Source organism: bacterium (assembly GCA_029210965.1).
Taxonomy (GTDB): Bacteria; BMS3Abin14; BMS3Abin14; order BMS3Abin14; family BMS3Abin14; genus JALHUC01.
Genome location: JARGFZ010000009.1, coordinates 1 through 57,671, shown reverse-complemented (window position 1 = coordinate 57,671; position 57,671 = coordinate 1). Strand labels below are relative to the sequence as shown.

The following is a 57,671-nucleotide window of genomic DNA, read 5'->3' as shown; positions in this document are numbered from 1 at the left end:
TAAGCGAAAACCCCGCTTTTCGCTTACCGAGGAGCAAAAAGTCCCGTCCGGACTTGTTGCGACCCTGTCAATAGTTTTGGAGGAAAGAAAGATGGCTCACAAGAAAGCTGGCGGAAGTTCAAATAACGGAAGAGACTCCCAGTCCAAACGCCGGGGCGTTAAAAAGTTTGCAGGTGAGTTTGTCCGCGCAGGAAACATCCTGGTGCGTCAGTGTGGCACTCGCATCCACCCTGGTTCCAACGTCGGTCTGGGCAAAGATTTTACACTCTTTGCCAAGGTGGACGGGATCGTCAAATTCGAGCGCAAGGACAAGACCCGCAAACAGGTCAGCGTCTTCGGCGCAGAGTAGCAATTCACCCCCCCCCGCGATGAGTTTCATCGACCGCGTCAAGATCTTTGTGGAATCGGGAGCGGGGGGAAACGGTTGCGTCAGTTTCCGTCGTGAAAAGTTTGTACCCCGCGGAGGCCCTGATGGAGGAGATGGGGGCCGAGGCGGGGATGTTTTTATCCGCACCGACCCCCAACTTTCCACTCTCATAGATTTTCGATATAAAAGGGAATACCGCGCAGGAACCGGTGCCCACGGCCGCGGTTCCAAAATGACCGGTAAAGATGGTGATCCCGTCGTCCTGCGAGTCCCGCCAGGGACTCAGATCATGGATGCTTCTACCGGAGAGCTTCTGGCTGATCTCACCGAGGGGGAGTTCATCCCCGCAAAGGGAGGCAGAGGAGGCAGGGGGAACTCCAACTTTGCTACCCCCACCAGACAGGCACCCAGGATCAGCGAGGAAGGCAGGTACGGGCAGGCAAGGGATCTGGTGCTGGAGCTGAAGCTCATTGCCGATGTGGGCATCGTGGGGCTTCCCAACGCCGGAAAATCCACGTTGATTTCCCGTATCTCCGCGGCTCGTCCAAAGATCGCCGATTATCCCTTCACCACCCTGGTTCCCAACCTCGGTGTCGTGAGGGTGGACGATGATAGAAGCTTTGTAGTCGCCGATGTTCCCGGCCTGGTAGAGGGGGCTCATCAGGGAGTAGGGCTGGGTCACCAATTCCTGAGGCACGTAGAAAGAACATCTGTTATCCTCCATCTGGTGGGGCTTGCTCCCGGCGATGGCGATCCTGTAGAGGCCTATCGGACGATCCGCCAGGAACTTGGGCAATATGCCGACGATCTTGCCCGGAAGGATTTCATCGTGGCCCTGAGTAAGGCAGACGTGGTCAGTCCGGAGGAAAGGGAAAGTATCCTGGCAAAGTTTCAGGAAGACACCGGGATCAGACCCATGCTCATTTCCGCCGCTGTTGGTGAGGGGTTGACACCCCTTGTGGGGAAACTGTCCACCATGATCGAAAAACTTAAGGAAAAGGGCAATGATTGAGGACAAACGCAGCATCCTCAAGGGCCGAAAGAGGGTCATTGTCAAGCTGGGGAGCATGGTTCTCGCAGCCCCTGGCGGAGGGATAGATCAAGACCTTTTAAACCATCTGGCCGATGAAATGGCTGCCATGGAAGGTGAACGGGATTTTATCATCGTCAGTTCAGGAGCCATTCTCATGGGGATGCAGGCCATGGGGTACCAGGAGTCGCCCCGGACGATGAAGATCAAGCAGGCGCTGGCAGCTGTGGGCCAGGGCCGCCTTGTCCAGGCCTACGCTGATGCTTTTGCGCGCCACGGAAAGCGGGTAGGACAGGTCCTGCTCACCAGGGAGGGTCTCGAAAATCGACGCCGGTTTGTTCTTTCCCACAACACCCTGGAGACCCTGCTGAAGATGAACGCTGTGCCTGTCATCAATGAAAACGATACCGTGTCGGTGGAAGAGATCCGTTTCGGTGATAACGACCTTCTGGCATCCATGGTGGTGAACCTCGCTGAGGCCGACCTGCTGGTCCTCCTCACCAACACGGAGGGCCTGTTCGACAAGGACCCGAGGCTCGGTGATGGCAAGCTGGTTGAGGTTGTGGAGGAGGTGGATAGCCACATCGTCAACATGGCCGGCGGTCCGGGGAAATCGGGGTCCGGGGGCATGTCCTCAAAGGTCCTTGCCGCCAAGCGAACAGCTCACATGGGTGTGCCCACGGTCATCGCTGATGGCCGCAGGGAAGGTGTCCTTACCAGGGTACTGAACGGGGATCCAACGGGAACCCTTTTTCTGCCTTCGGCTGAGAAGCTGGCTTTGCGCAAGCACTGGATCGCCTATTCATCCGGCCAGCCGAAGGGGACGCTGGTCATCGACGCCGGCGCTTCAAAGGCACTGAAAAAGCTCAATAAAAGTCTTCTTCCTGCAGGTGTAAGAGAGGTACTGGGAGATTTCGAAGCGGGATCCATGGTTCGCTGCATGGACGCCAACGATGGAGAGATCGCGCGGGGTGTCACCTGCTTTTCCTCTGATCAGATAAGAATGATCATGGGCCGGCACAGTGATGAGATAGAGAGTGTGTTGGGAACCTGCCCGGGGGCTGAAGTTATTCACAGAGATGACCTTGTCATCTCTGCGGATCAGAAGGATAAAGGATGAACCATTAGCGAGTATTATAGGATTGTTTTCAGCGATGTTATTCCTCCTCCCTCTCCCTCGACCATGCTCGGGACCCTGAGCTTGTCGAAGGGCTTCCCAATTCCTCCTTCTGCCAATCCGATAAGGAGATCTCCATGGACATCCAGAAACTCATGCACGATATGGGAGAGAAAGCCCGAAAAGCATCACGTTTACTCTCCGGCGCCGCACCAGCTCAAAAGAATGACGCTCTCGATACCGTTGCCCGGCATCTCAGGGAGTCCGTAGACAGGCTGATGGTGGAAAACCAGAAAGACCTTGCGGCAGGAGAAAAAGCCGGGCTGACCTCAGCCATGCTGGATCGCCTCAAACTTACGGAAAATCGCATCGAAGAAATGGCTCTTGCTGTAAACGAGGTTGCGGCTCTGCCTGACCCGGTGGGCGAGGTGACCGGGATCTGGACACGTCCCAGCGGATTTAAAGTGGGGCGAATGAGAGCGCCCATTGGTGTTATCGGCATCATTTATGAATCGAGGCCCAATGTGACCATAGACGCGGCGGCCCTTTGCCTTAAATCCGGCAACGCCTGCATTTTGAGGGGAGGGTCCGAGGCTATCCACTCCAACAATGCCCTGGCGCGGGTTTTTTGCGACAGCGTTGTCCAGGCCGGCCTGCCTGCGGAGGCTGTTCAGGCGGTTCCCATGACAGACCGGGCTGCGGTTCACGCCCTTCTGAAACTGGATGATTACGTGGACCTGATCATACCCCGTGGTGGAAAAGGTCTCATCAGGATGATCATGGAGAACTCAACAATACCGGTGATCAAGCACCTGGATGGAGTCTGCCACACCTATGTTGACAGCGGGGCCCAGGTCGAGATGGCCCTGGATATCTGCGTCAACGCAAAGCTTAATCGGCCGGGTACGTGCAACGCCCTGGAGACGATGCTGGTGCATCGGGACATGACGGGTTCCTTCCTCCAGAAAGTTCTTGAGAAGTTCAGGGAGGAGGGGGTAGAGATCCGCGGCTGTCGGGAGACCAAAGAGGCCGCCCCCTGGGTGAAGGAGGCCACTGATGAGGACTGGCCTATGGAGTACCTGGACCGGATCCTCAACGTCAAGGTTGTGGCTGATATGGATGAAGCGATGGGGCATATCGCGCGTTACGGATCTGCTCACACCGATGTCATCGTTACCATGAACCATGCCAACGCCCAACGTTTTATCAGAGAGGTCGACTCTGCCGCGGTAATGGTGAACGCTTCCTCGAGGCTCCACGATGGTTTTGTTTTTGGTCTGGGAGCCGAGATCGGAATTTCTACTGACAAACTCCACGCCAGAGGGCCTATGGGATTGGTGGAGCTCACCACTGAGAAGTGGATCGTAATGGGGGAAGGGCATTTGAGGGAATGAGCGACAGAAGAGGGGAAGAGGGGAAGAGGGGAAAAGGGGAAAAACCGGCTGACACGGAGACTCGGAAACGTGGGGACACAAAACAGGTTAAAGATCTTTCCCCCCTTCTCCTCCTCTCCTCTTCCCCTTTTCCAGATTCCAATTTTGACCATTACGAGGACTTATGATATGGCCAAAATCGGAATCTTCGGCGGCACCTTCGATCCCATCCATATTGGCCATCTCCGGGTGGCCCAGGAGTTTGCAACGGCCTTCGGGCTTGACCAGGTACTGATGATGGTGGCGGGAATACCCCCCCACCGTGAGCCTCCCACGGCCTCCCCCGAGGATCGCCTGCGGATGGTGCAGCTTGCTGTGGGCAACTGCCCGAGCCTTACCGCTTCTGACATAGAGTTGCACAGGGAGGGCCCTTCTTTTACACTCGACACGGTGAAAGAGGTGAGTAAAGCAGCGGAGAACTCCCTGGTATGGATGGCCCTGGGCGGGGATGCCTATTCCCTTATCAACAGCTGGTACCGCTCGGAAGATGTTCTGGCCCAGGTTCACCTTGTGGTATTGACCCGCCCGGGCTATCCGGTGGACCTGATGACCCCACTTCCGAAAAATCTCTCTGAACGCTATACTCCAGCTGGAGGTGTCTATCTGCACGACAGCGGTGGCAGCCTCAGGACACTGCAGGTTTCCCCGGTGGATGTCTCCTCGAGCATGATAAGAAAGGCGGTATCTGGGGGCCACAGTATTCGGAACCTTGTTACCGATGAGGTTTTACAGTATATCCAGCAAAAGGGCCTTTACCGGCCCCAAAAAGTGTGAATGGAGGGGAAAAACAGGTTTGAACTCTACAGACATGGCTCGACTGGCCGTTGGCGCGGCATTGGATAAGAAAGCTCTTGATCCTCTGGTTCTTGATCTCAGGGGGATGTCTTCTATTGCGGAGTATTTTGTGATCCTTACCGGCACCTCCGACAGGCATACTCAGGCGGTGGCCGAAAACGTGAATCAAGCCTACAAGGCGGTAGGGATCAAGGCTCTCGGTGAGGAAGGGTTCAGGGAGGGTAAATGGGTCCTTCTGGATTACGGCGAAGTCGTCATCCATGTTTTCCTTGAACCCGTCAGGGAATATTATGATATAGAGAGGCTCTGGATAGATGCTCCCAGGCTGGATCTTACGACTGAGGTTGAGGAGATAAAGCCCAGTTGAAGATCCAGGTGCTTGGAATTGGAAAGATCCGGGAACCATACTTCAGGGAGGCTATTGACGAATACAGCCGGCGAATAGGGTATTATGCACCCATTCGGGTCCGAGATTCCGCCAAGGAGATATCAGGGAGCGCACAGGATCTCGAGGCGGCCTACGGCAGGTTGAAGAAGGAACATCACAAAGCTGATCTGAAGGTGGCTCTGGACAGAAAAGGCCGGACCTTGTCCTCGGAAGAACTGGCTTCGTGGTTTGAAAAAGCGATGTTTAATTCGGTGGACCTGATCAGCTTTGTCATCGGCGGTCCCCACGGTCTTGCCAGATCTGCTCTGACCGATTCGGATCAGATGATATCGCTGGGAGCTGTGACCCTCCCTCACCAGATGGCAAGGCTGGTCCTGGTGGAACAGGTGTACAGGGCTTTTACCATTATACGGGGAGAGCCGTATCATAAGTAAAGGAATAGGGGAGAGGGAATAGGGAATAGTGAAGAAATTTCCGGTAAACAGACACCCGGTATAAAATCGCCAGCCTGAAAGGGAAACGATTTCATGGACGACAAGACCCTGGAAAATTATAAAAAAAAGCTTCTCGAGGACAGAATGGATCTCCTCGTAGAGCTGCAAAGAGTTACAAGCGGGGAAAAGAACAAGGACAGGATCGGGGCCATGGATCTGGCGGATCTTGCCGATTCCAGTTACTCTGCCGATTATTCCCTTGCCTGGAATGAGAAGATAAACCGACGCATCCGGGAGATAGATAAGACCATCGACAGGATCAAGGATGGCACTTATGGTGTCTGTCAGATGTGTGGTGAAGACATTCCTGAAGGCCGCCTGAAGGTCAGACCCATAGCCAACTATTGCGCACAGTGCAAGGAAGACCTGGAAAAGAGAGGTGAGATCAAATGAGTCGCCTGGCCACGATGGTTATCCTGATAGTCGTCATCCTATTCTCCTATTTTGCCTTCTATAACCACGGGACGGTCGATCTGACCGTGTGGCCGGGAAAGATGGTGGAACTGCCCGTTGTTGGCCTTGTTCTCCTGTCTATTGGCATAGGATCGGCCATTGTCTTCGCTCTTCTGGCTCTCCGGGGGATACGTAGATCCTATGACAATTTCCAGGTCAGCATGAAGAAAAGACGGCGGGCCAAGGCCGAGGAGCTTTACAACCGCGGTGTGGATGCCCACCTTTCGGGCAAAATGAACCAGGCGGTCAAACTCCTTGAGGAGGCTGTGGCCAAGGACACTGAGTTTCTTTTGCCTTTCTTCAGGTTGGGTACGGTTTACCTTGCGTTGGGGGAGTTCCAGAAAGCACTTGAGCTTCATAGGAAGGCTCTTGAGGCGCATACGGGGAACCTCAGGGTTCTTCTGTTTCTTGTTGATGATTACCTTGCTGCAGGCCAGTTGACAGAGGCTGTGGGAATTCTGAATAAGATCCTCTCCAAGGATGATTCCAACCGGACGGCTCTCATCGCCCTCAGGGATATCCAGGAGAAGCAGGGCGACTGGGAAGGGGCGGTGAATACTCAGCGGAAATTCATCAAGGCGGCTGGAAGAGAACCGGAATCGCAGTCGTATCTATTAGGTCTTCGCTACCAGGTGGCTGCCGGTTACCTGGACAACGGTGATGCGGAAAAGGCGGTCAAGACCCTCAGGGATATCCTCAAAGAGTCTCCGGACTTTGTAGCCGCTACCGTAGCCCTCGGGGAGGCCCGCATCAGGTCCGGCAAGGTGGATGAGGGGTTGAAGATCCTCACAGAGGGATACAACCGGCACCATAACCCCGTATTCCTCCAGGTTATGGAAGAAAAACTGATCAAAAAGGAAAATCCCCGCAAGCTCATCGAGACCTTCCGGGGCCTTCTTGACAGTGCCCCCGAGGACGTTTTCCTTAACCTTTTCTACGGGAAGATCTGCCTGCGGCTGGAGATGGTTGATGAAAGTTATATGGCCCTTAAGAAGGTGGAATCCACCGGTTATGTATCACCTCTCCTCCATGCCCTTCTCGGCGAGGTCAACGCGCGGAGAGAGAGATATAAGGAATCTATCAAGGAGTTTGGTCTTTACGTGGATCTCTCCGACGGTTTGAATCCCAGGTTCATATGCGGGAACTGCAGCCACACCGTCGATGCGTGGGCATCACGATGCCAATCATGCGGACTCTGGAACAGTTTTGCTCTGCCAGGCTTGACTGAGCCAAGATCAACCCCCGCAGACAGCCCGCAGTATGAGAATGAGGAGTAAATTACAGAAAAGGAGAAAAGGGGAAAAGGAGATGAGGAGAATATGCGTCTTCATCCCTTCTTCGCCCACTCCCCTCATCCCCTCTTCCAGAGGGGACTTTTTTTGACAACAAGGAGAGATTCTTGATGAATAGAGTAAAAAAAGTCCCCACTGTACTTATGGTTCTCGATGGCTGGGGAGTTTCCACCGGGGAAGGTCTGGACGCCATCGCCGGGGCCAGGACCCCGGTCATGGACCGCTTGGCCTCCCTCTATCCCACCACGACCCTCGGGGCGGCAGGAATGGATGTGGGACTCCCTGACCACCAGATCGGCAATTCAGAGGTGGGACACCTTAACCTGGGTGCCGGGCGCATCGTTTATCAGGATTTCACAAGAATAAACAAGGCCATCCAGTCCGGGGAGTTTTTTGAAAACCCGGTCCTCCTTGATGCGTTCAGGACTGTTAAAAGGGCCTCGGGCAGGCTCCACATAATGGGTCTCATGTCTGATGGTGGCGTCCACAGCCATATTGATCAGATAAAAGCTCTGGCGACCATGGCTTCGAAAAATAAAGTAGACAGTATTTTTGTCCACGCCTTCATGGACGGCCGCGACACACCGCCTAATTCAGGGCTGGGCTTCATTCAGGAGATCCAGCAGCACCTGGCTACCCTGAAAAATGTCAGGTTGGCAACGGTTGCCGGCCGCTTTTATCCCATGGACAGGGACAACAGGTGGGACAGGGTCGAGAAAGGCTATAACGCCCTCGTATCGGGACAGGGGTTTGAGGCATTGTCTGGTGAGTCGGCTGTCAAGGAGGCTTACGAGAGAGGCGAGACCGACGAATTTATCCAGCCCACTGTTATTTACCACAGGGGTGTTCCAGTTGGGGTCATTGGTGATGGTGACGGTGTGGTGTTCATGAACTTCAGGGGTGACCGTGCCCGGGAGATCAGTCACGCCCTCAATGATCGGGATTTCAAAAGTTTTAAAAGATCAAAATTTCCTGAGCTTTCAACCTATGTTTGCCTTGCCCGGTACGATGAGAACTTCCCATACCCGGTTATTTTTTCACCACAGGAGCATGGGGAAATCCTCGGTGAGGTGATCAGTAAACACGGTTTGACCCAGCTCAGGATCGCGGAAACGGAGAAGTACGCCCACGTAACCTTCTTTTTCAACGGCGGGGAAGAAAGGGTTTTTCCTGGAGAGGATCGCTACCTTGTTCCGTCACCGAAGGATGTGCCTACATACGATCTCAAGCCCCAGATGAGTGCCGAGGAGGTAACCGACAAGCTCATGGATCGCCTCCGTTCCGGGGACTACGATTTTGTTTTGGTGAACTTTGCCAACCCGGACATGGTGGGGCACACCGGAGTTTATGAGGCGGCGGTTACCGCCATCGAGAAGGTGGATGAATGTGTCGGTCGGATCTCCGATATGGTGATCAAGTCAGGTGGGGTGCTGATAATTACTTCCGATCACGGAAACGCCGAGTCGATGATGGATCCCAGCGGAACGCCGCACACCGCACATACGACGAGGAGTGTTCCCCTGATCCTGGTCGCCCCCGGTTTTACCTCTGAACACCCTGTCTTAAGGGAAGGGCGCCTGGCTGATGTAGCTCCGACGATACTGAAGATCATGGGTATAGCTCAACCATCAGAAATGACGGGAGTTCCTTTGTTTTAAGCAGTACCCAGTACCCAGGAGGCAGTGGGAAAGACAGTGCGTAGGGCGAAGAGCACAGGGCGTTGCGATCGTTGCCATTGCGAGGCCATAGATCATGCCGACCTGTCCGCCGTAGCCTTGGCGAAGGCGGAAGCAATCCCGGGATCGCTTCACTCGGTTAACGGTTCGCGATGACAAAAGCAGTATTTAGACCCTGGACCTTGATTCCCTCCCAAATACTGGTATTTTCTCCGATACGCCGACACACCGACACGCCGATACTGTCTGTTCTCCCTCACCCACGCTCCCCCTCACCGCGTCTCATGCATCCAGGAGTCTAAACTGGCTTGTCGTTTGCATATCGACAGGTATGCTATCGAATGAGATCGCTCGTGGACTCCTGGATGCCATATACCCTCCCATCTGTCTTATCTGCGGCCGACTCTCTCATGGCCCTTACCCCCACTGCTGCCCGGATTGTTTTGATTTATTTGAACCTGTTGGAGGGCAATGCTGCGAACTGTGCGGTAAGCCCTTTCAGGGCAGTCAGGCATCCCACTTGTGTCTTGCCTGCATAAAGGGGCGGCCGACCTTTAAGTGGTGCCGAGGTGTGCTTTTGTACCGGGGGGCAGTGGCCGAGGCACTATCCAAATTCAAGTACGGAGGCATGATCGGACTGATGGCGCCTCTTCAAGATGCGCTTGCCACGGGCATTGGTGCACTACATCCCTTCCCCGAGGTGGATCTTCTAATACCCGTACCGCTGTCCTTAAACGGCCGATGGAAAAGAGGGTTTAACCAGTCCTATATCCTTGCCGCGTCGGTCGCCCGGCAACTGGGTGTTGAGGTTCAGACGAATGCTCTCAGAAAAAAGGGAAATCGTACCCAGGTGGGTCTTTCCGCAAAGGAAAGAAGCCGAAACGCTTCCGTATCCTTTGTACCTGGCAGAGCTATTGATCTGGTGAGGGGGCAACGGGTTCTACTTTTTGATGATGTTTACACTACCGGTTCAACGGTCCTGGCGTGTTCCAGGATCCTGCGCCGTGCGGGTGCGACGGTATCCGTCCTGACCCTGGCGAGGGCTGTATCCCCCGTTGGTGTCGGATTATCCGACTGATACGGGGGAGCATGGGAACATGGGAGCGGTGGGAAAGCAGTGAAGAATGATCATTAAGGGTGTTTTTTTGTCATTGCGAGTCCATCAACTTTGCGCAACTTGGAATCCTTCGCGTTTAGCCCGTTTTTGATCTTTTGTAGACTGTCCAGACCCCAGGTCCTGGACTCCAGACACCAGAAGCTAGACTCTAAACACTGATCTTCAAAATTTCCATCATTTGCTCATGAATGTGCCCATTACTGGCAAGGACCCTTGATCCGTCTATTTCCAGCGCGGTGCCTTCAAAATCGGTGGTTACCCCCCCGGCCTCCCTGACGATAAGCGCACCGGCTGCGATATCCCAGGATTTCAGGTTCAGCTCCCAGAAGCCCTCCAGCCGTCCGCAGGCTACAAAGCAAAGGTCCAGAGCAGCGCTTCCGCAGCGTCGGATACCCTGGGTCCTCATGGCGAATTCTTTGAAATGGTCCAGATTGGTCTGGGAACTTTCCCTTATGTTGTAGGGAAACCCGGTCCCGAGGAGACTGTCGTTGAGACTGTTTATTTTGGAAACCCTGATGGGCATGTCGTTAAGGCTGGCTCCTTCACCCCGGATAGCCGTGAACAGCTCTTCCGTTACGGGGTTGAAGACGACACCGCACAGGATATCGTTCCTGTAGGCTACGGCGATGGAGACCGAGAATACCGGGAAGCGGTGGGCATAGTTGGTCGTCCCGTCTAAAGGGTCGACGATCCAGTGGAAACCATCTGAGCCCTGTATGTGGAGGTCTTCTTCAGCGAGGATGCCGTGATCCGGATACTTGACCAGGATCTCCTGCTCGATAAGGTCCTGGGCCGATCTGTCCATTTCCGTGACAAGATCCACTTCTCCCTTGTGAGCCACAGAAATGTCGGTTAACAGACGGTCTTTCAGCAGCTTTCCGGCGAGACGGGAAATGCGAACTGCGTCTGCCAGGAGATCGGACCTGGTGGGTTGTTGTTTATCGAGTCTGGTCAATGGTATTAGAGGTTAGAGATAATCAGTTATCATCGACAAGTTTGAGGTCATCACTTGTTTTGCCGCTGTAAACCTTGATGGTACTGCTGCAGGATGAGCAGTATACGTTATCACCGGTTCGTTCATCGCCATCGAGGATAAGCTCCGCATCACAGACTGGGCATTTGTAATCCTTCATGGAAAGTCTCCCTTACCCGAGATCCGCTGAGAACTTCGTCCAAAAACGGATTTCATGTATAATCCTTGAAGTTGCCTCGATTTTTCAAGACAATAGTATTATATCTTCTACCAGACTATATCTGAAAGCCGGATGAGATACTCCGACAGGCTCCAAGGCAGGATGATAACCAGGATGAAACGACATATCAATAATACCTCTCTGTTAATAATGCGTAAAGCCTTCCCTGTAGGGATATGTACTGCAATGCTGGCGGGTTTGCTTTGCTTTGCCCCCGGAGATGGGTGGGCGGCCAAGGCTACTGTCGGGGTCACCACGGGGGGAACGGGACGTGCCGGCCACCCCGCCATCGGGCAGCAATCCCAGCTGGAGATCCTGAAAAGACGATATTACCTCGCATCCGAGGAGGAACGGTTCCCGGTCCTCGATGAGATCCGCGAACTCGGGACGGATGAGGCGCTGGACTTTAACCTTGACCTGCTCAGGTACCCTGATATCAAGGTCCGGCGGGAGGCTGTAGACTCTCTTAAAAGATGGGGTGCAGTGGGGTACATGGCCGTGTTCACAGGGATGGACGACACGGAGATAAACTGGCTGTGCGAGTCCATTTTCGTGGAACTGGGCCCGAGGGCCTCCTCCTTCCTCGTTGACCAGCTGGGACATAGAGATCCCACTTTTCGCAGCCGGGCAGCCTACCTGCTGGGACGAATAAACGACCCCCTGGCTGTGGGCCCCCTTTACAAACTCCTGAAGGACCCGGACAGGGACGTGCGGATCCAGGTTATCCAGGCACTTTGCGACCTCGGGGACGAAAGGTCCTTAGACGGCATCCTCAAGCTGTTTGAGATGGAAGACGTGGGGCTGGCCGATTTTGTCCTCCAGGCAGCTGAAAAGTTCGGGCCCAGGTCGGTCCCGGCCCTGCAGGCTGCACTGAAGACCGGGAGTGTCAGGATAAGAAGCGGTGCGGCACTGGCTTTGGGACGGCTCCGGTTGCCGGACACCCTGCCCTATCTGATCAATGCTCTCAAGGACAGGGAGGTGGCGGTCCGCAGGAGCGTAGTAAAGGCGCTTGACGGTTTTCACCACATATCTGCTTCCGAGGGTCTGTTCATGGCTTTAAGAGATCCAAATCTAGAGGTTCAGGATTATGCAACCACTGCCCTTGCCCGGCTGAATCCGGACATTTATCCGACCCTTGCGAGCAGGATCAGGGACAAGGACCCGGTAATCAGGAAAAACATAATCACGACCCTGCGCAAGATCGGAGACAGGGAGGCGGTTCCTCTCATAATAAGCGCCCTTGATGACACGGATGTCAATGTGAGGATGTTCGCGGTCACAGCCCTCATCGAGTTCAAGGACCCCAGAGCCATCCATGGACTTATCAACAGGATGCAGAGCGAAGATCAGATGGGAGGGCTGATCTCCTACGCCTTCATGGAGATAGGAGAGTCTGCTGTGGATGAGCTCCTGAAGGCGACCGGGGATGACAGGTTCTGTCTCACCAGGAACCTTGTAATCCTCCAGATGGGGGATGGTGCGTTGGGTACTCTCCACGAGAGAGCCAGGAGCAAGAGGAACACGACCCTGCGTTACAACGCTATTGCCCTGCTTGGGGAGCTGGGAAGGCCTGAGAGTGTGCCTCTCCTTGCAGACCTGCTCCAGTACGGTGATGTGGGCTGGGTGGCAGCCAACGCCCTGGCCAACATGGGAAAGCCTTCCTGGAGCGCCCTGCGTCAGGCAGCGGGCCGGGAGGGGATAGTGGGCGACAATGCCCGCCATGCCATCAGCCAGTTAAACGACCCGGGGCTTTACCTGGAGCTTGTTGAAACCCTGGACGACGACAACGCAGCGCTGCGCAGGGCTGTTTCAGAACCCCTTGTCGCCGGGGGAGTTGATGTCGTGAGGCTCGTCACCGAAAAGATGGCCCAACTGGAAGGGCCCAAATTCCTTGATTCGGCCGAGATCATTTGCAGGATAAAGGATCAAAAGGCCATCCATCCTCTCAACAAGGTCCTTTTTCCAGAGCCCTGGGAACCGGCCCTTTTGGAGGCCGCCCAGCTTTACAGTCTCAGGCAGGCTTATTCAAGGAAGGGCAGCCTGGAGCCGGTGCTGGCGCGTCTGAAGAATGAAATGGGTGGGGCTGGTGGAGGAGGAGGTCCATGGGAACGGGTCGCACCCTAGTTCAGAACCGCCAGGCGCGGTTTAACTACGAGATATTGGAAAAGGTCGAGGCCGGGATAGTTCTGGCGGGGACCGAAGTCAAATCCATCCGGGAGGGGAAGGCGAATATTAAGGAAGCCTATGCCGATATCCGTAACGGCGAAGCGTGGCTTATAGGCGCTCACATAAGCCCCTATTCCCACGGTAACATCACCAATCACGACCCTTTACGTGAACGTAAGCTGTTGTTAAACGCCGTGGAGATCCACAGGCTCCAGAGCAAGGTCATGGAAAAAGGGCTGACTCTTGTACCGTTGAGCCTGTACCTGAAGGGCCGAATTGTCAAACTGGAGTTGGGTGTTGGCCGAGGCAAGAAACTGGGGGACAAGAGAGAGGATATAAAGAAGAGAGACCAGGAACGGGAAATTCACCGTGCGATTAAAGGCCAAGACTGAATTTCCCGTCTGGGAAAACCTTTGGTCAGCAAAAGGGTTTACCCCTTCCTTAAGGAAGCAAGCGCAGCTTGCCAGATAAATAAACTGCGTGCTGAAGTTTCGTCCCGCAGTTTATTTATTGATACTCTACCTGCTTGAAACCCACCGTCACAATCTCTGTCTTACTCCCGTCACTTTCCGTCTTTCCCGGCCGTACGGACAGAACCTTTACCTTCCGCAGGATCAGATACTTGAATTTTCCCATATATGAGCCAGAAAGCTCCACGCGGATATGGGAGAACTGCAGGCCGAGCGAGCAGTATCTCGCAAGGGTCTCGGAAGTTCCGTCCACATGTTTCAGGAAGGAAAAATCTCCAAAACACAACTTTCCGGCCGGCCCCTTGTCGCTGTCAGATACCATAGAGCCTCTGGGTGTGGGTACCGAACCCCAGTCGCACGAGAGGACCTCGATCCAGTTGCGATGGGCAGGATCCTCAGCATCCCCCTGTACCCCAGGTATGTACAGGAAGGCGAAGGAGTCGTCAGCTTTAGCTAAAAAGGGAGAGAAACCGGCTAAAAATAACATAGCTGACAGAAAAATCATCGAGATATGTTTGAAAGTTCCATTCATGGAAGTACCTTCCAAAGCCTGCTGCTACAGTCAATTGTACCATTTTAAAACGGGTCTTGATTGCTGTAATTATAATTACGTGTTTGGCGCAAAGATTTTTACAGGGACGATGCCCCGAAAATCCATGGGCTGCACTCAGTTTTCAGACATATGAGGGGGAAAATGGTTTAAAAGGCAGTACCCGGTACCCGGTACCGAACCTTTCCTCCCTTGACATATATTCTATAAGCGTATATATGAGCATATACTCAGATAAACAATAAGGGGACGTTATGTCAAAACCGTCTGACCTGTGTGAAACCAGGGTTATTCACAAGGAAAAGATCGATAAGGCAAGGGAAAATTCCCTCGGAGTGGAAGATGTTGATCTTGTGACGCGTACCTTCAAGGCCATGGGGGATCCTACACGCCTGCGCATTCTGTGGGCTCTACAGCCTGGCGAGTTGTGCGTATGCGACCTGGCCGCACTTCTTGAGATCACGGAATCGGCTGTCAGTCATCAGTTGAGGATACTCCGGCACCTGGACCTTGTGATCAATCGAAGAGAGGGAACGATCCTTTATTATCGTCTTAACGACCAACATGTCAGCCAACTCATCAACATGGCGTTAGAGCATGTGAGGGAATAAAATCCGTGAAAAGTGAATCGTGAAAAGTGAATAGAAAATACCGAGGAACTGATCTCTGGTTTCTAGTTCACAGTTCACCGTTCACATGGAGGTATAGTTAAATGTCAACCATCCTCGGTTTCACCATCAGCGTCCTTAACGAGACGTTTTCCCTTCTTCTGGATGCCTCCCCCTACATCCTTTTCGGGATCCTGGTGGCGGGGCTGCTCAAAATGTTCCTTTCCACCGATTACATAGGGCGGAACCTTGGGCAGGGACGTTTCCTTCCTGTATTTAAAGCCGCGCTTTTGGGGATTCCCATCCCCCTGTGTTCTTGCGGTGTTCTTCCGGCTGCAGCGTCACTGCGCAAACAGGGGGCGAGCAGGGGAGCTACTACGGCTTTCCTCATATCCACCCCGGAATCCGGAATCGATTCCATCGCTGTTTCCTGGGCGCTCCTCGATCCTCTTATGACGATAGCCAGACCACTTGTTGCTTTCGTGACTGCTTTTGTTGCCGGTATAGCCCAGGCTGTGTTTGGCGGTGTCGAGGTTCTGAAGGAAGGGGATATCGACAACAGCTGCCCGGTAGATGGCTGCTGCGATGGAGAAACCTGCGATTCGATTGAGCACAACAACCATCATTCATTTTCGGAAAAACTGTCAGGCGGATTGAAGTACGCTTTCGGGGAACTCTGGGGAGACCTTGCGGGATGGTTCGCGGTGGGTCTTCTCCTGGCCGGTGTTATTACGGCTCTGGTACCTGATGAGTTTATTACCTCCTACCTGGGTGAAGGCCTTTCGGCTATGCTGCTCATGCTCCTGGTGGGGATACCTCTTTACATATGCGCAACCGCCTCCACCCCTATCGCAGCAGCACTCATCCTGAAGGGAGTGAGCCCCGGGGCGGCGCTGGTATTTCTGCTGGTGGGCCCTGCTACCAACATCGCCTCTCTTTCGGTCCTTGTAGGCCTGCTGGGCAAAAGGGCGGTCGGTATATATCTTGGGGCCATCGCTGTAGTGAGCGTCCTGGCAGGCCTTGCTCTTGATTGGATCTACGACTTGTCCGGGATCACCGCCAAGGCTGCGGTGGGTCAGGCAGCCGAACTCATTCCTGCCCCGGTTCAGTACGCAGCGGCTCTGATCCTGATAGTTGTCTCGGTGAAGCCCCTGGCTCGGTCCCTCAAGGGTTTGATGGAGAAGGTGCGGCCTGCCATGAATGAGACAGCCGTCTCGGGCTGCGGATGTTCGGATGAGTGTAAAACAGGAAGTTAAGTACAACAAATAGCAATAGTAATAGTAATAGGCAGGGCGCAGTACCCTCTCTTACCACTGCTATTACGAGCTTGTTTGACAACACCGCTCCTCCTCCAATATAGTCTACTATGTCCCCTCCTGGAAATGATTCTCCGAGACGGCCTGAGGGAAATAAGTCCAAAGCTCAAAAACCTGGTTTGTAGTTTGACGTTTGAGGCTTGAGGTTGAATCCAAAACCTGGAACCTGAAACCACAGGCACAGATGCACCGTACCGTTAAGGCCTGATCGCAACATCAAACTTCAAACCCCAAACATAACACCAAATTCCTGTACTGGAGGGGTATATGCCCACTTATGACGACATCCGTAAAATTATGATCATTGGATCAGGTCCCATTGTCATCGGTCAGGCCTGTGAGTTCGACTATTCGGGGACCCAGGCCTGTAAAGCCCTCCGTTCCCTCGGATACGAGATCGTCCTGGCAAATTCCAATCCCGCAACTATTATGACCGACCCCGGTATGGCGGACGCTACCTATATAGAACCTCTCACTGTGGAGCGGATGAAAGAAATAATCGAGATCGAAAAGCCCGATGCTCTCCTTCCCAACCTTGGAGGGCAATCGGGTTTGAACCTCTCCTCTGAACTCTCACGCCAGGGAGTGCTCAAGGAAAACGGAGTCAGGATCATTGGAGTCGGTGTAGATGCCATTGAAAGGGGAGAGGACCGCCTCGCTTTCAAGGAAACAATGGAACGCCTGGGTCTTGAACTGCCCAAAAGCGAGATCGCGACCACCGTCGAGGAGGCGGCACAGTTTGCTTTGGAGCTTGGATATCCTGTGGTCCTTCGCCCCGCCTATACCATGGGGGGGACTGGCGGTGGACTGGTTTACAACCGGGAGGAGCTTGAGGTTATCGCAGGCAGGGGATTGGCGGCCAGCCTGGTCAACCAGGTCCTGGTGGAAGAATCGGTTCTCGGTTGGGAGGAGTTGGAACTCGAAGTGGTCCGTGACGGGAAGAACCAGATCATCACCGTCTGCTTTATCGAAAACGTTGACGCCATGGGTGTGCACACCGGGGATTCCTTCTGTACGGCCCCCATGCTCACCATCGATCCTGACCTGCAGGAAAAGCTCCAGGATTTCTCCTATCGCATCGTGAAAGCCATAGAGGTCATAGGCGGTACCAACGTCCAGTTCGCCCACGATCCGAAAACCGGCCGGGTTGTAGTCATTGAGATCAACCCACGGACTTCCAGATCCTCCGCTCTTGCTTCCAAGGCCACAGGATTTCCCATTGCCCTCATCTCATCCAAACTGGCCGGGGGGCTTTCCCTGGACGACATGCCCTACTGGAAAGGCGGAACACTGGAAAACTACGCGCCCTGGGGTGAATATGTTGTGGTCAAGTTCCCAAGGTGGGCTTTTGAAAAGTTCACAGATGTTCCTGACAAACTGGGTACCCAGATGAGGGCAGTCGGAGAAGCCATGAGCATTGCCCGCTATTATAAAGAGGCTTTTCTTAAGGCCATCCGTTCCCTGGAGATCGGAAGGTACGGTCTGGGCTTTGCGAAGGATTTTAACGACCGCAACCTGAAAGAGCTTATGGAGCTTCTGGCCGAGCCATCCAGTGAACGCCAGTTTATCATGTACGAAGCCCTGCGTAAGGGGGCCTCGGTGGACGACCTCAGCGTAAAGACACACATCAAACCCTGGTTCATTGAGCAGATGAAGGAACTGGTGGTTCTGGAAGAGGAGATCCTGGAATACCAGGGTGGTGTATTGCCGGATGACCTCCTTGAAAAAGCCAAAAAGGATGGTTTCAGCGACCGGTACCTGGCCATGCTTCTGAAAATTTCTGAGAAGGAAGTACGGCAGCGGCGAAAAGCCATTGGTCTTGTCCCAGGTTATCAGCCACTACCAGTGAGCGGGGTCGAGGATGCGGCGTATTACTATTCCACCTATAACGTTCCAGACGCTATAGGAGCAAGTGACCGGCGCAAGATCATGGTCCTGGGCGGGGGCCCCAACCGGATCGGCCAGGGGATCGAGTTCGACTACTGCTGTGTCCACGCCGCCTTGGCCATTCGCGAAGAGGGGCTGGAGTCCATTATGGTCAACTGCAACCCTGAAACCGTTTCTACCGATTACGATACATCGGATAAGTTGTACTTCGAACCTCTGACAGTGGAAGATGTTCTTTCCATCTATGAAAAAGAAAAGCCCGAGGGAGTGATCGTTCAGTTCGGGGGCCAGACACCTCTTAATATAGCCCGGGAACTTCTGGATGCTGGCCTTCCCATCATCGGGACCTCCCCGGAGGCCATTGATCTTGCTGAAGACCGAGACCGTTTCAGTAAGATGATGGAAAAGTTGGGGATCCCGATGCCTGAATCAGGGATGGCCGGCGACCTGGAGGAAGCTCTCAGTGTTGCCGACAGGATCGGCTACCCTCTTATGGTGCGGCCCTCCTACGTTTTGGGCGGACGGGCCATGGAGATCGTAAGAGACGAGGCGATGCTCCTGGCATATGTTTCTCAGGCGGTGGATCTTACACCGGACAGTCCCATCCTCATCGACAAATTTTTAGAGGATGCCATCGAGGCAGAAGCTGACGCCATCGCGGATGGCACGGATGCCTTTGTACCTGCTGTCATGGAGCATATCGAGCTTGCGGGTGTCCATTCCGGGGATTCGGCTTGCGTCATTCCCCCGATCAGTATCCCGGAAAAACATATTGAGACCATCGTGAACTACACGAAAAAGATCGCCATAGAGCTGAACGTGGTGGGACTCATGAACATCCAGTACGCCATCAGTGAGGACGCGGTCTATGTTCTGGAGGCCAACCCAAGGGCGTCAAGGACCGTTCCCCTTGTTTCGAAGGTGTGCAACATCTCCATGGCTAATATCGCTACGAGGGTCATGCTGGGGGCAAAGATCGAGGATATGGAACTTGAGCATCGGCGTATTCCCCATTACGGTGTGAAGGAGTCGGTCTTTCCCTTCAACATGTTTCCCGAAGAGGACCCTGTTCTCGGACCCGAGATGAGATCCACCGGTGAAGTTCTTGGTATGAACCCGTCTTTCGGACTTGCTTACTGCAAGGCCCAGGAGGCGGCCCTGTCCCCTCTTCCCACAGAGGGGACGGTGCTCATTACAGTAACGGATAGGGACAAGAACGCTATCGTTGAGGTGGCGAGGAAGTTCGTCCAGTTGGGGTTCTCCCTCCTCTGTACGGGCGGTACTGCCAGGTTCCTTAAGGATAAGGGTATCGAGTCCGGGACCATAAAGAAGTACCATGAGGGACGGCCGAGCATAGTAGACGCCATCAAAAACAGGGAGATTCAGCTGCTCATCAACACGCCAAGCGGTAAGACGAGTGCCGATGATGATTCGTATATCAGAAAAGCAGCCATTAACTACAAGGTCCCCTTTATCACCACGGCAACCGCGGCGCTTGCCGCTGTTCGCGGGATCGAGGAACAAAGACAGGGCAAGGGCGTTGTCAGATCGCTGCAGGCGTATCATGCTGATATAAAGTAAAGGCAGAATGTAGAACGTACCCTTCGACCAGGCTCAGAGCAGGGAATGTAGAACACAGAATAAATCAAGAGGCTCATCCGGGAAATGAGTACCTTCAAATGAGCCCTGCTTTCACCACTCCGGTAACGGTCAAATTCTAAAAGCTTAATTAACCACAGGGTACACCCATCGACGCGCTTCGCTTGCTCTCCTCGACAAGCTCGGGGCAGGCAGGGTTTCACAGAGTTAAATCATGCAATGAAACAAAACCTCATTTTTTTCACCACCCGTTTGTCACTCGCTTCAATAATGTGACTCACTAGAGGACACTGAGAACACCCTTCGGTCCCGCCATTGGCGGGATTCAGGGCAGACTGAGGAATCAAAAAATCTGAGACTATCCCCTTCACCGAAGCTCCCGTGGGAGAAGGCAGGTGAAGGAGAAAATGTCTAACCCCGTGAAACCCTGTGATGTAGCCTTCACGTGGCTGCGCTGTGATAAGTAAGCTTTGCAATGCTTTTACGCACCCACGCTCCTCGCAATGACAGAGTGGACGGTGGTTCTTTCCCCGACACCCCGATACTCCGTTTCGTTCGCGACTTGTCACGTCGTAGCTGAAAGCGAAGACGGAAGCGAACAGGTCGATACAGCACCCAGCACCGCCATACCGGTTACGGACTTCCGGATTCAAACTTTTGTTTTACAGGGTTTTCACGTATACCTTTCCCCGTGGACTTTTTAACCCCCGAACATGGGCTGGTGGCCCTTTTTGCTCTGAGTTTCCTGGCCTCCACCGTTTTGCCCCTTGGGTCTGAGTGGCTTTTGGTGGCTCTTCTGCTCAAGGGATACGATCCGGTCGTGTCAGTGGCCGTGGGCACCGCCGGCAACACCCTGGGGGCCCTGACGACCTACGCCGTCGGGATTTACGGGGGCGCCTTTCTGATAAAAAGAATCCTCAGGGTGGACGACGAGGCCAGGGAAAAGGCACAAAGATTTTATAAGCGATACGGTTCCTGGACTTTGTTTCTTTCATGGGTGCCCTTTATCGGGGATTCGCTGTGCCTCGTGGGGGGGATCCTGCGGATAAACTTCTGGCGGTTCTTCCTGCTCGTTGGTGGAGGAAAACTGTTCCGGTACGGGGTGGCCACCTGGGTGGTGCTGAAGGTGGTGGAGGGAAGGTGAGGGGCTGGAGAGCGGACGGGGAGACGCGGGGAAGAGGGGACGCGGGGAAAGGGGAGAGAGCAGTAACGAAGTGTCTAGGTGTCAAGGTGAAATCCCGGACCCGAGTCAGCGGCGGTGGTGGTCCTCAAACAAAAGGGGATTCCAGGATTAAACCCATCCCTTTTATCCCCTTCATCCCTGTTAAAGCCAGTTTTTGATTATGCTTTTTCGACAAGTCGCTCATTCGACCAACCGGATCCTCCCCGTGTCGCCGTATCACCGAATCTCCGTGTCGGGCGGTCTTCCGGGTATTCACCCATCCAGCAATCGTTTCTCCCCTTCCAGCGCCCGGATGTCCGTAACATCCTGACTGACCTCCAGGCACCCCTCATATTCGCCCTCCTTATCCCGGATAGCGAAGTAGCGTATGAGGATGAACTTGCCGCCCATCTGGATCCAGAAGTCGGCGGCGTCTCTCTTCCCTTCGCGGAAGTCATTCAGTATCTCCTGGACAACGTGGACGCTGGACGGCGGATGGCAGTTCTGCACCTCACGGCCGATGATGCCGGGGCTGCGGGGGAAGATCCTGTCCGGTTGGGCCGAGTAGTACTGGACCTTGTCCTGGGCGTCCACGAAGGTAATGTCTACCGGAAGGCTGGTGAGGATAAGGTCCAGCTGTTTCGGATTCAGGCCACCGGTGGACAGCCACAGGGGCGCCTGGCCTCGGCCGGTTCGGGGCGGAGGAGTCTCGCTGATTGGACCTGATTCCGGCTGCCAGCTGGGGTCACTTTCGATGAGGGCAAACCCCAACTCCTCGCTCCCCTCAAAAACTCGCCCCCAATCGGCTTGGGAGAGGGTTTCCATGGCCATGGGGAAGAGGATGTTCTCCTCCTTGTAGATCATGTCAACGATGACGGTGATGAGCCCCGGACCTTCCGAGCTTACCGTGGTCCAGTCGCCGGCCTCCACAGCCCGTAAGATTTCCTTAAGTACCGCCCGTATATCGTCGTGCAGGGCCCACATGACCTTGGATGGCCCGCTGACTCCATGCTTTTCCAGCATGGGGAACAGCTGGTTCTCCTTGCGCAGGTAGTGTTTTTCGATCTGGGCCAGATCCCTGAAAAGGCTGGTCAGTTCTGCCCTGGTCTTGTCGCCGGGTGAGGGGCCGGTATCTGCGAGGATGCTTTGGATCCCCACGGCGACCTCACCCAGCGCCTCGTTCTCCCTCCGGAAAGTGTCCACGGGGTGGCCAGCGGGGACCTGTGGCGGCTCGGCCCCCTCGAAGGACTCGGCGAAGACCTGGACATGGACATCACACAGGTTCTTGATCTCTTCCTCGCTGATCCCCTCCGAGATAAGGGATTGTTCCATCTCGGCGATCTCTGATGCGGATACCTCTTTCAGCATCTCGGCAAAGCGGGCTTTCTGTGTCTCGGGGGCTATCCCCTTGTGGAGGCCTCTGACGATGTCCTTGAGGGCTTCCATACGTTGGGACTTTTCCTCCCGGGTAGCGGGAGTGGTTTGGTCTTTAGCACCCCCCGGACTGTGGATCATGGCCTCGGCGATCTTTCTGGACAACTCCTCGAAGGGCACACCGCTGGTCTGGGCCGCGTGTTCTAAAGTGGCAAAGCGGCCGAGAGTCTTTCGCAGGAGGGGGTTTTTGAGTTTTGTAAATTCCGGCGATAACGTCACCAGGAGGTCTATAAGGTCGGGGTTCGTTTCCAACAGGTCGAGGATCTTCGTTTTTTTGTCCAGTTTCATATTATAGCCCTATTCCTTATTCTTCCTCCCCCTTGAAAGGGGAGGACCGAGGTGGGGGTGAGGAAAAGTCCTATTAGCTATTAGAGAATAGCAGATTCAGGATCCAGTGCGTTGATATTAGTCAAACAGGTGTCGGGAGGGTAGTCTAAGACATAGACTGAGTCTGAGACAAGTACTTAGTCCCAAAGTGTTAGTCCCAAAGTCTTATTTTCCCCGTTGGACATTGGACTTTGGACCTTGGGCTATCTTAAAATACACTCCGGGTTTTCCTCCTTGACATGGAAAGGCAATGGGAAAATGATCCCGTCTGAAATGGAAAGCATATCCCCCATGAAAAACAGTTTGCCCCGTTTCCTCCTGACACCCTGGATCTTTCACAGTTTCCGGTTGTTTATGGGAGGTCTTTTCCTTTATACAGGCGCCACGAAACTTGCCGATATAGCTGGTTTTAGCCAGTCCATTGCAGCCTACGGTATCCTGCCTGCTGTCCTGCTTCCCTGCGCCGCCATTGGACTGCCTGCCCTGGAGGTGGTGGTGGGTTTCGGTACCCTGCTGAACAAGCGTTGGGCCCTCCTGGGGATCCTGGCCATGATGGTCATGTTCACCGGAGTCCTGGGCTACGGTGTGGCAGTGGGGCTGGAGATCGACTGCGGTTGTTTTTCTACCGCTGAAACATCCCTGGCTGAAAAGTCTGAGACGGCGTCGATCCTCGATATCCCCGGTGATGGGAGCAGCCTTTTCAACGAACCAGGGATTTTCCTTGAAACGGTAGAAGAGGGCAACGGCGCTGAGGAAACCTGTTCGGAGCCTGAGGAAGCGCCGCCCTCTCTGAGATCCGCGCTCATCAGGGATATCTTCCTCCTGTTCGGTGTTATCTACCTGGTGGCATGGCCGGATCTCAGGCAAAGATGGGGGATCAATAGCAGTCGAGAGTCCTGAGGATTAAAATAACCCGCGCACAATGGATAAAATAGAAGGGAACAGTCCTCAATCCAGGGTCTCCCGGTACCTGCCGACCGCCACGGTAATTGCGATGGACATAAAAAGGGCAATAGGCCAAAGGTGGACGAGTACCTCCGAGAAACCGTTTCCTTTAAGGAAAATACCGCGAACGATCCGCAAGTAGTGGGTAAGCGGCAATGCGGAGCCTATCCACTGGGCCCATTCCGGCATACCGCGAAAAGGGAACATAAAACCGGACAACATCAGCGAGGGAAGAAAGAAGAAAAAGGCTATCTGCATGGCCTGCATCTGGTTTTTAGCGATGGTGGAAAATGTGATGCCCATGGAAAGGTTGGCCACGATAAAAAACAGCGAAACCAGTAACAACAGAGGAACGCTGCCTACCATGGGGATGTGAAAGAAGTAATGTGCCGCGAGGAGAATAAGCGTTACCTGGAGGTACCCGATAATGATGTAGGGAATGATCTTGCCCGTTATGACCTCTATGGGGCGCACCGGTGTGGAAAGGAGGTTCTCCATGGTTCCCCGTTCACGCTCGCGAGTGATGGCCACGCCGGTGATGAGCACCATCGTCAGGGTAAGCACGATGCCCATCAGGCCCGGGATGATGTTATATTGCGTCACCCCTTCGGGGTTGTACTTTTTATGAATGACCAGCCTGTAAGGTGGCTGCCCAGCCTGTAAGTAACCTAGCGGCCCTTTTAAATCCCGGTCGAACACCTTCTGTGCGATAACGCTCATGGCGGCCATAGCGCTGCCTGTGGCAACCGGGTCGGTTGCGTCTGCTTCCAGCAGTATTGCGGGACGTTCACCTTTAAGCAGCTTGCGGCCGAAGTTTTCCGGTATATTCAAAATGAACTGGACATCACCCAGGTCGAGAAGTTTTGCGGCTTCCTTTTTACTTGCCGCTGTCCCTGTGATTCGAAAATAACCGCTGTTTTCCATGGCATAAACAAGGTCACGGGAGAAAACGCTGTTATCAGCGGAGACAACCGTTACAGGAAGATTTTTTGGGTCGAAGTTGATGGCATAACCGAAGATGATGATCTGCATCAGGGGGATGCCGACCATCATACCGAAGGTGAGCCTGTCCCGCCTCATCTGGATAAACTCCTTGACGATAATTGCCCAGAACCTTGCCGGTGAAAAACTACGGCCCTTCATAGCCCCTCGTCACCTCTTTGTTTCATGAGGCTTACAAAGACATCATCCACGCCAGGTTTGGAGACTTCGAAAGCCCACTTCCCGTCCATGAACGGTTTCAAGTCCCTATGCAAGGCCTCCTCGTCATATCCGCTTACATGCAGCTCCGTTCCACAAACCGTCACCTGTGCCACTGCCGGCAGCCCGGAAATTTTTTCGGAGAGCAACCAGATATCGGGGCCGGCCACCCTCCAGGTCACAAGACCGGATTTTTTGATCACCTCTTCCGGACTTCCTTCCGTGAGCAGTTCGCCTGCAACGATATAACCCAGTTTGTGACACTGCTCTGCCTCGTCCATGTAATGAGTAGAGACGAGTATTGTCACACCTTCCGCTGACAGTTTATGTATCTTGTTCCAGAAATCGAACCGTGCCTTCGGGTCGACGCCGGCTGTCGGCTCATCGAGGAGCAGCAGCTGCGGGTTATGGATCATGCATGCTCCAAGAGCCAGGCGCTGCTTCCAACCCCCGGAGAGAGTCCCCGCCAGTTGATCTTTGTTCCCAGTCATTCCCAGCTGTGAAAGGTTTTCAGCGACAACATCCTTTCTGTTGGGAATACCGTAAAGACGGGCCATGAAATCCAGGTTTTCGCCCACCGTCATATCCTCGTAAAGGGAAAAGTTCTGGGTCATGTACCCGGCGTTCTCCTTAATCTTCGACATTTCAGTCAGCACGTCAAAGCCGAGACAGCTGCCATGTCCCCCATCGGGTTTCATCAGGCCGCACAGCATCCGAATGGTCGTGGTCTTGCCGCTCCCGTTAGGTCCAAGAAAACCGAATATCTCCCCCCGCCCGACCTTCAGGGATATCCCTTTAACAGCCGGTTTGCCGCCAAAACTCTTTTTCAGATCGTAAACATCAATAACAGGCTTTTCTTCAACTCTCATTTGGATATGCTGACCTCCACCGGCTGGCCGGGATTCAGATCTTCAGCGGCAGGGGGATTAAAAGAAGCCTCTACCATGAATACCAGCTTTTCACGGTTCTCCTTGCTGTAGATCAGGGGAGGTGTGTACTCGGCATAGGGGGCAATGTAGCTGATTTTTCCAGCAAGCACCTGCTCGGCACCGTCACGTGCAATGTCAACATTCAGGCCTGTATTAATGGCGGAAAGCATGGACTCCGGCACGAAAAACCTCACCTTGACTCTCTCCGGCGGCAGCAGCGAAACCACTGGTGCACCTGCCGGGACAAACTCTCCCTCAGCATAGAGAACGTCCACGACGCGGGCAGAGCCAGGTGAGATACCTTTTGTTTGAGCCAAATACCACTGCGCCTTGTCAAGGGCCGCCTTTGCTCCCTCAATGTCCTTTTTAGCTGCCTCCCTTTTCAACGGCAAGATTGACAACCTTACCGCCCACAGGGGACGAAATATAGAGATAATCTCCCTCAATGTAACCCTGGTATACCCCTTCAGCAGACGCTTCGATCTGGAAGGCCTTAAAATATGCGAGGGCCAGGATCGAAACAATGATCGCGGTAATAATGAATAGGAAAACAGCGATCCTCTTCACTGAAAAACCTCCCTTTCCTGTTCCAATTCTATCAGAGATCAGAACTTAACCAGAATTTAACACCACCACTGGTAAAAAGGTATTATGATCAGGGTGGAGAGAAATATATGGCTAAGGAAAGAATACTGCTTATCGAAGACGACGAAGATATCCAGGAACTGATCCGTTATAACCTGGACCGGGAAGGGTACGACATTAAGCTGGTGGGTTCAGCTGAGGACGGTCTCATACAGGCTTCTTCCTGGGAGCCGGATATCGTTCTCCTGGATCTGATGCTTCCCGGAATGAACGGCCTCGACGCATGCAGGAAGTTAAAGAGCACTGAAGCGACCTCCTCGATACCGGTGATCATGGTGACAGCCAAAGGAGAGGAGGCCGACATCGTCTCGGGTCTGGAACTTGGTGCCGACGATTACATCCTCAAACCGTTCAGCCCGAAGGTGCTCGTGGCAAGGATCAGGAATGTTCTTCGCCGTGCCGAGAGCGATCCCGGCCAATCGCCTGACGGGGCTATCGACCACCACGGGATATACATCCACCCGGGCAGACGAGAGGTCACCTCAGGAGGGGATTCTGTAGATCTGACCTTTACCGAGTTCAACATTCTGGAATTTCTGGTGCGTCGTCCGGGATGGGTGTTCACAAGGTCCCAGATAGTGGATAATATCAGGGGTAACGACTACCATGTGACGGAACGTTCCGTAGACGTCCACATCCTGGGCCTGCGCAAAAAACTGGGCGATTTCGGGGATGTTATTGAAACGGTCCGGGGAGTGGGGTATCGATTCAAGGAATAACTTAACGAATAAGGGAGGAGGAAGGTGGAAGAAAGGCCCAATTTTCCCGAGCGTATTTACTCATCCTTCGTCCTTCACTATTCATCATTCTATTTTTGAGGGTCTGCTTTGTCCCGCAAACGCCTTATCTACAGACTTCTCCCTACATATCTGCTGGTCATGGCCCTGGCCCTGGCCGGAGTTTTGTGGCTGGGCGCCCGGGAGATGACGCGGTTCTTCTACAGCCAGAAATCGAATGATCTTCAGTCCATGGCTTACGCCGCGGCGCGAAGTGCGGTAGCCACTCTCGAAACCGAGGATTTCCTGGACACCAACCCGAAACTGAGCAGCTGGTGCAGTGATTTTGCTGTTCGTACCTCCACCCGGGTCACTGTCGTCCTCTCCTCAGGCCGGGTCCTTTGCGATTCCGACGAGGATCCCGGGAAAATGGACGACCACTCCACACGCCCCGAGATCAAAAAAGCCATAGGCGGTGCGGCCGGCTCATCCATCCGTTACAGCTACACCCTGGAAAAACCCCTTATGTATGTCGCCGTTCCCATGGAGGGGCCCTCCAATATCGTGGTGATCATGCGTGTCGCCGTCCCGGTTTCCACCATGACCCAGGCCCTGTGGTCGGTCAGGCTGCGATTGACCCTGGGAGTCATGGCGGCGGGCCTGCTCATCGTGATCACAACCGTCCTCCTTTCGAGGCGCATCACATCGCCCCTGCGGGAGATGCGGGACGGGGTGAGAAGATACGCGGACGGTGATTTTGGCACCAGGCTCAGATTCTCCTCCACGGAGGAATTCGCCGAGCTGGCCGAAGAGATGAACAGCATGGCCCGGCAGCTCGATGACCGCATCCGTACGGTGGTCAACCAGAGAAACGAACTGGAGGCGGTTTTATCCAGCATGGTGGAAGGGGTCCTGGCCTTTGACACGAGTGAGAACCTCATCAGCCTCAACCAGGCCGCCTCGGACCTTCTGGGTGTCAGGCATGAAACGGCCCTTAACAGGCCCATCCAGGAGGTCATCAGGAACTCGGCCCTGCAGAGGTTCGTCTCAAAAACCCTTGGGAGCATGGAACCTGTGGAGGATGAGATCTCCCTTTACAGCGGCGGCGAACGGAGCCTCCAGGCCCACGGAGCTCCCCTTACCGATGTCAGCGGAAAACGGATCGGCACCCTGGTGGTTTTAAACGACGTCACCAATATCAGGCGTCTGGAAAATATACGCCGTGAATTTGTGGCCAACGCTTCTCATGAGATCCGCACCCCCATCACCTCCATCAAGGGGTTCGTGGAGACCCTCCTCGACGGCGCCCTCGAGGACCAGGAGACAGCCCGGCGGTTCCTGGGGATCATCGGGAAACACTCCGATCGCCTCAACGCCATTGTGGAGGATCTCCTCAGCCTCTCCAAGATCGAGATGGAGGCCGAGACTGGGCAGGTCTACCTCGAGGAGGGCCGTATCCGGGAGGTCATTGAAGAGGCGGTGGAAGCGTGCCACACGGGAATCGAGGAGAAGGAAATAAATGTGGAGATCAACTGTCCCGGCGAACTGATGTGCCCTATCAACCCGTCCCTGCTGGTCCAGGCCCTCATCAACCTTCTGGACAATGCGGTCAAGTTCAGCGGGACAGGTGGAACGGTTACCGTACAATGCCGGGCCGCGGATGGCGGTGTCATGGTAAGTGTCAAGGATGAGGGAGCCGGCATCGAGGCCGTTCACATCCCAAGGCTCTTCGAGCGCTTCTACAGGGTTGACAAGGCAAGGAGCCGCACCCTCGGAGGCACCGGCCTGGGCCTCGCCATCGTCAAGCACATCGCCCAGGTCCACAACGGCGAGGTGAGCGTCACCAGCCGCCCTGGAAAGGGGAGTACGTTTACGATCACTCTGCCATCGTGACTTACCCTGATCAAAAATCCAAGATCCAAGATCCAAAATCAATTTCAAAATCAAAATTCAAACAGAGAGTGTGCACATGCATCGGGTGCACTTCTGCACTTCTGCACTGACTAAAACCTTCTGCGCCGGGATTCCGCTCGGTGTGCGTGTGCACTTCTGCATTTGTGCACTGTTTCCCCTTACCTCCTTTTAACCTCTCCTTAACAATTTCCTAACATTTAAGGCCCATTATTGGATTTGTAAGATAAAAATTCAATCGGCGGTCCGGTTCATGCCGGACCCAAAGAAAGAAAAACAGGTTAAAATTAAAATGAGAAGAAAGGGAAAAAAATGAAAAAAAGAGCACTTATCACAACGCTGACTGTCATCGTCTGCCTGGCTTTTGCGGGCATTGCGGCCGCAGACGCAATGGTGGACAAGAACCTCCCCACCTACATGCCGGTCAAAGGTGTCTCCGGTTCCATCAAGAGCGTGGGCTCCGACACCCTGAACAACCTCATGACCCTGTGGGCCGAGGGCTTCAAAAAAGTCTACCCCAACGTTTCGGTGGAGATCGAGGGCAAGGGCTCTTCCACCGCTCCTCCGGCCCTTATCGCCGGCACCTCCAACTTCGGGCCCATGAGCCGGAAGATGAAGGACAAAGAGATCGACGAGTTCGTGGGCAAGTTCGGCTACAAGCCGGTCGCGCTGCCTACTTCCATCGACATGCTTGCTGTGTACGTGAACAAAGACAACCCCATCAAGGGCATGTCGTTCCCCCAGGTGGACGCGGTCTTCTCCAAGACCAGAAAGATGGGTTTTTCCAAAGACCTTAACAACTGGGGTCAGTTTGGGCTTACGGGCAGGTTCGCAAGCCTGCCGGTATCCATCTATGGCCGAAACTCCGCTTCCGGCACCTACGGTTATTTCAAAGATAACGTCCTGGGCAAGGGAGATTACAAGGACTCCGTCAAGGAGCAGCCTGGTTCCTCCGCCGTGGTTCAGGGCGTGGCTACGGATCTGGGCGGCATCGGGTACTCCGGCATCGGTTACAGGACCGCCGACGTGCGTGTCGTTCCCCTGGCCAGGAAAGAGGGCGGAAAGTTCATCCCGGCTGAGTCTCAGTACGCCTACAGCGGTGAGTATCCCCTGGCCAGGTTCCTGTATGTATACGTGAACTTCAAGCCCGGAAGCGACCTGGATCCTCTTCGCAAGGAGTTCGTGAAATATATTTTCAGCAAGCAGGGACAGGAAGTGGTCGTAAAAGACGGGTACCTTCCCGTATCTGCCAGGATCGCTGATCAGGCTCTCGAGTCCGTGGGTATAAAATAGAACAACACCTGATAATTTAGTTATCAATCCACGAGCTTGTTGTTAAAATGGGCGGCGGCGAGTCAGGCCGCCGCCCGCTTTTTATCCTTACACCGGGAATCCATGCATGAGCGATCGGGTCAAGTTTTCAGGCAGGAAACGTAAAAAAGAAACACCCTGGACCGTCAAGGCTGGTGACGTCCTTTCAAAGTGGATCATCACCGTCGGCGGCATCGGGACCGTTGTCGCGATATCAACTGTGTTCTTCCTTTTATTATGGGTTGTCCTTCCCCTCCTCAGGCCTGCCAGCGTGGGATCTGAGCAGAACTTCAGGCCGCCTTACGAGCAGATCAGACCCCTTCATACCCAGGCGGATGAATACCGGACAATGTTATTCAGTCTCCTTCCCGACGGCCGGATCATTGCTTTGGGTCTCGACAACGGGGCGATCCTCGAGGAACGTCAAATCTTTCCGGATAGGAAGATCACCGCGGCATCCTTTTCCCTCACATCTTCCGACACCATCCTGGGTTTTGAGAACGGGGAAGTTGTTTTCGGCAAGGTAACTTTCGAAACAGGTTTTCTGGACCTCGATGAGGTGGATGATACGGTAAGGTCTTTTTCCACGGAAGAGATCGGCAGGATCGGGAACGCCATGGTCCAGAGGATCTCACGGGACCAGTTCCGCACCCAGCGGCTCACGGTTTCCTTCTCCGAACCTGTTCCCGGAGACTCTGACACTCCCGTCATGCTTGTGGACCAGATCACTGACGGCGCTGACCGTGTATACGTGGTCTTCCACGAGGACCGCACCTTCAGCCTGGTGAGGGCAGAGGAACGGGAGAACATGCTCACGGGGGAGCTGACCTTTTCCACCGAGTCAGCCTCTCTTCCCTTTATCGCCGCAGACCGGAAGGATCTACCGGCGTTTCTTACCCTGGCCGGCCTCGGGGACTCGGCCAGCGTCGCCTGGCCGGACGGGACCCTGGTCCGTTACAACACGCGGGATTTTGACCGGCCTTACGTCCAGGAAGTCGTGGATCTGGTGGAAGACCCCGATGAGACCCTCACTGTCCTGCGTTTTCTTCTCGGCCGGACCACCCTTCTGACCGGGGATTCAGCTGGGACCGTCCGGGCATGGTTCCCGGCCAGGACATCAAGCACGGTTCCGGGGTCCGACGAAGATCACCTCAGGCTGGTCACGGCCCACGAGTTTAAAGGGGACTCGCCTGTAACAGCCATCGCGTCATCTTCGAGGATGAGGATGATCGGTGTGGGACGCGAAGACGGTTCGGCGGACATCTTTCACGTCACCAGTCATAAAAGATTGGGTGCTCTCAAGCCATCAACAGCACGCGGCCCCGTTCTCTCCATGATGTTTGCTCCCAGGGACGACGCTGTGCTGGCAGGTTACCGGGACACCATGGCACGCTGGGACCTTGATCCCAGGCACCCTGAGACGACCTTCGGCTCCCTCCTGCTGCCTGTATGGTACGAGGGGGCCTCCGTCCCGGAACACGTCTGGCAGTCTTCAGCCGCCACGGATGACTTTGAACCCAAGTTCGGTCTTATCCCCCTTATCTTCGGCACCCTCAAGGCAACCCTTTACTCCCTGCTTTTCGGAGTGCCCATTGCCCTTATGGCGGCGGTGTTCACCAGTGAGTTCCTCACTCCGCGGATCCGGAGCCGGGTCAAACCTGTGGTCGAGCTCATGGCCAGCCTCCCAAGTGTTGTCCTGGGCTTCCTGGCGGCTCTCGTCTTCGCCCCGGTGGTGGCTGACCTGCTCACCGTTTTTATGGCTGTTTTCGTGACCATGCCCCTGTCGTTCCTTCTGGGTGCCTACCTGTGGCAGCTCCTGCCTCACGGGTGGTCCATCAGGATGCAGAGCTTTCGTTTCTGGTTCATCTTCCTGCCCGTGCCCCTGGGTATGGGATTGGCCATGGTTCTGGCACCGGGCCTCGAAACGATCTGCTTCGGCGGGGATGTCATTTCTTGGCTGGACGGGCAGCTGCCTGGGACCTGGGGAGCCTGGACTTTTCTCATGCTGCCGGTCACGGCCTTGGCCGCCGCATGGCTCAGCGGTGTCAAGGTCAGCCTCTGGGTCCGGCGCCTGACTGCTGACTGGTCCAGGACCCGCTGCGCCTGGTTTGACCTGTCGCGTTTCGGGTTAACGGCCCTTGCCATCCTGGCCGGGTCAGGGATCCTCGGCGGGATCCTCAGCCTCCTTGGCCTCGATCCGAGGGGTGGTGTTTTCGGGACGTACGTCCAGCGAAACTCCCTCATCGTCGGATTTGTCATGGGGTTTGCCATTATCCCCATCATCTACACCATCAGCGAGGATGCCCTTTCCGCCGTACCGGATCACCTCCGGTCCGCGTCTCTCGGAGCAGGCGCGACTCCCTGGCAGACGGCCACAAGGATCATCATCCCCACCGCCATGAGCGGACTCTTTTCGGCCATCATGATCGGCCTGGGCCGTGCTGTGGGCGAGACCATGATCGTCCTCATGGCTGCCGGCAACACTCCCATCATGGATATGAATATTTTCAACGGTTTCAGGACCCTGTCTGCCAATATCGCCGTGGAGCTGCCCGAAGCTGTGGTAAACAGCACCCATTATCGGACCCTGTTCCTGGCGGCCCTTGTTCTTTTCCTCATGACCTTTGTATTAAACACTTTCGCCGAGATCGTGCGGCTGAGATTCAGGAAACGGGCCAGTGAACTATGACAGCTAAAAGTGATGATCCTAAAAAGACCCCAACGACCCAGGGCCGGCGGTGGAAACGTTCCAGCACCTCCCTTTTCAGCCAGGGCGAGCCCATGGTGTGGCTCACCGGCGGCGGGCTCATCATCTCCCTGCTCATGATCGTCGGCCTTTTGATCCTTGTGTTTTACCAGGGCATGGGTACTTTCTGGCCCTCCGAGCTGCCGCGTTTTGAAACCGGAGATGGTCAGGTTGTCATGGGAGAGGTCGCTCGTGCCGAAATTTACGGCGATGGTGAAATGGGCGGGCGAAAGCTTGTGAGGACCGGCAACTTCGACCTGACCGGTGAGCATTTCCGGTGGATCGAGGACAGCTCCATCTCAGGCCGGACCCTTCCCCCGTGGGCTCTGGTGGTTGAGCGGACAGAGTGGGGGATCTTCTACGGGTTCCCCAAGGCGTTCATTTTTGACGGCCAGACTGTAGCCGATGAACCGGCCGGGATCTACCGGAAATACAAAGAGTTCCATGGCGAGGTCAGCGATCGAAGGGACCGCAGGCGCAGGCTCGAAACTGTGAATGTCGGAAAGATCAATCACACGCTGGAAAAGGCCAGGCTGGCCATCAGGAGCGCCGAACTCAAAAGCGGTCAGGGGTCTCCCTCCTGGGAAATGGCAACGAAGGAGTATGAAGCCGCTGAGAGCAGGGCCTCCGAGGAGTTTAAATCGATCCGCCAGCAGATCGATGCCTTGAACCGGTCCAACAGCCGCTACATCGTGGTGATGGAAACCGCCCAGGGACAGGAGAAACAGGTTCCCCTTGCCGATATCGTCCGGGCCTATCCGGCCAACAGCCTGAATTTTGCCGACCGGGTGGGGATCTACCTGTCCCGCTGGACCGAGTTCCTGACAGACGAACCCCGGGAAGCCAACAGTGAGGGAGGAGTCTTTCCGGCCATCTTCGGGACCGTGGTCATGACCCTCATCATGTCCCTGGCGGTGATGCCCTTCGGGGTTATGGCAGCCCTGTACTTGAGGGAGTACGCCAGGGCAGGGACCATGATCAGTATCGTCCGCATCTCCATCAATAACCTTGCTGGTGTGCCAAGCATCGTTTTCGGCGTCTTCGGTCTCGGGTTTTTCTGCTACATCATCGGCGCCTCCCTGGACCAGCTGCTTTTCGCAGAGCATCTGCCCGACCCGACCTTTGGTAAGGGCGGGGTCCTGTGGGCGGCCCTGACCCTGGCCCTGCTGACCCTGCCGGTGGTTATTGTAGCCACGGAGGAGGCCCTCGCGGCGGTCCCCAACTCCATGCGGGAAGGGTCCTACGCCTGCGGGGCGAGTAAATGGCAGACCATAAAGCGCATCATCCTTCCCCGGGCCATGCCCGGCATCATGACGGGAATGATCCTTGCCATGGCAAGGGGTGCCGGGGAGGTGGCACCGCTAATGCTGGTGGGTGCCGTCAAACTGGCGCCGGAACTGCCCATAGACGGGATCTTCCCCTATATTCACGCCGAGCGAAGCTTCATGCACCTGGGTTTTCACATTTACGACCTGGGTTTCCAGAGCCAGAACAGCGAAGCGGCCAAACCGATGGTCTTCACCACGACCCTCCTGCTCATCGGGATCGTGTTTCTCCTCAACGTGGTGGCGGTACGACTCAGGACCAGGTTGCGAAAAAAGTTCGAGTCCGCAACGTTTTAAAGAAAAGGAATTTACAGATGTTGGAACAACAGCAAAACACAGAAGTTAACCTGAGCAGCGGCGGTGAGAAGGCAAGCCGACTTGCTCTCATAGCTGAAGGGCAATCCTTTCCCACCGACGTTCACGACGAACTGGACACGGAAGAACCGATCCTCGAGATAAAAGATTTCAACCTGCACTACGGGGAAAAACAGGCTCTCTTTGATGTGGACATGAAGATATCCAAAGGACTTGTCACTGCCCTCATTGGTCCGTCAGGATGCGGCAAGTCGACTCTGCTGAGATCGGTCAACCGCATAAACGACCTGCTTCCCACGGTCCGGATCAGTGGTGATATCCTGCTTAACGGAGAACCGATGTACGATCCGGGAGTGGACGTCATCGAACTGCGAAAGCGCATGGGCATGGTGTTTCAAAAGCCCAACCCTTTCCCCATGAGTATTTACGAAAACGTCGTGTATCCTTTGCGCATCGATGGTGAGCGCAACAAGGACATTCTCGATGAGGTGTGCGAAACGAGCCTGAAAGGGGCGGCCATCTGGGAAGAGACAAAAGACCGGCTCCACGAGAGCGCTCTTGGCCTGTCAGGCGGCCAGCAGCAGCGGCTGTGCATCGCCCGGGCCATCGCAGCCGAACCGGAGGTCCTTCTCATGGACGAACCGTGCTCAGCCCTCGACCCTATCGCTACCAACAAGATCGAAGACCTTATCGAACAGCTTAAAGGTGACTACTCCATCCTCATCGTGACCCACAACATGCAGCAGGCAGCCCGCACCAGCGATTACACGGCTTTCATGTACCTGGGGCACCTCATCGAGTACGGCCCCACGGACAGGATCTTCGTCCGGCCTCACCTTCGTGATACCATGGACTATGTGACCGGGCGTTTCGGTTAAAGGAGAAAGACAATGACCCTTCTTCTGCACAAGGAGATCGAAAAACTCAAGAAAATGCTTCTAGAGCTAATGGCTGTGGTGGAGGAAAACCTAACCAAGGCAGTCCTTTCCCTTGAGAACCGTGACTGTGTTCTGGCTCAGGAGGTTATTGACTCAGATCAGCGTATCGACCAGATGGAAGTGGACCTGGAGGAGGAAGGTCTGAAGATACTGGCTCTCCACCAGCCGGTAGCCATCGACCTGCGCTTTATCATATCGGCACTTCGAACCAACAACGAGCTTGAGCGTATCGGCGATACTGCCGTAAACCTTGCCGAGAGGGCAACCTTCCTGTGCGGCGAACCGCCCCTCAACCTTCCCGTGGACCTGCCGACCATGGCCGACAAGGCCCAGGAGATGCTCCGCATGAGCCTGGACGCCTTCGTCAACATGGACGTACCCCTGGCCGTGAAGGTCATCAAGATGGACGACGAAGTGGACGAGATGAACCGGGAAGCGTTCAAGGTCATCTATGAAACGATCAGGAAGATCCCGGATCGTGCCGAGGCCCTTATTCACACCCTTTCCGCCACCCGGCACCTCGAGCGCATCGGCGACCACGCCACCAACATCGCCGAGGATGTCGTCTACCTTGTGGAGGGGGAGATCATCAGGCATCTGGCTGAGGATTTCAGCACCGGCGATCTGCAAACCAAGCGGTTAAGGAAGAATTAGGTCTCCAGATATCTCTTTAGATCGGAACCTGGGTTCCGCGAAAAAGGCCCGCCTTTCAAAGGCGGGCCTTTTCTACTGCTGATGAAAGGTTTTCCTACATGAGTTTTTTGGCTTCGGCCACCCACTTGTCGAAAGTGCTTTGGTTGGCCTTGATCCAGTCGTTGGCGTGCCGGCGAATGTCCTTCATGGAGTCCTCGCCCTTGTTCATCATCAGGTTCTCGGCGCTGATGTCGTTGATGGGGATCTGGACCATTTCGAAGAACTTTTTGGCCGCAGGATTCTTCGCCAGGAACTTGTTGTTGGCAAGGATCCTGATGTTGTTGACCGAGAAACCCACGTTACGGCCATCGGGCAGAAGGGTGTTCGCGCCCTCCTCGCCTCCCGGAAGATCGGTACGTGGAACGGTCAGCCACTGGACGTTCTCTCCCGGGACCAGGATGCCTGAAACCCAAAGGGGCGTCCATGTGTAGTAGAGGATCGGTTCGCCGTTCTTGTGCTTGGTTATGGTGTTGGCCATAAGGGCGAAATAGGAACCCTGGTTGTGTTTCACGGTGCCGGCCAGATCATAGGCTTTGAGATGATGTTCGATGACTCTCTCACATCCCCACCCGGGGTTGCATCCTGTAAGGTCGGCTTTTCCATCATCGTTGGTGTCGAAAAGTTTGGCGATCTTGGGGTCCTTGAGCTGGTCCACAGAGGTTATCTTGTACTTGTCGGCGGTTGCCTTGTCGATAAGGTACCCCTGCAGGGCTCCGCTGGCGATGGTGCCGACCTTGGTCATGGTCTTGTCCCCGCCGCCTTTCTCGTAGAAGGCGGTCTGGAGGGGATCCCAGTGGACTGCGTAAAAGTCGGCATCGCCGTTACCCACCGCAACATGGGCCACGGTGATCTCCACCTCGAGTGGAGTCTTTACTTCGTAGCCCATCTTCTCCAGACCCCGGAAAATGATCTCGTTCTGGAACCATTCCTCGGCGATGTTGCCCCAAACCGGCTGAACTGTGGGCTTGGCAAAGGCAGGCATGCTGATGCCGAGGAACGCCACTACCATCAGGCACAGGTCATGATTTGCCCAATATTTCTCACTTCTCTCATGATTTTATCTCCTCTTTGTGTCACTCGTTATCCACGTTCTTTTCATGTCGCCCCCCAAAGGGGCGTTATCCGTTTATCCTGCCTGTCGGGCTGCGACAGGTTTCGCGCTGAACATCTTCCTGACTACGCCCGCCGGTCCCCTGGTGTACCACTTGCCAAGTTCGCGCCTGGCAGACGGCCCCCTTATGGCCTGGGTGAGCCGGTCTATTATGATCGCGAGAACGACGATGCCGATGCCGCCTACGGCCGCAAGGCCCATGTCCAAACGTCCGATGCCCCGCAGGACCATCTGGCCCAGTCCGCCCACCGATATCATGGAGGCGATGACCACCATGGAAAGCGCGAGCATCAAGGTTTGATTGATGCCCGCCATGATGGTTCCCGCCGCCACGGGAAGCTGGAAGGGATTTCTCCCTGGCATCGGCGACCTCGATCTGGACTCTGATTTCTGCCATTTCCCCTACCAGTTCAGGGCTGGCCGTCGCGATGTGGCGGTTGATCCGCAGGATGTCCGGTCGGCCACGCAAACCCTCGGCGTTACGCCACGCATCCAAAAGAACATCCCGGAAGGGCCTGGGTTGATCGACTGGGGTGAAGGTCATCCACCGAATGGGTAACCCGGCAACGGTCAATCCATAAAGTATGAGCGGGCTGAGCCCGTATCGCTCTGCGTCCTTGATCTTGATCGGGTCCCGCACTGATACGATGCCATGCTCCGGATGGTGGAAAAGGAACTTGGCTATCGCAACGTAGAAATGATGCTCTCTTGGTGATGGCTGCGCCTGCTGGTTCATGCCCCCTCCTGGGGAAATGCGAGCTTTCCCCGAGAAATATCGTAGACTCCGCACTCCGCCAGCAACCGGACCAACAGCAGGGCGCGAGATAGTTTGGATCGATGATCTGGAGTTCTACTGCAGGAGTTCATTCATTCGCTCCTGGAAATAGCTTGGGTATTTTTCCATCACCGCATTGGCTCCGTCCCGGTCTTTTTTCAGCGCCTTCACGAGATCCTTCTTCTGGGTCGCAGCCAGGTTCAAGGATGCGGCGAGGTCCTGAGCGATGACGCGGTCCGAAAAGCCAAGCTCGTAAAGGGCAATGGTGGTTTCGGTGGGCAAACCATATTTCAGGCGCTTCTGAAAAAGCTGTAGACGATTGATCAGGTCTCCGGTGCCGTCTTGGTCGAGGGTTTCGATGAATTCAGTCATAGCGCCTAAAACCAGCGCACCGTCATAAGCGAGCGTCCCTTCGCAGACGTCGACGATATGATCGATCTTGAACTCCCTCCGGCGGGTGCCCCATATCATCTTGGCTTTTCGCTTAAGGATGATTTTCAGGAGATCGCTGAAGGGCTTTCCACTGATCCACCCATGCGCGATTTCTTTTAGCACCTCCGGCTTATCGAACTTGGTGAATACGCCACCGTTGATATGCCGGGTAAGCAATGGCCAGGCAAGATCGAGAGCTTCTGTTTCATCAACAATCGAAAGCAGGCTGTCAGCGTTGGACTGAACCCATCCCTCAATGGCTTGGGCATCCTGAATTCCGTAAAGCGTCCTGCCGTAGATTTTGCGGCGAGCCGAATCTGTGATGTTTGCGGAGATGTTCCCAGCGAGAAGCTGAAACAACTCGCGAATATGCTCCTTTTTCTGATCATCAGCCAGGAAGAAAGCCAGCGTCCCTTCGGCCAGGCGGGCCACATCAGCTTCCGAAAGACCATCCTCCGATTCATCCCAATGGGATAACAGGAAGCTCTCGACGGCACAGATGAGGCTGATTTTCCAGGCGACTTGCCGCTCGACACCGTCTCGTGAGAAATTTTTGTCTCCATGTTGTGCGGCTATCCCGGCAGCCAATTTGGCAACTTCAGCAGGATCGTCGATATAGGCCTTGGCAAAATCCAGAGCCTCCATGGTGATGGTGTATTTCTCGTCATCGCTCTTGATGGGGTCGAAGATCGATAGAAGATTGCTGATGCATGGCTCAGAATTGCGCGGCTCCAGAAGTTCTTTCACCTGATCCCAGCGCCATTTATCGTTACGCGCCTTTCGCTTGTCATAGATCACCGGATCGGCAAACAGGATGCTGCCTTCGGTATGCATCCCGGCTCGACCCGCTCGGCCAATGAGGTTGTGGAAATCGCGAACCTTGATGCGCTCCATGCCCTGGTAGACACTGGTCACGATGAGGTATCGAATCGGAAGGTTTACGCCCTGCGCCAAGGTAGAGGTGCAAACAACGAATCGCACAAGGTCGTCGCGCATGGCATGCTCCACCGCCAGCCGGATACCATGCGGAGTATTGCCATGATGGGAGAAAATGCCATGTGCCGCGCTCTGGGACGCCGGAGCGTCAGCACCGAGATTCTCGACGTGCAGATGGGTCAGCCGCTCAACTTCCTGGGCGTCAGAAAAATCTGATGGTAAGGCCACGGGTGCGCCTCGCTCGATAATATCAACGGTTTTTTCGCAGACGCTGGCCGCTGTTGACTTCCTTCCGCAGAAAAGAGCGATACTGCCATTCGGGACCAATTTCAGACCAAGGTAAAGTGCGATAGCCTGCCCATCGGTCTTTTCAGGAAAAAAACGGTCCGTCCTTTCCCGCTTCTTCCTCCCGAGATTGAATCTTTCAATCACCCTCGGAACGAAAAACTCACCTTGTTCGGCATCACGGCTGTCGACGTACTCGATTCTTCCCAACTGATCGAGCCAGCTCGCGAATCCGACCGACCTGAAAGTCGGAATCAGGGTTGTGCCTTCGACGACATTGGGCTCCCCGTTGAGCCATTCTCCAACAGCCTCGGCGTTGCTAATGACCGCTGAGATCAGCACCTTCTGAGTTCCTTCGGGAATCATGGAGCGCAGCGACGTCAGGAGCAGCTCGTATGTGATGCCTCGGGTACCGCTGTCGAACTGGTGGCCTTCATCAAAAACCAGCAGGCCAACGTGGGCAGCCAGCTCCAAAGCATACCGGAGGGGGACCAGGTTGAAATCTTCCCTCTTGTCTCGGCCCGGTTAAGGAGCCTTGCCCTGACAGAGGCGGGAAGGTCTGATTTAAACTGCCTGTTCAACGTATGGATTCCATGTAGGGTTTGATGTAGGGAGAACCGGGTGGCACCACCCAGAAACCATAAAAACAGCCTCCAGCAGGTCGCTAAGTGGCTGTTTTTAAATGTATAATAAGATCAATGCAGGAGCAGATTAACGGAAGTGACGGCAGGGGCCCTTTAAAAGCGCTTCTTGGCGAAAGCGCGGCCTGCGTGCGATTTGAGGTATTGTTCGAAGGCAGATGCTTTTTCACGGGACCGGAAGGCAATGGCGGTTTCTATCACCCATGGCCTGTACTTTCGTGTGTGCGGTACCTTCCCCCAGTTGTGGTCTTTGAGGCACATATCGAGATCCTGAGTCAGTCCGGTATAGTGACGTGAGGGATCACTAAGAGATTTGAGAATATAGACATAGTGGAAGATTGGACCAGAATTTGCCATGAAATGATCAGTGCAAATTCAGGTCCAAATTGGAAAGGGTTAAAGAAAAGAAAATGGCTTGCCAAGGCGTCCGGCTTCCGGCTCACCTGCGGCTTCCGGCTGCGCTCTTGGGGCGTCGCAATGGGCTTCCGTCGCCGCCTTTGGCTATGCCGTGACAAGTCCGGCTTTATTCCAAGTGTTTGGTTGCGACAGGCTTTGCTCTGTCTCAAAAGAAAATGGCTTGCCAAGGCGTAGTTCGAAACGCCATTAACAAGCCACTTAAATTGATGCCCGGCTTCGTTACCCTGTCGGGCAACTACGCCGTGGCAGTCTTCGTTCTCCACTGCGTTTCGAACGAAGACTGGTGGAGGCGGCGGGAGTCGAACCCGCGTCCGAAGGCTTTCAGCCTCGCGGCACTACATGCTTATTCCGTGTTTAATTTCTCCGCCAGCGACCCCACGGACAGGGAGTCTGGAAGATGAGCCTGACTGGAAGTCCCCCCTGCCGGCCAGGCGGCGACAGGGAGCAAGCCCGAGCTTATGACACTGCGTCCTGACGTTACGGGCGCCGTCAGGGCAGCGCCGACTTACCTAAAGTTAATTAGGCAGCCAGTGCGTAGCCGGTATCGTTGGCAGCTATATACGACCGGGGTTTAACGAGGCCACCGGTACCTCGGCATGCGCCACGGGATTCCAGTCCCCCGTCGAAACCAACTCGCCCCCACATTTATATTTTAAACCCTTCTCCAATGAACACAAGGGTTTAAAATATAAATGTGACACGGAGACGCGGAGACGCGGAGACGCGGAGAAAGGGAAAGGAGTTCAAGAACCATATAGCTCTTGAACTCCCCTTCGGAAAACTGTGCTGCGCCTGACTGGTAGTCAAAGCAATTTTACACCAAACCGGTTCCAATTGAAAAGCTAAGGCGCCGAGGCACATTGGGGACCATCGGGTCCTGTATCCTCATCCTCATTACCATCTCCGTTGTTTTCCGATCCCTTGAATAGTTCATAATAGGCCAGGGGCACAGCCAGCAGGGTCAGGAAGGTCGATGCCATGGCACCGGACATCATGGCAATGGCAAGGCCCTGAAAGATCGGATCGAAGTACATCACCACAGACCCCACCATGACCGCGGCGGCGGTGAGGATGATGGGCCTGGATCTGACGGTGCCCGCCTTGATGACTGCTTCGATGAGCCCTCCCGTCGACTTTTCCTCCATCTGGATGAAATCCACGAGGAGGATGGAGTTTCTCACCACGATCCCGGCAAGGGCGATGAACCCGATCATGGAGGTGGCGGTGAAAAAGGTCCCCATGAGCCAGTGGGCGGGAAGGATCCCCACCAGTGTCAGCGGTATGGGGAGCATGATGACCAGCGGTATGGAAAAGCTCCTGAACCAGGCCACCACAAGAATATAGATGAGGATGAGAACGGCTCCAAAGGCGATGCCCAGGTCCCGGAACACCTCGTAGGTGATCTGCCATTCCCCGTCCCACTTCATGGTGTAGCGGTCCTCCAGGGGCGGCTGCTCGGAAAAGTGCTGTTCCAGCTCGTACTCTTCCGGGAGTGCCAGCTGCGCGACGCGGTCCTTCATGTTCAAAATAGCGTAGACGGGGCTCTCCTGGGTACCGGCAACGTCCCCGATGACGTAGGTCACACGCTTGAGGTTCTTGTGGTAGATGGCACGGTTCTGGACGGTACTGGTGACCTTGACCAGTTCTCCTATGGGAACAAGAGATCCGTTTCTCGACGGTACTTTAAGGGTTTTCAGGATATTGGCGTCTGAACGGTCCTCGACGGACATTCTCAGGTTTATCTCTACAGGCTCCTTCTCCTCGGGCAGGTGAAGAATGCCGGCATTCATGCCGGCAAGGGCCATGCGCAGAGTCCGGGCCACGTCCCCGGTGGCCACCCCGCTGAGGGCTGCCTTCTCTTTGTCCACTTCAAACACGAGCCTTGGCTGCTGATCCTCCACGTACCAGTCCACATCCACCACACCCGGCGTTTCCTCGAAAATTTTCCGGATATCCCGGGCGATCTCGATCTGGCGCTGGCTGTCCGGTCCGTAGATCTCGGCAACGAGAGTGCTCAGGACAGGCGGACCTGGGGGGATCTCGGCCACCTTGACCTTTGCGCCGTTTTGTTCGGCGATCTCGGTGAGTCTGGGCCGCAGCTGTTTGGCAAGGTCGTGGCTCTGTGCGCTTCGCTCGTTTTTCTCGACGAAGTTCACCTGGATGTCGGCGAGGTTGGCCTCGCCCCTGAGGTAATAGTGCCTGACAAGGCCGTTGAAGTTATAGGGAGAGGCTGCCCCCACGTAGGACTGGTAGTGACGGACCTGTGGCACGGTTTTGAGGAATTCCGACATTTCCCTGGTGACGGCTGCCGTCTGTTCCAGCGTGGTCCCCTCGGGCATGTCTATAATGACCTGAAGCTCGCTCTTGTTGTCGAAGGGCAGCATCTTCATGGTCACCTTCTTCAAGGGGACGAGGGCCATGGCCATAAGGAGCAGCACCCCCACCACGGCCAGGGCCGACAGGCGCAGGCTCCGGCTTTTGACAAGAGGCCTCAATAGGGTCTCGTACAGTCGGTCCATACGGCTGCTTTCATCGGTCTTTGCCTCAGAGTGCTTTGACTTGCCCAGCACCTTGAAACTGAGCCACGGGCTTACGGTGAACGCAACCAGCAGAGAAAAGATCATGGCCACCGACGCGCCTACAGGAATGGGCCGCATGTAGGGCCCCATGAGCCCGGATACGAAGGCCATGGGAAGCAGGGCCGCGATGACGGCAAAAGTAGCAAGGATAGTCGGGTTACCCACCTCGTCCACGGCATAAATGGCCCTTAATTTATCGGGCCCGTATCTTTTAAAGTGCCGGTGAATGTTCTCCACCACCACGATAGCGTCGTCAACGAGTATCCCGATGGAAAAGATCAGGGCAAAGAGGGTCACCCGGTTGAGCGTGTAGCCGAGCAGGTAGTTGACGAACATGGTAAGGGCCAGTGTCACAGGAACCGCCACCGCCACCACCACAGCCTCACGCCACCCCAGGAACAGGGCCATGAGCAGGATCACAGAGATCGTGGCAATGAGCATGTGTTTGAGCAGTTCGTCCGATTTTTCCTTGGCCGTCTCCCCGTAGTTCCTGGTCACTGTTACCTCCACCTCCGAGGGGAGGACGGTGCCTTTGAGTGCCTCGACCTTTGCCAGAAGCCTCTTGGATAGCAGGGTGGCGTTGGTGCCCTTCTTTTTGGATACGGCCACTGTGACGGCTTCAAACTGCCCGGACCTGACGACAGGGTCTTCCTCCATGGAGGCGGGGCCGTGGCCCATAAAGACGTAATCTGTGGGCTCCCCCGGTCCGTCGGTGATGTCAGCCACGTCCCTTAAGAAGACCGGCCGTCCAGCCCACTGGCCCACCACAACGCTCCCCACATCCTCGGCGCTCGTCAAAAACCCGCCGGTCTCGACAAGGTATTCGACGTTACCGGACTGGAAGCTTCCGGAAGGGAGAATGGTGTTGGATTGGCTCAGGGCTCCCAGGATAAGCATGGGAGACTGGTTGTAGGCGCTGAGCCTTCCCGGTTCCAGGGTGACCCGGACCTGGCGCTGCTGGCCGCCGATGAGTTCTATCTCGCTAACGTCCCGGTCCTGCTTCAGATCGCTGCGCAGCTCCTCGGAGATGCGCCTGAGCTGGTAGCCGGAATACACCTCTGACCACAGTGTGAGCGCCAGCGTCGGGACGTCATCGATGCTCTTGGGACGGATGACCGGTTCGGTGATCCCCGCGGGGATGGACCCGTAGTTGGGCATAAGCTTGGTGTATAGGTTGACCAGGCTTTTTTCCATGTCCTCGCCCACCTTGAACCGGACGATGGTCAGGTTCTGCCCTGGCTGAGCAATGGAGTACACATACTCGACGCCCTTCACTTCCCACAGAAGACGCTCCAGGGGACGGGTGACCCGCTGCTCCACCTCTTCGGGGGTGGCTCCGGGGAACCCGACAAAGACGTCCACCATGGGGATAACGATCTGGGGTTCCTCTTCCCTGGGGATGACGCTGACGGCCAACGCTCCCAGGATGAGAGAAGCTGCCACGATGATGGGCGTCAGTTTGGAGGTCAGAAACCCCTTGGCGATCTTTCCTGAAATGCCGATGGCCTCCATGTCAGTTCCCTCCGCCCTGGGTGCTGGAGGGTACCAGGATGCCGCCGTCCACAGCTTTATCCAGGTTCCCGATGACAATGGTATTCCCGGTCGTAAGGCCTGAGAGAACCTCCACCATTTCACCGTAAGGTCTCCCCACCCTTATGAGCCTGTATATGACGTGATCCTTGGAATCCACAATGAAGACCCCTGTCAGCTGGCCCCGTTTGACAACGGCCGAGGCGGGCACGAGAAGCAGGTCCCGCGTGCCGGATTTAAACCTCACGGAGCCGTACTGTCCGCTGCGCAGGTCCACACCCGGAACCGCGATCTTGACCACAAAAGTCCGGGTCCGCGGGTCTACGGTGGGAACCACCTCAACGATCCTGCCTGCGGTTTCGTCGGCGTTTGAAGGGACCCGCACCTGAACTTCCATACCTTCTTTAACGCTGTCGAGCATTCGCTCTTCGAAACTGGCCTCCACCAGGCGAGAAGCCCTGTCCTCAAGCTGCAGGAGGGGAACGCCGGGGGACGCCATGCTGCCCAGGTCGGTCATCTTTCCCGTGACAATGCCGTCGATGGAGGAGGTGATTTTGGAAAAGCCCAGGAAGATCTTCGCTTCATCCCAGGATGATTCTGTTCTTTTGACCATGGCCTGGGCCTGTTCCACACCGTGCCGTGCCTGGTTAGCCTGGTTGGTCACGTTGTCCATTTCCTGGGTGGTAATTGCATTTCCCTCGTACAGCTTTCGGTACCGCTCGTAGGTCCTGCCCGCCAGATCCTCCTGGTTGCGGGCGGCCTCCAGGGCATGAATGGCCTGGTTGTGAGCCTCCTCGGCAGTCCGCACTCTTTCCCGGAGGTCCCGATCGTCAAGGGTCAGCAGGAGCTGCCCTGCCTTTACCTTGTCTCCTTCTCTGACCAGAAGGGAGGTGACGGTTCCCATGACGCGGCTCGAAACAGTGCTCGAGCTTTTCGGGACCACCGTGCCTGTGGTCTCGTAGCTTTCCGGAACGCTCGTAATCTGGACCTTTTGAAGTTCGACGCCTGTGACCTCCGGGCGGACGACTGGTTTGGCCTCATGGGCAGGGGAGCAGGCTCCGAAAATCATGGTCCCGGCAATAGCGGCTGAAAGCAGGATATTTTTTGTAAGCATCATTTTCTCCTTCAATTTTTCGCAAGAAATTCCTGCTCGATGAGGTTGCTCTGAAACATCAGACGGGCCAGGAAGATCAGTTGGGAGTTGGTCTTGGCCACCAGGTCCGCTCTCGCGGAGTCAAGGGACGTTTGGGCGTCCAGTAACTCCACCACCGTTGCCAGAGAGTTTTCGTAGCGTTTTTCCATAAGCCTCACTGTTTCGTCAGCCAGGGATAATCGGGAAGAGGCCAGCTCTTTGCCCCGGGAAGCTTCCTGAACGTTCAGGTAGGCCTGGTTGATACGAAAAATGATCTCCTTTTTTAACCCGTTGTAATAAGCCTCCGCTTCCAGAAGACTGAATCTGGCATCCGATCCCGCATGGCCCTTCAGTCCTCCGTTGTAAATGTCCCAGCGAATAAAGGCGCTTACCTGGTAACTGCTACCCTCTTCGTCCAGGGGGAACTGGTGGCTGTTGATCTGGTACGAACCGCCCAGGCCGGCAGTGGGGGAGAACCTGGCCGCAGACATGTCGATGTTGAGCCTGGCGTTGTGAACCCTTTTGGCCATGGCAAGGAGATCATCCCGGCTGGAGGATGCCTCCTCGTAGTACTCCACCGGTTTGAGGTCCGGCATGGGGATCACTTCACCGGCAGCCTCAACCGGGCCATCCTGTCCCAGGATCAGACCCAGGGTGCGGTTCGCCAGAGAGGTGTTCTTCTGTGCCGAAACGAGACGTTCCTCCATTTCCTTTACGGATACTTCGGCCCTGAGCAGGTCCGATTCGAGACCCAGCCCCGCTTCAACCCTGGAACGGGCGATCTCCAGGTGGGATATGGCGTCCTCGAGACCTTTTTGGGCCACATCGCGGAACTGCCGGCTCGTCGCCCCTCCAATGAACGCTTCAACGACGTCCAGGAGTACCTTTTTCCTGCTCTTCCCAAAATCAAGATCCAGGGCCTCGCTTTGTGTCCTTGCCATGTCGACCCCCAGTGATGCTTCCCTGGAATAAAGGGGTTGCACAATGGAAATGGAGGTCATGAAGTCGTCGATGTCTTCCGGGTGGTTAAGACTGTCAATGACAAAGTCGGAATCCTCAAAGCGGCTCTGGTTCAGTTTGGAGGAAAAAGCGTAGGTGGGGTTGTCGGTCCTCATATACCTTTCCTCAAGGGTTACCTTAGGCAGGAGATGGCTTTTGGCCGCGCCCACCCGTTCTCTGGCCGCCTCCACGGAGTTTCCCATGGCCACAAGTTCCGGGTTTTGCTCAAGGGCCAGTTGGAAAGCTTCCTGAAGCCCGACCTGTGGGACGTCCGCACGGGGGGCAGACGGCAGGAAAAGCACTGCAGCTGCAAGTATCACGATCCCCTTCTTCATCCTGGACATTTCTCTGATACCTCCATTACGGGTTGGAAAGAAAAAATTCACGCGCGTCTAATTAATTGAGATAGCAATATATAAGAATATTATAATGCATTGTCAACCTTTGAATGCATTCTGGTCGTGACGATCTGCTCCAGGTGTAAAATCCCGATGCTCAATGGTGTCCCGCAAAAGGGCATTCCATGGGCTTTTGTGCCTGGATTTATTTAAAACGGGAAGGTCTGAAAGGAAGAGGCAAAAGCTCCTGAAAGGATAACCGGTTGAGCATCCGGGCGCCGGTCTTCCAACCCCCCTGCATAAAAGTATATGGGCCAGTTGGCGCATTGGCAAGAAAGGGGAATAAGGAATAGGGAAGGTGGTAGAACGGCAAGTGCAGTTGAGCCCCTCAGCGTTAAAAAAATATCGCCTTTATTGTAACCGGCTTAAACCCGGATTAAATGTTTCCTCTGCGTCCGAAGCCTGTCACGCCAGGGGCGTGACGAACTCTGCGTTAAAACAATGCCGCTTTTTGATGCTGGATTCCGCGTCCCCGCGTCACTGTGTCCCGTGATTTTCCAAATCTACTGGCTCCTGGCTACTGACTCCCGGCTCTGGCTCAAAAATTGCTTTTTCCCCTGCCCTGAAGTATGAAAACCTATGAGCTCCGATTTTGACACCATAATCGACCGGCGGGACACCCAGTGCCTCAAATGGGACGGTATGGAGGAAAGGTACGGGGTTTCTCTTGAAGACGGCCTCGCCATGTGGGTCGCCGACATGGAGTTCTGTCCGCCCCCGGAGGTCAACGAGGCGCTCCGGCGCGCTGCTGACCACGGTATTCACGGCTATCCCGGGGATCTTGTCCTTTACAACGATGCCGTTATGAACTGGATGGCCCGCCGTCACGGCTGGGCCGTGGAACCGGAGTGGATATTCACTACCCACGGCATCGTCAACGCCGTCAACCTCCTGGTCCAGGCTTTTTGTAAACCGGGTGATCAGGTGGTGGTGCAGGCTCCTGTCTACTATCCCTTCTTCGGGGCCATCACCGCTAACGGCTGTGAGGTTATAAACAACCAACTTGTGCAGGTGGACGGCCGTTATCGAATGGACATGGCAAAACTGGACCGCCAGGTCGGCCCGGCAACCCGCATGCTGATACTGTGTAGTCCACACAACCCCGGAGGCCGCGTCTGGACCAGGGTGGAGCTTAAGGAACTTGCCGAGTTCTGTCTTGAACGGGACATTCTCATTGTCTCCGACGAGATCCATCACGACCTGGTGTACGAGGGTTACACACACACCGTTCTCGCCTCCCTTGGACCGGAGATCGCCAGCCAGGTGATCACCTGCACCTCGGCTTCCAAGACCTTCAACCTGGCCGGGACCATGACCGGGAACGTCATCATCTCAAACGACTCCCTGAGGCGCCGATTCCAACTCCAGATGGCCCGCTGTGGTATGCACGGTCCCAACAGCTTTGGTCCCCTTACGGCAACAGCAGCATACAACCATGGTGAAATGTGGCTGGAAGATCTCCTTAAATATCTGCAGGGTAACCGGGATCGGGTGGACAGTGTTGTCAGAGAAAGCCTGCCGGGAGGGACTTCCATGCCCCTGGAGGGGACGTACCTGGCGTGGCTGGATCTCTGGGGAACAGGCCATTCCATGGAGGAGATCGTCCGCCGTTTTCAGGAAGTCGCCCGGCTGGCCCTCAACCATGGCCCAACATTCGGACCGGGGGGCGATCTCCACATGCGCCTCAATTTCGCCTGTTCGCAGTCCATGCTGGACGAGGCCCTTGAGCGGATGGTGTCAGCGTTCAGGGTGTAGATCGACTGGTAAGGGTGGGGAGGCGATGATAGAACGTATCGACGGGGCGACGGAGCGACTTGGCGAAAGGGCTAAAGACAAGTTTGAAGTTTGGTGTTTGAGGTTTGAAGTTAAACCCGGAACCCAAAACCTGAAACTCCAATCGCAGGTTGGTGTCATCGCGAGCTGCTACCCATGCGAAGCGATCCCGGATGCTATAGAAACGATAAGAGCTAATTTACCGCAGGGTACACAGGGTAACGCAGGGTAAATCTAAATCAGGGGGGAAGATCGGTTTCTACAAAAGTGACCAAGCTGCCTCTCGCTCGTTCGCCAAGCTCACTCAAGACGCCAAGACGCAAAGAAAACAGATGAAATCTGGAATCTGAAATCTGGAATTAGGAATCAGGAATCAGGAATTAAACCAACCATGCTCGATCGTCTGAAAAAATGGGCCAGGGATGTGAAAAGGGACGTCCTTGCCCTCTACCTGGCCGCGCGTGACCCCAGAGTGCCGTGGTACGCCAAGGCTCTGGCGGCTCTGGTGGCCGCCTATGCGCTGAGTCCTGTGGATGTGATCCCCGATTTCATTCCCGTGCTCGGCTACCTCGACGATCTGATCATTCTTCCCCTGGGCATCGCCACAGTTGTCCGGCTGATACCGGGCGAGGTGATGGCAGACCTGCGCTTACAGGCTGAAGAACGGATACTCACCCGGCCCAGGAGTTGGTTCGGGGCTTTGGTTGTTGTCCTGCTGTGGGTTATTGCTGCAGGGTTCCTGGTCTGGTTGATTAAAAGTCGATAAGTTGCTCGTGAAATACGTTATGTAAGAGGATCTTGTCTAAGTCTTAATCTTAATTACCAGTCCGACCGGGGAACGATCTGCTTCAGGAACACCTTTGACCCGTCCTTTTCATCGGTGGGGGCGGTGCTCACCCGGACGACCCGGTCCCCGAAACTGGCTGCAATTTTTGATTTTTTCTCTGTAAACCATTTCAACGGTCCGCTGTAGCCGCTTTCACCGGGATCTCGCTCGTAACGATATCCGTAGGTATAGGTTCCTCTGGTGTAGTGCTGGTTCGACCACAGTGACTCATGGGGTTCACCGTCGAGGATAATATTCATTGTACCCAGGTTGACCAGGGCCCCGGACCCAACCTCAAAGCTCATGATGTTGGTCATTTTTCCTTCTCTGTAATCAGGCCGGTCGTTGCGTTTCCTCGTCAGGGTATATCTGCCGCCTGGCAGGTCCTGATAGAAGTATCCCATATGGCTGGGACGGATGAGAAATTTTTTGCCATCCTCCACACGCAGGAGCCTGAATCCTGGAAATTCAACCTCATCTGTCTGCCCAGAAGAAAGATAATCCGGATTGTGGCTAAAATATCCCGGGAGATTTTGATAGGTTCCTGTTATGCGGCCGATGACATAGGATTTATCGGCTGCCTGAGCCATGCCTGGAACCCAACCCATTAAGAGAAATACGACGACCATGAAAACAGCTGTATGCTTCAAAACATTAACCTCCCTGTCTGTTTGATCCTTTTTTTGATATCAGCCCTTTTCTATACTTATAATATAATCAGTTCAGTGTCTCCGGGCCATAAAGGTATTCATTGGCATAGTGATTATTTTACCCATGGCACCTGTCGTGATACCCGGTCACTAACCTGGGTTGTGCCATTAATTGTCTCTTGCTCCTGGAGGAAAAATCGTTGATTCTGTTATTATCTAATATTGACAGGGTCGCAAAAAGTCCGTAATCGGCTTTTTGCTCCTCGGAAAGCGAAAAGTGTCATTTTCACTTTCCTTACAAATCAATGACTTTTTACGAAGTCATCAATATTGTCCATGTCTCATACCCTTAAGGAGGGTTTGTTATGATCACCATTGACGTCCCCGGTTGGGGAAGTTACCCCATACGCCATCTGGTACTTGATCTTAACGGAACTCTGACACTGGATGGGGCGTTCATCGATGGAGTAAAGGAACGGGTTGTTGCTCTGGCGGAAAAACTGGACATCCATGTCCTCACCGCCGACACCTACGGGAGCGCAACCAAGGTCTGTCACGGCCTTCCGGTTACACTGCATATCATACCTAAGAAAGATCAGATCCAGGCCAAGCAGAAATACCTGAGAGGCCTTCCTCTCAAGACGGTGGCCATAGGGAACGGACGTAACGACATGGGGATGCTGGTGGACGCTTCCCTGGGGATCGTGGTCCTGGGTCCCGAGGGGACAAGTTCCGAAGCGCTGAGAGCTGCCGATGTGGTGGCGCTGAATGTTTTGGATGCTTTGGATCTTTTGGTATATCCGGATCGGCTGAAAGCTACATTAAGGAGTTAATGCGGTCGGTCATAGCACGGTATCTTCTGCGTTATCGCCCTTCGGAAATCCTCGGCGTATGTCAGCATATACGCCTTCCGCCGTCGCTAACGACAACCGATCAGCTATGGCGGACAAGCCGGTATTCCTCAGGACTCTGGCCTTGGATCTACCGCACTCTGAACCGTACACTCTACACTCTACACAATGTCCTACTCTATTCCACCCTAAGGACCACGTAGACGAAATTCTCAACGGCCCTGGCCTGGGCGCAGTGGCGGACTCGCCAGTAGGCTTTTTTCTCGTCGGTGTAAAGAGGAACGAAGATCACCTCGACTCCAGCAAGAGCCAGGAGGCGAGACGTTTCCGGAAACTCGATGTCGTAGCAGACCTGGATGGCGATCCTGGCCAGAGGAGTATTGAAGGGCCGGATGCCCTCGCCTGGCTCAATATTGCTCTCGTTCCTCTCGGTGGCCGTGATATGCAGTTTATCCTGGGTGTAGACGAAGCCGCTGGGGGTTAACAGGTAGGCGGTGTTGTAAAGCTTTCCGTCCCGCAGGGTGGGGTGGGATTCCCCGATGATGTAGATGTTGTACTTCATGGCCAGGCCGCGCAGCATCTGGACGTAGCGTTCCGCGAACCCTGCAAGCTTGAGAACCGTCTCCTTCATCCCGCCCTTGGCCGCGTAGCAGCTGATGAGCTGGTAGGAGAAATACTCAGGGAAAAGGAGAAAATGGCAGTGGGAGGCGGCCGCTGTGTCAACGAAGAACTCAACCGATTCCTCCATCTCCTGCCAGGACCGGATGGGTTTCATGAGGTACTGGGCCGCGCAGATCCTGATCCGGCGGGCCGGGCGCTTGGGGACCCCGGATACGGCAATCCTGGATTTGGCGAGGTCGAAATCGAGGTTGGGTATCTCCAGGTAGGTGGAGTAGTTGAGGCTGGAAAAATCCACCGTGATGTCCAGCTGGACCTTCTTCACCTGGTAGCCAGCCTTGAGGTGGGCGTTGAGGGCCTGGTCCTTCAGTTCACCTTCCACGACCTTCCTGACGTACTGTTCGGCGGTCATCCTGCCGGCATACTGCCTGTACCCGGCGATACGGCCGTATGCGATCATGCGCCTCAGGTTATAACGCTTCATGAGCCTCTTGCGGCGGTCGTAGAGCATCCCTGAGATGCCTAGCTGCTGGTAGTCAGGGTGGACGGCCATATCCGCCCCGTAGAGGGTGTCCCCAAAGTAGTTGTGGGTGCTGAAGGTCCCGGCATCTGTGATCTCATCCACATTGTACCAATAGGTCTCGTCATCGAGGCTGACGATGAGGGAGGTGGCAAAACCCACGACCTTGTTGCCGATGAGGGCCACGAACTGCCCCTGCGAAAAGGTGGCCAACTGCATCTCGTATAGCCGCTGGTCGTATTCGAACTCCGGGGGATAGTCCGCGTAAGCTGCCTTGTTACACGCGATGACTCCCGGTATGTCTTCCGCTTTTCAGCGGCGGATCGTTATTTTGGGACGTCTTTTTGGCATTTGCAGTTTCTCCGTCTTTTAACAGGGATGAAGGGGATAGGATAATTAGTGCAGAGTCCAAAGTGCAGGGTGCAGAGAAATAATCAGTCCATTATCCAAATGCCAATGCCCTTCCATCCCTTTTATCCCTGTTAAACCTGGCCTTTGGGCTGAACCTCCCTCAACACTCTACACTCTGCACACTACACTCAACACTGTACTTTCGTACAATCCTCGATCGTTATCATTTTCGCCAACGGTTTGATGAACCCCTGGTGCAGGCTCCAGGTGTAGGCCCCCTGGTTGGGGAGGAAAAGGATGTCCCCGGGTTCAATGCCTTCCCCGAAATAGGACCATTCCCAGATATCGTGGGGGGTGCACAGGGACCCGGCCACCAGGCAGGGCCTTTCGGTGAGGGAAGGGCGGCTGAGGTTTATCACTGGAACGTAATCGGTCTCATACCGTTCCCACCCGATAATATTTGTGCCCGCATCGGTAATGACGAGGTCGTCAGCCTTCCTGTCCGCTACAGAGACCACGATGTTCATGATCTTGTCCGCGATCCAGCGGCCCGGCTCAGCGTATATTTTGAGGGGCACCAGAGGAAAAATGTGCTTATTAAGGGCCCCTGCGATCTCCCGCGCAAAATCCCCGATGGGGGCTGCGTAAAGGCGTTCCCTTCCCCGCAGGAAGTCAGCGCCGGGTGAGGAGGGCGATTCCCCGGTCAGCAGCCACTTCCCCCCCTCGGGCCAGTACCCGCCCCCGATATCCAGGAACCGGAGGGACTGGATGAGTCCGTGGTCTAAGGTACCCAGCGCTTTTCCCAGCCTCTCGATAAACTTCACCTGAGCTTCAGGGGTCAGGTTCCAGCTTGTGTGAAACTGAAGGCCTCTGACCTGTACAGCTTTTTCCCCGGCGGAGGTGGACAGAAACTCACCTAGTGAGGAAAGATTTATGCCGAACTTCCGCCACAGGCCGTCCTCCCTGGTCGTGAGCCGAACCCCGGCTGTGATAACCGTACCGGCTTTAAGAGCGGCCGAATCGAGCCGCTCGAGTTCACCGAAGCTGTCGATGAGCACCGTGACCCTGGGGGCGTTGAGCGCCGCAAGTTCCAGTTCCTTTTCAGTCTTGCCCGGACCGCTGAAGAGTATGCGCCGGCAACCGGTCTCCAGGCCCGTTTGGAGTGAAACTTACTGCGGCTCATCAAGACAGCATTTTCCGTGGCGAAAGGCAGCCCCATCTCTGCGGCGAGGACGGCGGTCAGGGTGAGGGACTCGTCATCGTAGCAGGTGATCCCTGAAAGGGTAAGGCCGTGAAGGGAGAGGTGCTCCTTAATTGCCGCGGAGACCACTTTGACATCACCAAGGTTGGCCAGGACCTCTTCAGCTTCTCCGGGAGTTTCTTCCTGAGCCTGGAGGCGCAGGTTCTTACCGGTGAAAAAAAGGGCCCTCCCTGGGTATCTGTTTCGGATGATGTCGACGTAATTCGTGGTAGTACCCACCACAAGGACGCGTTTATTCCTCACCGTAATACTCAATCCGCCTGCACAGCAGCTCTGGCAGCAAGGAAAAGGGGTCGCTCCTGAAGGTGAAATATCTTCTTCCAGTTAAAGTCCCCGCACAGGAAATCCACCTCCCTGACCTTATCCTCGCAGGCCCGCTCCATGTGGTGCATGTTGATGACCTTGGCGATGCCGGGGAATGACGGGTTGGTGCCTCCTGCCATGAGGGTGTAGGTCATTTCGTAGAGGACACCCACGTCAACGGCGGCTACCTCCCGGCCGATAAGGGCGCTCGTGACCCGCAGCCAGCCACGGTCGGCGAAGAGCCGGATCATCTCCATAAAACCCTTTCTGAACCTGGGATCGCCGAAATAGGAGTCCTTCCCGAAACGGGAGAGGTTCATAGCGACAATGAGTTCGATATCATCGAGGCGGTCGTAGCGCCACTCGAGCCCCATGTCCTCAATGCGCTGGATCTCCCTGCGCACCCTTTTGAGGGATTTACCCGAGAAGCTCTCCAGGTAGCCGCTGATATCGTGGCTGTAACTGTGTGGCGTAAACAGATACCCGATTTCATCTACGGAAGCCTCTATGCAGCTGTCTGTGACGCACCGCGGTGAAAGGTATCGGATGTGGTAGGGGCCTGGTATGGCGTCGAGAAGACGCAAAGGCTCATCCCCCAGGATGAGGTTCTGTTCCAGCCACGTCTTGCCCTGCCACGTTTCCCCAGGGAAGTATCCGTAAATGCCCTGCTCTTCGATGTAGGACAGAGGCAGGAGGCTGGACCCACAGCCCGTATTTTCGCCGGTGATGAAATGAATGGGACGGCGAAAATGGCGGTGGAAACAGGCGCGTACCTCCCAGAGATCGGTGACGACCTCCCTGGGCATGAGCGCCTCCCAGAGGAACTTTGCTTCTTCCGGGTCCCTAACAACCCTCAGACTTTCCATCTCTATCTCCTGAAAGTCACACTGGTCTCGATCCTGGACCCTCCGAAGTAATCCCGGGCGAACTGGGCCACGACATCGGGGTCGTAGGGCTTACAGCTGAAGACGTCCAGGTAGGTGGCGTTGGTCAGGTTGGCGAAGTGAGCCGAGATGAGGGACGTTTCAATAAGCTGGGTCATGGAGTAGCCGGCTACTTTCTCGTCTTCGCCGAAGTGGACCACCTGGGTCTCTCCGAACCTCTTCATCTCGATGAGGTCACAAAGCTCCACGACGAAGCGGCGGATGGCGTCGGCGTCCCGGCTGGTGGCCGGATCACAGTCGTAGATGTCGATGGAGGTGGCGATTCCCCACACCTGCTCAGCGGCTGCTCTCTCGGGTATGCTCATGGGTACTGTCTGGGTTCCCAGCATTTTATTCTTTTTATAAAAAGATGGGGTTGTTCTGCAGCCCTGCCGCGGAATAAAGGATGTGAGATCAAACAGAAACAGGGGCCTTCCGGCCCCTGCTCATTTTTCTGAGATCTGAAATGATAGTATTTATACAGGCGTTCGAGAAGGTATCAGATACAAGGCCAGTCACGCCAATGGCGTGACCGAGGATCAATGAGGCCCGATAATCCCGCCAAAGGCGGGATAGATGGTGCCTTATCGGACGCCTATCCCCCGAAAACAACGGTTTTTCCGTTGTGTATCAGCACCTTATTCTCGGTATGCAGGGAGACGGCCCTGGCGAGAACCACCTTTTCTATGTCCTCACCCTTTCTTTTCAGTGTCTTAACGTTGTCGCGGTGCGTGACCGATACTACGTCCTGGTAAATAATGGGACCCTGGTCCAGATCCTCGGTTACGTAGTGGCTGGTAGCACCGATGATCTTAACGCCCCTTTTAAAGGCCTGCAGGTAGGGGTCGGCACCGATAAAGGCCGGGAGGAAGGAGTGGTGGATGTTAATGATACTGTTGCGATAGGCCGTGACAAACTTGGGCGTGAGGATCTGCATGTAGCGGGCGAGGATAACGGTGTCCACGTTCTCCTTTTTGAGGATCTCAAGGGCCTGGTCCTCCTGCTCCCTTTTGGTTTCCCTGGTCACGGGAAGATGGTGGAAGGGGATGTTGTAATAACCGGCCATGTCCCTAAGATTTTCGTGGTTGCTGATGATGCAGGGGATATCTACAGCAAGCTGTTGGCTGCGCCAGCGGTAAAGCAGGTCCAGAAGACAATGTCCCTGTTTCGAAACCAGGATGCCAACCGTTTTCTTTCTGTCGGAGAAGAAAAGCCGGTGAGCCATGCCCAATCGCCAGCAGACCTTGCTGAACTCCTCGTCCAGCTTGTCTCGCGGGATCTCAAAACCGTCCATGTCCCAGCGAATCCGCATGAAGAACATATCCTCAACCGGATCGGTGTGCTGGTCCAGGTAGACGATATTGCCGCTGTGGTCGAAGATCCAGTTCGTGATAGTTGCGATGATCCCTTTGGTGTCCTTGCCCTGGATCAGCGCAGTGACTTTGGGAGCCCCGTTGGGCGCCTCTATTTCGCTCATGTTGTATTACCTCGTCAGAATCCCTTGATTAGGATGGACTTGCCAAAAGCCTTTCAAACAGTCCCGCCACCGGCGGGACCGGGGCGGGGGCCGCGCCTGCGGCGTAATACGGATTCACTGCGCCTGGCGGGGGATGACTTTTCACCCTCAATACCCTGAAAACTATCGTAGTCTAAAGAAAAAATCGTAAAGGTCAAGGGGCAGCCTCTTCCAACATGAAATGAGTCTGAAGCAAGCCTCATGTTTCTAACATGAGATGAGTCTGAACAACAGGTCTGAAAACGTTCATGATGAAAGGATGAAAATTATCATGAATGTCAAACACCTCCAGACCC

General features: G+C 55.0%; 47 protein-coding genes, 1 other RNA gene and 3 pseudogenes. 28 read left to right on the top strand and 23 right to left on the bottom strand.

Annotation, left to right across the window (positions count from 1 at the left end):
* The first annotated feature begins 91 nt into the window (after positions 1-91).
* The 11 genes from rpmA (at position 92) to P1S59_05620 (ending at position 10,123) form a co-directional block, all read left to right on the top strand.
* Complete coding sequence (gene rpmA, locus P1S59_05670; GenBank protein MDF1525740.1) at positions 92-349, top strand: 50S ribosomal protein L27; 258 nt, start codon at positions 92-94, stop codon at positions 347-349.
* A 19-nt stretch (positions 350-368) separates the two neighbouring features.
* On the top strand, positions 369-1,379 hold the full coding sequence (gene obgE / locus P1S59_05665; GenBank protein MDF1525739.1) for a GTPase ObgE: 1,011 nt from the start codon (positions 369-371) through the stop codon (positions 1,377-1,379).
* The gene (proB, locus tag P1S59_05660) at positions 1,372-2,517 is read left to right on the top strand and encodes a glutamate 5-kinase (protein MDF1525738.1); all 1,146 of its coding nucleotides are present in this window, start codon (positions 1,372-1,374) and stop codon (positions 2,515-2,517) included. The genes obgE and proB overlap by 8 nt, the downstream gene beginning before the upstream one ends.
* A gap of 134 nt (positions 2,518-2,651) precedes the next feature.
* Positions 2,652-3,908 carry a glutamate-5-semialdehyde dehydrogenase gene (locus P1S59_05655; protein ID MDF1525737.1) on the top strand — a complete coding sequence of 419 codons (1,257 nt, stop codon included), beginning with the start codon at positions 2,652-2,654 and terminating at the stop codon, positions 3,906-3,908.
* A 168-nt stretch (positions 3,909-4,076) separates the two neighbouring features.
* Positions 4,077-4,721 carry a nicotinate-nucleotide adenylyltransferase gene (gene nadD / locus P1S59_05650; GenBank protein ID MDF1525736.1) on the top strand — a complete coding sequence of 215 codons (645 nt, stop codon included), beginning with the start codon at positions 4,077-4,079 and terminating at the stop codon, positions 4,719-4,721.
* 19 nt (positions 4,722-4,740) lie between these two features.
* On the top strand, positions 4,741-5,109 hold the full coding sequence (rsfS, locus tag P1S59_05645; GenBank protein ID MDF1525735.1) for a ribosome silencing factor: 369 nt from the start codon (positions 4,741-4,743) through the stop codon (positions 5,107-5,109).
* Positions 5,106-5,564 carry a 23S rRNA (pseudouridine(1915)-N(3))-methyltransferase RlmH gene (locus tag P1S59_05640; protein MDF1525734.1) on the top strand — a complete coding sequence of 153 codons (459 nt, stop codon included), beginning with the start codon at positions 5,106-5,108 and terminating at the stop codon, positions 5,562-5,564. Before rsfS ends, P1S59_05640 begins: the two co-directional genes overlap by 4 nt.
* 93 nt (positions 5,565-5,657) lie before the next feature.
* Positions 5,658-6,017, top strand: coding sequence for a TraR/DksA family transcriptional regulator (locus P1S59_05635; GenBank protein MDF1525733.1), 360 nt, complete (start codon positions 5,658-5,660; stop codon positions 6,015-6,017).
* Complete coding sequence (locus P1S59_05630) at positions 6,014-7,354, top strand: tetratricopeptide repeat protein (protein MDF1525732.1); 1,341 nt, start codon at positions 6,014-6,016, stop codon at positions 7,352-7,354. Before P1S59_05635 ends, P1S59_05630 begins: the two co-directional genes overlap by 4 nt.
* A 125-nt stretch (positions 7,355-7,479) precedes the next feature.
* Complete coding sequence (gene gpmI, locus P1S59_05625) at positions 7,480-9,027, top strand: 2,3-bisphosphoglycerate-independent phosphoglycerate mutase (protein MDF1525731.1); 1,548 nt, start codon at positions 7,480-7,482, stop codon at positions 9,025-9,027.
* Positions 9,028-9,616: 589 nt separating this feature from the next.
* Positions 9,617-10,123, top strand: a complete 507-nt coding sequence (locus P1S59_05620) for a ComF family protein (protein ID MDF1525730.1) — start codon at positions 9,617-9,619, stop codon at positions 10,121-10,123.
* Positions 10,124-10,310: 187 nt separating this feature from the next.
* Here the strand turns inward: P1S59_05620 and P1S59_05615 are convergent, their stop codons facing one another.
* Positions 10,311-11,117 (bottom strand): inositol monophosphatase family protein, encoded by an 807-nt coding sequence (locus P1S59_05615; GenBank protein MDF1525729.1) that lies wholly within the window; start codon positions 11,115-11,117, stop codon positions 10,311-10,313.
* 22 nt (positions 11,118-11,139) lie between these two features.
* Positions 11,140-11,295, bottom strand: a complete 156-nt coding sequence (locus P1S59_05610) for a hypothetical protein (protein MDF1525728.1) — start codon at positions 11,293-11,295, stop codon at positions 11,140-11,142.
* Between the two features lie 246 nt (positions 11,296-11,541).
* On the opposite strand from P1S59_05610, the gene P1S59_05605 reads away from it, so the two are divergent.
* Together P1S59_05605 and smpB are read left to right on the top strand one after the other, a co-directional pair.
* On the top strand, positions 11,542-13,479 hold the full coding sequence (locus P1S59_05605; GenBank protein ID MDF1525727.1) for a HEAT repeat domain-containing protein: 1,938 nt from the start codon (positions 11,542-11,544) through the stop codon (positions 13,477-13,479).
* Positions 13,458-13,913 carry an SsrA-binding protein SmpB gene (gene smpB / locus P1S59_05600; GenBank protein ID MDF1525726.1) on the top strand — a complete coding sequence of 152 codons (456 nt, stop codon included), beginning with the start codon at positions 13,458-13,460 and terminating at the stop codon, positions 13,911-13,913. The genes P1S59_05605 and smpB overlap by 22 nt, the downstream gene beginning before the upstream one ends.
* A 115-nt stretch (positions 13,914-14,028) precedes the next feature.
* Here the strand turns inward: smpB and P1S59_05595 are convergent, their stop codons facing one another.
* On the bottom strand, positions 14,029-14,523 hold the full coding sequence (locus tag P1S59_05595; protein MDF1525725.1) for a type VI secretion system tube protein Hcp: 495 nt from the start codon (positions 14,521-14,523) through the stop codon (positions 14,029-14,031).
* A gap of 272 nt (positions 14,524-14,795) precedes the next feature.
* Here P1S59_05595 and P1S59_05590 point away from each other — a divergent pair, with 272 nt between their 5' ends.
* The 4 genes from P1S59_05590 (at position 14,796) to P1S59_05575 (ending at position 21,095) form a co-directional block, all read left to right on the top strand.
* On the top strand, positions 14,796-15,152 hold the full coding sequence (locus P1S59_05590; protein MDF1525724.1) for a metalloregulator ArsR/SmtB family transcription factor: 357 nt from the start codon (positions 14,796-14,798) through the stop codon (positions 15,150-15,152).
* Between the two features lie 101 nt (positions 15,153-15,253).
* Complete coding sequence (locus P1S59_05585; GenBank protein MDF1525723.1) at positions 15,254-16,405, top strand: SO_0444 family Cu/Zn efflux transporter; 1,152 nt, start codon at positions 15,254-15,256, stop codon at positions 16,403-16,405.
* 327 nt (positions 16,406-16,732) lie between these two features.
* Entirely contained in the window at positions 16,733-19,933 is a 3,201-nt protein-coding gene (gene carB, locus P1S59_05580) for a carbamoyl-phosphate synthase large subunit (GenBank protein ID MDF1525722.1), read from the top strand.
* 709 nt (positions 19,934-20,642) lie between these two features.
* The gene (locus tag P1S59_05575) at positions 20,643-21,095 is read left to right on the top strand and encodes a DedA family protein (GenBank protein MDF1525721.1); all 453 of its coding nucleotides are present in this window, start codon (positions 20,643-20,645) and stop codon (positions 21,093-21,095) included.
* Positions 21,096-21,386: 291 nt separating this feature from the next.
* Here the strand turns inward: P1S59_05575 and P1S59_05570 are convergent, their stop codons facing one another.
* Positions 21,387-22,835 (bottom strand): DUF438 domain-containing protein, encoded by a 1,449-nt coding sequence (locus P1S59_05570; protein MDF1525720.1) that lies wholly within the window; start codon positions 22,833-22,835, stop codon positions 21,387-21,389.
* A 312-nt stretch (positions 22,836-23,147) separates the two neighbouring features.
* Here P1S59_05570 and P1S59_05565 point away from each other — a divergent pair, with 312 nt between their 5' ends.
* A complete protein-coding gene (locus P1S59_05565) occupies positions 23,148-23,774 on the top strand; it encodes a DoxX family protein (GenBank protein MDF1525719.1) in 627 nt (208 codons plus the stop codon).
* 48 nt (positions 23,775-23,822) lie between these two features.
* Here P1S59_05565 and P1S59_05560 read toward each other — a convergent pair whose 3' ends face one another.
* From P1S59_05560 to P1S59_05545, 4 genes are read right to left on the bottom strand one after another with little or no spacing between them, the layout of a single operon-like run.
* Complete coding sequence (locus P1S59_05560; GenBank protein MDF1525718.1) at positions 23,823-24,962, bottom strand: ABC transporter permease; 1,140 nt, start codon at positions 24,960-24,962, stop codon at positions 23,823-23,825.
* On the bottom strand, positions 24,959-25,888 hold the full coding sequence (locus P1S59_05555; protein ID MDF1525717.1) for an ABC transporter ATP-binding protein: 930 nt from the start codon (positions 25,886-25,888) through the stop codon (positions 24,959-24,961). Before P1S59_05555 ends, P1S59_05560 begins: the two co-directional genes overlap by 4 nt.
* Positions 25,885-26,340: an HlyD family efflux transporter periplasmic adaptor subunit gene (locus P1S59_05550; GenBank protein ID MDF1525716.1), complete on the bottom strand. Its 456-nt coding sequence runs from the start codon at positions 26,338-26,340 to the stop codon at positions 25,885-25,887. Before P1S59_05550 ends, P1S59_05555 begins: the two co-directional genes overlap by 4 nt.
* Entirely contained in the window at positions 26,315-26,515 is a 201-nt protein-coding gene (locus P1S59_05545; GenBank protein MDF1525715.1) for a hypothetical protein, read from the bottom strand. The genes P1S59_05550 and P1S59_05545 overlap by 26 nt, the downstream gene beginning before the upstream one ends.
* 107 nt (positions 26,516-26,622) lie before the next feature.
* Here P1S59_05545 and P1S59_05540 point away from each other — a divergent pair, with 107 nt between their 5' ends.
* The 7 genes from P1S59_05540 to phoU all read left to right on the top strand — a co-directional run bounded on the left by P1S59_05540 (position 26,623) and on the right by phoU (position 36,509).
* The gene (locus tag P1S59_05540) at positions 26,623-27,312 is read left to right on the top strand and encodes a response regulator transcription factor (protein MDF1525714.1); all 690 of its coding nucleotides are present in this window, start codon (positions 26,623-26,625) and stop codon (positions 27,310-27,312) included.
* Between the two features lie 108 nt (positions 27,313-27,420).
* Positions 27,421-29,202: an ATP-binding protein gene (locus tag P1S59_05535; protein ID MDF1525713.1), complete on the top strand. Its 1,782-nt coding sequence runs from the start codon at positions 27,421-27,423 to the stop codon at positions 29,200-29,202.
* Positions 29,203-29,532: 330 nt separating this feature from the next.
* On the top strand, positions 29,533-30,513 hold the full coding sequence (locus P1S59_05530; GenBank protein ID MDF1525712.1) for a phosphate ABC transporter substrate-binding protein: 981 nt from the start codon (positions 29,533-29,535) through the stop codon (positions 30,511-30,513).
* A gap of 106 nt (positions 30,514-30,619) precedes the next feature.
* Positions 30,620-33,220, top strand: a complete 2,601-nt coding sequence (locus P1S59_05525) for an ABC transporter permease subunit (protein MDF1525711.1) — start codon at positions 30,620-30,622, stop codon at positions 33,218-33,220.
* The gene (gene pstA / locus P1S59_05520) at positions 33,217-34,899 is read left to right on the top strand and encodes a phosphate ABC transporter permease PstA (GenBank protein MDF1525710.1); all 1,683 of its coding nucleotides are present in this window, start codon (positions 33,217-33,219) and stop codon (positions 34,897-34,899) included. The genes P1S59_05525 and pstA overlap by 4 nt, the downstream gene beginning before the upstream one ends.
* A gap of 17 nt (positions 34,900-34,916) precedes the next feature.
* Positions 34,917-35,795 (top strand): phosphate ABC transporter ATP-binding protein PstB, encoded by an 879-nt coding sequence (pstB, locus tag P1S59_05515; GenBank protein ID MDF1525709.1) that lies wholly within the window; start codon positions 34,917-34,919, stop codon positions 35,793-35,795.
* Positions 35,796-35,807: 12 nt separating this feature from the next.
* Complete coding sequence (gene phoU / locus P1S59_05510; protein ID MDF1525708.1) at positions 35,808-36,509, top strand: phosphate signaling complex protein PhoU; 702 nt, start codon at positions 35,808-35,810, stop codon at positions 36,507-36,509.
* 94 nt (positions 36,510-36,603) lie between these two features.
* Here phoU and proX read toward each other — a convergent pair whose 3' ends face one another.
* The 9 genes and pseudogenes from proX to P1S59_05465 all read right to left on the bottom strand — a co-directional run bounded on the left by proX (position 36,604) and on the right by P1S59_05465 (position 47,729).
* The gene (proX, locus tag P1S59_05505) at positions 36,604-37,557 is read right to left on the bottom strand and encodes a glycine betaine/L-proline ABC transporter substrate-binding protein ProX (GenBank protein ID MDF1525707.1); all 954 of its coding nucleotides are present in this window, start codon (positions 37,555-37,557) and stop codon (positions 36,604-36,606) included.
* Between the two features lie 117 nt (positions 37,558-37,674).
* Positions 37,675-38,001 (bottom strand): annotated as a pseudogene (locus P1S59_05500) (proline/betaine ABC transporter permease ProW).
* Positions 37,994-38,395 (bottom strand): annotated as a pseudogene (locus P1S59_05495) (hypothetical protein). The pseudogenes P1S59_05500 and P1S59_05495 overlap by 8 nt, the downstream one beginning before the upstream one ends.
* A gap of 114 nt (positions 38,396-38,509) precedes the next feature.
* Positions 38,510-40,561 (bottom strand): helicase-related protein, encoded by a 2,052-nt coding sequence (locus tag P1S59_05490; GenBank protein MDF1525706.1) that lies wholly within the window; start codon positions 40,559-40,561, stop codon positions 38,510-38,512.
* A gap of 263 nt (positions 40,562-40,824) precedes the next feature.
* Positions 40,825-41,085 (bottom strand): GIY-YIG nuclease family protein, encoded by a 261-nt coding sequence (locus P1S59_05485; GenBank protein MDF1525705.1) that lies wholly within the window; start codon positions 41,083-41,085, stop codon positions 40,825-40,827.
* A 341-nt stretch (positions 41,086-41,426) separates the two neighbouring features.
* Positions 41,427-41,786, bottom strand: a transfer-messenger RNA (tmRNA) gene (gene ssrA / locus P1S59_05480).
* A gap of 201 nt (positions 41,787-41,987) precedes the next feature.
* Complete coding sequence (locus P1S59_05475) at positions 41,988-45,236, bottom strand: efflux RND transporter permease subunit (protein ID MDF1525704.1); 3,249 nt, start codon at positions 45,234-45,236, stop codon at positions 41,988-41,990.
* A gap of 1 nt (position 45,237) precedes the next feature.
* A complete protein-coding gene (locus P1S59_05470; GenBank protein ID MDF1525703.1) occupies positions 45,238-46,368 on the bottom strand; it encodes an efflux RND transporter periplasmic adaptor subunit in 1,131 nt (376 codons plus the stop codon).
* 11 nt (positions 46,369-46,379) lie between these two features.
* Positions 46,380-47,729 carry a TolC family protein gene (locus P1S59_05465; GenBank protein MDF1525702.1) on the bottom strand — a complete coding sequence of 450 codons (1,350 nt, stop codon included), beginning with the start codon at positions 47,727-47,729 and terminating at the stop codon, positions 46,380-46,382.
* Positions 47,730-48,362: 633 nt separating this feature from the next.
* Between P1S59_05465 and P1S59_05460 the strand changes: the two genes are divergently transcribed.
* Positions 48,363-49,538 carry a pyridoxal phosphate-dependent aminotransferase gene (locus tag P1S59_05460; protein ID MDF1525701.1) on the top strand — a complete coding sequence of 392 codons (1,176 nt, stop codon included), beginning with the start codon at positions 48,363-48,365 and terminating at the stop codon, positions 49,536-49,538.
* Between the two features lie 409 nt (positions 49,539-49,947).
* Entirely contained in the window at positions 49,948-50,322 is a 375-nt protein-coding gene (locus tag P1S59_05455) for a YkvA family protein (GenBank protein ID MDF1525700.1), read from the top strand.
* A 53-nt stretch (positions 50,323-50,375) separates the two neighbouring features.
* On the opposite strand, the gene P1S59_05450 is transcribed toward P1S59_05455, so the two are convergent.
* Positions 50,376-51,032: a hypothetical protein gene (locus P1S59_05450; protein MDF1525699.1), complete on the bottom strand. Its 657-nt coding sequence runs from the start codon at positions 51,030-51,032 to the stop codon at positions 50,376-50,378.
* 365 nt (positions 51,033-51,397) lie between these two features.
* On the opposite strand from P1S59_05450, the gene P1S59_05445 reads away from it, so the two are divergent.
* On the top strand, positions 51,398-51,865 hold the full coding sequence (locus tag P1S59_05445) for an ATPase P (GenBank protein MDF1525698.1): 468 nt from the start codon (positions 51,398-51,400) through the stop codon (positions 51,863-51,865).
* Between the two features lie 196 nt (positions 51,866-52,061).
* On the opposite strand, the gene P1S59_05440 is transcribed toward P1S59_05445, so the two are convergent.
* The 5 genes and pseudogenes from P1S59_05440 to purU form a co-directional block, all read right to left on the bottom strand.
* Entirely contained in the window at positions 52,062-53,234 is a 1,173-nt protein-coding gene (locus P1S59_05440) for a GNAT family N-acetyltransferase (protein MDF1525697.1), read from the bottom strand.
* Between the two features lie 326 nt (positions 53,235-53,560).
* Positions 53,561-54,466, bottom strand: a complete 906-nt coding sequence (locus P1S59_05435; protein MDF1525696.1) for a hypothetical protein — start codon at positions 54,464-54,466, stop codon at positions 53,561-53,563.
* A gap of 418 nt (positions 54,467-54,884) precedes the next feature.
* Positions 54,885-55,802 carry a GNAT family N-acetyltransferase gene (locus P1S59_05430; protein MDF1525695.1) on the bottom strand — a complete coding sequence of 306 codons (918 nt, stop codon included), beginning with the start codon at positions 55,800-55,802 and terminating at the stop codon, positions 54,885-54,887.
* A gap of 2 nt (positions 55,803-55,804) precedes the next feature.
* Positions 55,805-56,149 (bottom strand): annotated as a pseudogene (locus P1S59_05425) (S-adenosylmethionine decarboxylase).
* A 305-nt stretch (positions 56,150-56,454) separates the two neighbouring features.
* Positions 56,455-57,336, bottom strand: coding sequence for a formyltetrahydrofolate deformylase (purU, locus tag P1S59_05420; GenBank protein ID MDF1525694.1), 882 nt, complete (start codon positions 57,334-57,336; stop codon positions 56,455-56,457).
* Between the last annotated feature and the right edge of the window lie 335 nt (positions 57,337-57,671).

Bases quoted from the DNA above. Each gene is read 5' to 3' on its own strand.
- P1S59_05635 (MDF1525733.1), top strand. From the start codon at position 5,658: ATGGACGACAAGACCCTGGAAAATTATAAAAAAAAGCTTCTCGAGGAC.
- P1S59_05455 (MDF1525700.1), top strand. From the start codon at position 49,948: ATGCTCGATCGTCTGAAAAAATGGGCCAGGGATGTGAAAAGGGACGTC.
- P1S59_05570 (MDF1525720.1), bottom strand. From the start codon at position 22,835: ATGAAACTGGACAAAAAAACGAAGATCCTCGACCTGTTGGAAACGAAC.
- purU (MDF1525694.1), bottom strand. From the start codon at position 57,336: ATGAGCGAAATAGAGGCGCCCAACGGGGCTCCCAAAGTCACTGCGCTG.
- P1S59_05555 (MDF1525717.1), bottom strand. From the start codon at position 25,888: ATGAGAGTTGAAGAAAAGCCTGTTATTGATGTTTACGATCTGAAAAAG.
- P1S59_05430 (MDF1525695.1), bottom strand. From the start codon at position 55,802: ATGGAAAGTCTGAGGGTTGTTAGGGACCCGGAAGAAGCAAAGTTCCTC.
- rpmA (MDF1525740.1), top strand. From the start codon at position 92: ATGGCTCACAAGAAAGCTGGCGGAAGTTCAAATAACGGAAGAGACTCC.
- P1S59_05605 (MDF1525727.1), top strand. From the start codon at position 11,542: ATGCTGGCGGGTTTGCTTTGCTTTGCCCCCGGAGATGGGTGGGCGGCC.
- P1S59_05460 (MDF1525701.1), top strand. From the start codon at position 48,363: ATGAGCTCCGATTTTGACACCATAATCGACCGGCGGGACACCCAGTGC.
- gpmI (MDF1525731.1), top strand. From the start codon at position 7,480: ATGAATAGAGTAAAAAAAGTCCCCACTGTACTTATGGTTCTCGATGGC.
- smpB (MDF1525726.1), top strand. From the start codon at position 13,458: ATGGGAACGGGTCGCACCCTAGTTCAGAACCGCCAGGCGCGGTTTAAC.
- P1S59_05560 (MDF1525718.1), bottom strand. From the start codon at position 24,962: ATGAAGGGCCGTAGTTTTTCACCGGCAAGGTTCTGGGCAATTATCGTC.
- carB (MDF1525722.1), top strand. From the start codon at position 16,733: ATGCCCACTTATGACGACATCCGTAAAATTATGATCATTGGATCAGGT.
- pstA (MDF1525710.1), top strand. From the start codon at position 33,217: ATGACAGCTAAAAGTGATGATCCTAAAAAGACCCCAACGACCCAGGGC.
- nadD (MDF1525736.1), top strand. From the start codon at position 4,077: ATGGCCAAAATCGGAATCTTCGGCGGCACCTTCGATCCCATCCATATT.
- P1S59_05590 (MDF1525724.1), top strand. From the start codon at position 14,796: ATGTCAAAACCGTCTGACCTGTGTGAAACCAGGGTTATTCACAAGGAA.
- P1S59_05485 (MDF1525705.1), bottom strand. From the start codon at position 41,085: ATGGCAAATTCTGGTCCAATCTTCCACTATGTCTATATTCTCAAATCT.
- P1S59_05465 (MDF1525702.1), bottom strand. From the start codon at position 47,729: ATGTCCAGGATGAAGAAGGGGATCGTGATACTTGCAGCTGCAGTGCTT.
- proX (MDF1525707.1), bottom strand. From the start codon at position 37,557: ATGGTAGTGGCGTTCCTCGGCATCAGCATGCCTGCCTTTGCCAAGCCC.
- P1S59_05540 (MDF1525714.1), top strand. From the start codon at position 26,623: ATGGCTAAGGAAAGAATACTGCTTATCGAAGACGACGAAGATATCCAG.
- phoU (MDF1525708.1), top strand. From the start codon at position 35,808: ATGACCCTTCTTCTGCACAAGGAGATCGAAAAACTCAAGAAAATGCTT.
- P1S59_05655 (MDF1525737.1), top strand. From the start codon at position 2,652: ATGGACATCCAGAAACTCATGCACGATATGGGAGAGAAAGCCCGAAAA.
- P1S59_05445 (MDF1525698.1), top strand. From the start codon at position 51,398: ATGATCACCATTGACGTCCCCGGTTGGGGAAGTTACCCCATACGCCAT.
- obgE (MDF1525739.1), top strand. From the start codon at position 369: ATGAGTTTCATCGACCGCGTCAAGATCTTTGTGGAATCGGGAGCGGGG.
- P1S59_05585 (MDF1525723.1), top strand. From the start codon at position 15,254: ATGTCAACCATCCTCGGTTTCACCATCAGCGTCCTTAACGAGACGTTT.
- P1S59_05595 (MDF1525725.1), bottom strand. From the start codon at position 14,523: ATGAATGGAACTTTCAAACATATCTCGATGATTTTTCTGTCAGCTATG.
- P1S59_05630 (MDF1525732.1), top strand. From the start codon at position 6,014: ATGAGTCGCCTGGCCACGATGGTTATCCTGATAGTCGTCATCCTATTC.
- proB (MDF1525738.1), top strand. From the start codon at position 1,372: ATGATTGAGGACAAACGCAGCATCCTCAAGGGCCGAAAGAGGGTCATT.
- P1S59_05530 (MDF1525712.1), top strand. From the start codon at position 29,533: ATGAAAAAAAGAGCACTTATCACAACGCTGACTGTCATCGTCTGCCTG.
- P1S59_05470 (MDF1525703.1), bottom strand. From the start codon at position 46,368: ATGCTTACAAAAAATATCCTGCTTTCAGCCGCTATTGCCGGGACCATG.
- P1S59_05475 (MDF1525704.1), bottom strand. From the start codon at position 45,236: ATGGAGGCCATCGGCATTTCAGGAAAGATCGCCAAGGGGTTTCTGACC.
- P1S59_05565 (MDF1525719.1), top strand. From the start codon at position 23,148: ATGGAAAGCATATCCCCCATGAAAAACAGTTTGCCCCGTTTCCTCCTG.
- pstB (MDF1525709.1), top strand. From the start codon at position 34,917: ATGTTGGAACAACAGCAAAACACAGAAGTTAACCTGAGCAGCGGCGGT.
- P1S59_05610 (MDF1525728.1), bottom strand. From the start codon at position 11,295: ATGAAGGATTACAAATGCCCAGTCTGTGATGCGGAGCTTATCCTCGAT.
- P1S59_05525 (MDF1525711.1), top strand. From the start codon at position 30,620: ATGAGCGATCGGGTCAAGTTTTCAGGCAGGAAACGTAAAAAAGAAACA.